The following is a 44,180-nucleotide window of genomic DNA, read 5'->3' as shown; positions in this document are numbered from 1 at the left end:
TCAACAAACTTGGCACACTATTGAGTTCTCAAACAACAGACACACCCGGCACCACCACCAGCAAAAAACCACCGTGGATCGCTCCGGAGCAACTTTTCAAACTTACCCGCTGGCTTCTCACTTGTCAAACCGGCGTCCGCGACTCTCTTCAGCCAAAAGCTTGAGTGTCGGTTTTTCCGTCTGACTCCGTGGAGCAGCGCGGAAATAAACTCTACCACCACTTTTTCCAGATCGCCAACCGGGCCGCAGAGGGCCTTCCGCGCCCCGTACTGGAGACAGGAAAAGGCCCGGAACCACGCGGATTCCGGGCCTTCCCCGCTCATCGGGGACCGGCTGCTAGCCGGCCGCCGGAGCTCCCGGCTTGAAGTAGGCGGCCCCCAGCGGCGGGAGGGTGACGCTCAGCGTTGCCGGCTGGCCGTCCTGTCCCTGGTCCGTTGCCTTCAGCGCACCGGAATTGAGGACACCGGATCCGCCGTAAGTGGTGGCGTCCGTGTTCAGCACTTCGGTCCATGCACCGGCCTCCGGAACCCCCAGGGTGTAGCCGACGTGCGGCGATCCGGAGAAGTTGATGGCGCAAACCAGCGGGTTGTTCTCCTTGTCCCAACGGATGAAGGACAGGACGTTCCGGTCCGCGTCTCCCCCGTTGATCCACTGGAAGCCCCCGGGCTCGTTGTCCCTGGTGTACAGCGCCGGCGTGGAACTGTAGAGCTCGTTGAGGTCCTTGGTGAGCAGTTGCACGCCGTTGTGTGCGGGGATGTCGGCAAGCCACCAGTCGAGCCCATGCTGTTCGGACCATTCCGCTTCCTGGCCAAACTCGGTGCCCATGAAGATCAGCTGCTTGCCGGGGTGCGCCCACTGGTAGGCGAGGAAAGCGCGCAGGTTTGCGAGCTGCTGCCAGCGGTCGCCAGGCATTTTGCGGAGCATGGAGCCCTTGCCGTGGACTACCTCATCATGGCTGATGGGAAGCAGGAAGTTTTCCGTAAAGGCGTAGACCATGGAAAACGTGACGGTGCCGTGGTGCCATTTGCGGTTGATCGGCTCCTCGGAAATGTACTTGAGCGAATCGTGCATCCATCCCATGTTCCACTTCAGGCCGAAGCCGAGGCCGCCATGGCTGGTGGGAGCGGTGACGCCCGGAAACGCGGTGGACTCTTCGGCGATCATCACAGCGCCGGGGTGCGTCTTGTACACCGTGGCGTTGACTTCCTGGAGGAAGGAAATCGCTTCCAGGTTTTCCCTGCCGCCGAACCTGTTGGGCTGCCACTGCCCGTCCTGCCGCGAGTAGTCGAGGTAGAGCATGGAAGCCACGGCGTCCACGCGCAGGCCATCAATGTGGAATTCGTCCAGCCAGTACAAGGCGTTGGCCACCAGGAAGTTCCGGACTTCGGTTCGGCCGAAGTCGAAGATCAGGGTGCCCCAGTCAGGGTGCTCGCCCAGGTTCGGGTCTGCGTGCTCGTACAGGGGCTCGCCGTCGAACTGCGCAAGCGCCCAGGCGTCCTTGGGGAAGTGGGCCGGGACCCAGTCCAGCAGCACGCCGATCCCCGCCTGGTGGAGGGTGTCCACCAGGTAGCGGAACTCATCCGGGTGGCCAAAACGGGAGGTGGGGGCGAAGTAGGAGGTGACCTGGTAGCCCCAGGACCCGCCGAAGGGGTGCTCTGCCACGGGCATGAACTCCACATGCGTGAATCCGAGCCACTTGACGTAGTCAACCAGTTCCTTGGCGAGCTCCCGGTAGCTGAGGCCCAGGCGCCAGGAACCGAGGTGCACCTCGTAGACGCTCATCGCCGAGTTGTGGGGATCCCGCTGGGCGCGTGCCTCCATCCATTCGTCGTCCTTGAAGGCGTACGAAGGCTCAACCACCCGGGAAGCGGTCAGCGGGGGCACTTCGGTACCGAAAGCCAGGGGGTCTGCCTTCTCCACCCAGTGGCCGGCCTTGGTCCTGATTTCGAATTTGTAGCACGCCCCTGCCAAAACGCCCGGCACAAAGAGTTCCCATACCCCCGAGGAGCCCAGCGAACGGAGGGAGTTCTCGCGGCCGTCCCAGGCGTTGAAGTCACCCTTGACGCGGACCGCCTGCGCGTTGGGTGCCCAGACGGCAAACGAAACACCGTCTACGTCCCCCATGGCGGACTTGTAGTGCTGGACGTGGGCGCCGAGCACCTCCCAGAGCTTTTCGTGCCGGCCCTCACCGATAAGGTGCAGGTCCACTTCGCCCACGGTGGGCAGGTAGCGGTAGGGCTCGTCCATGGTGACCGGTTCGGCACCCGGGTAGGTGACCGACAGCCTGTAGTCGGGGACGTGCCCGTGCTGCAGCGGTTCAAGAACTGCCACCCAAACGCCATGGGCTTCATGTTCCATCGGCACTTCGCCCGTCGGCGTAATCACGGTCACTGCTTCCGCGAGGTGCTTCACCGTACGGATAGTCACGTGGCCGTAATCGTCAAGGTGCGCGCCCAGGACAGAGTGGGGTGCGTGGTGTTCACCGTTCGCAATCTTGCCCAGGGTGCCCTCGTCCACATGGAGCGGCGCTCCCGGCCGGTCAGTTCGTGCTGAGCCTGTCATTTCGTTACCTTCCGATGCTGCGCCGGCGTGATCGCCGGCGCCGTTACCGCCCAGGAGCCGCCGGGAGGCGTTCACGGGGATCGCCAACCAGTCGGGCCTGTTACGCAATTCATAAACTACTTCGTACAGTGCCTTGTCCAGCCACAATGCCACAAAGAGGGGCGACTCCCTGTCCACGGTCCCGGGCGTCACCGCCGCGTACCCTGCCAGGAAGGCCTCCGCGCAGTCGTCAACCCAGTTGGCCGGGACCTGCGCCCCTTCCTGTTCGCGCTGGGCTGCTCCGGCCGCGTAATCGAAAGACCGCAGCATTCCGACGACGTCCCTCAGGGGAACGTCCGGGACGTTGCGTTCTGCGACGGGCCGCAGCGGTTCGCCTTCAAAATCGAGGATGGCCCACCGCGCAGGGCTTCCCGCGTGCCCCGGGACCTGAAGGATCTGGCCCAGGTGGAGGTCCCCGTGGATGCGCTGCAGCGGGCCGGCCGGTGCGTGGTCCAGCTGGTCGAGCAGTGCGGTCAGGGCGTCGTCGTAAGGGCCGACGGCGCTTCCGGCTTCCGCCCATGCCTGGCGGACGCGCTGGGCTACTGCGGGAGCGATGACCTGGCCCGGCTGGCGCTCCGCTGACTGGCCCAGCGCTTCGGCCAGCCGCTGGTGGACGGTGGCGGTCGCCGCACCGAGCGCGCGGGCTTCTGCCGTGAAGTCAGTGCCGGACCGGGCGGCGTCAACGGCCAGCAGCCATGCGTCCCGGCCGCCCGCCAGGAACTCGTGCGCCACAGCCAGTTCGCCCTGGACATACCGCGGGCCCGCGCCGTTGGCTGCCGCTCCGTTTGCCGCCTGGGCCAGCCATTCGCCGCGCACCCAGCCAAGGGTGGCGGGAACTTCCAACGTGCCTGCAGCCGTCAGGGCAGCACCCACTTCAACTTCCGGATTGGTGCCGTCGGACAGCACCCGGAACACCTTCAGGATGGCGGCAGACTCGCCGTCGTCCACAATGACTGAACTGTTGGATTGCTCACCTGACAGCACCTTCACAACGCCGCGGCTGGTGGGCAGCCGCCGCTCCCCCTCGACACGGAAGCCGGCCGCGGCTCCGTTCGGCGCCTTTTCCCTGTTCCGGATGAGCTCCAGCAAGCTGCCCACGAAGTCGGGATCGTGGACGGCGTCATAGACCCAGGTCCGGGATGGATCCATGCCGGCGGCCTGCCCCACAAGGGCACGTTCCATTCCGGCAGCCGGCGCCTGCCGGAAACTCAAGGGAACCTGGACAACGGCCGTCCGCCTGCCGCCGTCGGGCGTCTTCGTGGTGACGCTCAGGAGGAAGACGGCCAGCCCGGCGTGGCCCGAGGGATCCTCAAGCCCCAGGCTGCCGGCCTGGGACATCTCGAAGTCGGGTGTCTTGACCGGGAACCAGCGCTGCCGTGGCAGCCATTCCTGGAGGAGGGCAGTGAGGGCGGGGGTGAGGATTGGCTGGTTCATATCTCAGTTCTCAATCGAGAGGATCGGAATTGCCTGCGTGTACGGAGACGACGGGTTGGATGCAGCGGACCGGATCCGCAACCAGAAGAAGTCGTGGCTGCCAAGGGTCAGGGTCAGGTTTCCGTCCTCGTTGATGCCGGGGAACGGCTGGCCGCCGAAGACATCGCGCAACCCCCGTCCGGCGAACTGCGGGATCTTCAACTGGGCCGCGACCGGATGCTGCGAGAGGTTGAAGGTGCACAGGATGGTCTCCGCGACGGCGCCCGCCGAGTTGCCGTCCGGAAGTTCGCGGAGGTAGGCCAGTACGGCGTCGTGGTCGGCATCGACGTGCTTGAACCCGCCGAGGCCGAAGGCGGGGTGGTTCTTGCGTACGCTGAGGATCTGACGGGTCCAGCGCAGCAGCGAACCGGAATGGGCCGCCTCAGCCTCCACATTGGCCATGCTGTAGTTGTACACCAGGGACTGGATGGGCGGCAGGTAGAGCTTGCCCGGATCCGCGTTGGAGAAGCCGGCATTCCGGTCCGGGTTCCACTGCATGGGGGTACGCACGGCATCGCGGTCTTCAAGCCAGATGTTGTCGCCCATGCCGATCTCGTCCCCGTAGTACAGGAACGGGCTTCCGGGCAGCGAAAGCAGCAGGGCGTTGATCAACTCGATCTCAGCGCGGGAGTTGTCCAGGAGGGGTGCGAGCCTGCGTCGGATGCCGATATTGGCACGCATGCGGGGGTCCGGCGCGTACCAGCCCAGCATGGCCGCCCGCTCATCCGCGGTGACCATTTCCAGGGTCAGTTCGTCATGGTTCCGCAGAAAGGTGCCCCACTGTGCCCCGTCCGGTATTTCGGGGGTGTCATGCATGGTCTCGATGATCGGGGCGGCCTTCTGGTCCCGGAGCGCGTAGTACAGCCGCGGCATGATCGGGAAGTGGAAGGCCATGTGGCATTCGGGCTCTTCTTCCGTCCCGAAGTATTCCACCACTTCATTCGGCGGCTGGTTGGCCTCGGCGATGATGACCCGCCCGGGATAGCTTTCGTCCACCATGGTGCGGAGCTTGCGGAGGAACTCGTGGGTGGCCGGAAGGTTCTCGCAGTTGGTCCCCTCCTCTTCGTACAGGTAGGGGATGGCATCGGCCCGGAAACCGTCGATTCCCTGGTCCAGCCAGAACCGGACCACATCGAACAATGCCTCGATGACCTTCGGGTTTTCGAAGTTCAGGTCGGGCTGGTGGCTGAAGAACCGATGCCAGAAGAACTGGCGGCGGATGGGATCGAAGGTCCAGTTGGATTCCTCCGTATCAACGAAGATGATGCGCGCGTCCTGGTACTTCTCGTCAGTGTCGCTCCAGACGTAGAAGTCCCCGTAGGGGCCATCCGGGTCCTTGCGTGACTCCTGGAACCACGGGTGCTGGTCCGACGTGTGGTTCAGGGGCAGGTCGATGATGACCCGGACACCCCGGGCGTGGGCCTCGGCAACCAGCCGCTTGAAGTCACTGATTGTTCCAAACTCGTCCAGGACCGAGTTGTAGTCGGAGATGTCATAGCCGCCGTCGCGCAGCGGTGACTGGAAGAACGGTGGCAGCCAGAGGCAGTCCACGCCCAGCCACTGCAGGTAGTCAAGCCTGTCAATGAGGCCGGAGAAGTCGCCGGAACCGTCACCGTTGGCATCCGCAAAAGCCCTGACCAGTACTTCGTAGAACACGGCCTTCCGGTACCACAGCGGATCATGCTGAAGGCCCGGGGCATTTAGCTCGAACGTGCTCTTGGGAGTGAAATGCTGGCCGGAACTTTGCGGATTGAAATTCACTGATGCATTCTCCTCACGCGCAGGATGTGCGCGGGCTCCACGTGCGGGTCGAGGCGGACGTAGTTGTACTCGCCCCACTCCCAGCTTTCACCGGAGATGAGGTCATCCACGTGGAAGCCGCCGTTATGCGTCAGGTCCCGGGCGTCGAGTTCAAGGGCCGCCAGGTCCAGCGAGACCGTGGATTCCCTGGTCCCGTGCGGATCTACGTTGACCACCACGATCAGGGTGTCCTTGGACCCGTCAGGAAGGGTCTTGTGCTTGGAGTAGACCACCGTGGCGTCGTCCGTGCTGTGGTGGACGGTCAGGTTCTGCAGGTCCTGCAGCGCAGGGTGGGCATGCCTGATCTCGTTGAGCCTGGTGATGTACGGGGCGAGGGTCCGTCCGGATTGCGCCGCGGCGTCCCAGTCGCGTTCCTTGTACTCGAACTTTTCGTTGTCGATGTACTCCTCCGCGCCGGGCCTGGCCACATGCTCAAACAGCTCGTAGCCCGCGTAGACGCCCCACAACGGACTGGCCGTCGCTGCCAGGGCGGCCCTGATCCTGAACGCCGCCGGCCCGCCGAACTGCAGGTATTCAGTGAGGATGTCCGGGGTATTGACGAAGAAGTTGGGGCGGAAGAAGGCCGCTGACTCGTGGCTCACCTCGGTGAAGTAAGACTCGATCTCCTTCTTGGTGTTCCGCCAGGTGAAGTACGTGTAGGACTGCTGGAACCCCGCGCGGCCAAGCGCATGCATCATGGCTGGGCGCGTGAACGCCTCGGCCAGGAACACCACGCCGGAAACCTCTTTGTTTACCTGCGCAATAAGCCATTCCCAGAACCACACCGGCTTGGTGTGCGGGTTATCCACGCGGAAAATCTTTACGCCGTGGCTCACCCACAGCAGCACAATCCGCAGAATTTCGTTTGAAAGCCCCTCGGGATCATTATCGAAATTGAGCGGATAAATGTCCTGGTACTTCTTCGGCGGATTCTCGGCATAGGCAATGCTGCCGTCCACGCGGGTGGTGAACCACTCCGGATGCGACTGTACCCAGGGATGGTCCGGAGCCGCCTGGAGCGCGAGGTCCAGGGCAACTTCCAGGCCCAGTTCGTTTGCCCGCGCCACGAAGGCGTCGAAGTCCTCGAAGGTGCCGAGGTCCGGATGGATGGCATCGTGGCCGCCTTCGGCCGCGCCGATTGCCCAGGGCGAGCCGGGATCGTTCGGGCCGGCGATCAAGGTGTTGTTGGGGCCCTTGCGGTGCTGCACGCCGATGGGGTGGATGGGCGGCATGTAGATAACATCGAAGCCCATGGCGGCGACGGCATCAAGCCGCCTGGCGGCGGTGCGGAAGTTTCCGGAGGTCCAGGTGCCCGTGGTGTGATCCTTGACGGCCCCTTCGGAGCGGGGAAAGAACTCGTACCAGGCGCCCCGTCCGGCACGGTCGCGTTCAACGTTCAGCGGGAACTTTTCGGAGACGGTCACCAGTTCGCGGATGGGCTGGTGCGCCACAACGCCGGCCACGTCGTGGCCGAAGCCGGCCCCGAGACGCTCCTCCGTGCTCAGCGACGTGTCGGCGAGCCTGTCGGCTGCCGCACGGAGAACGCCCCTGTCCCAGTCGCTGCGGGAGTCGTCTTCGGATGCTTCACCGAGCAGCGCGGATCCTTCGGCCAGCATCAGCTCCACGTCGATTTCGGCGGCCACCTTCACCTCGGCGTTGTGGTGCCACGTGCCGTAGCGGTCGTGCCAGGCCTCGATGGCAAAGGACCAGTTCCCCTCTTCCGACGGCGTGAGCACGCCTTCCCAGCGGTCCGTTCCCATGCCGCGTTCCCCGCGCGGCGGCGCGAGCCTGACCCTCTGGCGCTCATTGCCTTCGGGGTCGAAGAGCACGGCACTGACGCCGAGTTGGTCATGCCCTTCGCGGAAAGCGGTGGCGCCCACCACGATTCCCTCGCCGGGCAAGGCCTTGGCCGGAAATTTTCCATCCTCCACAACGGGCTGCACGGCGGTGATCGGGAATCGTCCGAACCGCAGCCCATCAGTGATGGAGCCGGTCGACATTTTCATTGATACGGCGCTGGTTCCTGAGTTAGTCGTCACAGGCTCGACGTTAGCGAGAAAAGAGCAAGATTGCTAAGCCTGCGCACCAGTTTCTGCGCGTCCCCCGTCATTTACCCAAAAGAAACCCGGCGCTGGTTCCGGCCGCCCATGTTGTCGGTTAGTGTGACGCAGGTGAAGGCAATCCGCAGATTTACCGTCCGTACCGTCCTCCCCGAACCCATCCGGCCGCTGGCCCGCCTGGCGAGCAACCTGCGCTGGTCCTGGCACCGCCCTACGCGGGAACTTTTCGCGGGGCTAAATCCCCGCCTTTGGGAGGAAAGCGGCCAGGACCCGGTGGGTTTCCTGGGGATGGTAAGCCGCGAAGAATTCCAGCAGCTTGCCGCGAACCGCGCGGTGGTGGAACGCGTGCGGGCCGCTGAGGAGGACCTTGACCGGTACCTCGAGGAGCCGCGCTGGTACCAGGGCCTCGGCCCGGATGCCCCTGCATCGATTGCCTATTTCTCGCCCGAATTCGGCATCACCGAGGTGCTCCCCCAGTATTCAGGCGGCCTGGGAATCCTGGCCGGCGACCACCTGAAAGCGGCCTCGGACCTTGGAGTGCCGCTGATCGGTGTCGGCCTGCTGTACCAGGCCGGCTACTTCAAGCAGTCGCTGTCCAGGGATGCCTGGCAACAGGAGACGTACCCGGTCCTGGACCCGGACGGGCTGCCGCTCACGCTGCTTCGCGAGCCTTCGCCGGACGGCATCGGACGCCCCCTGCAGATCTCGCTCCCCCTGCCCAACGGCCGGCGCCTGCTGGCACACATCTGGCGGGCCGACGTCGGACGCGTCCCCCTCCTCCTCCTGGACTCCAACGTCCCCGGCAATGACGACGCCGCCCGCAGCATCACCGACCGCCTCTACGGCGGCGGCGGAGACCACCGCCTGCAGCAGGAGCTGCTGCTGGGCATGGGCGGGGTCAAGGCCCTGCGCGCCTTCCAGCAGCTCACCGGCACTACGGCCCCGGAGGTGTTCCACACCAATGAGGGCCACGCCGGTTTCCTTGGCATCGAACGCATCCAGGAACTCATGGCCGGAGAGCAGGCGCTGACGTTTGACGAGGCCCTTGCAGCCGGCAGGGCGTCCACTGTTTTCACGACGCACACCCCCGTCCCGGCAGGCATCGACAGGTTCGAGATCGCCCAGATCCACCACTTCTTCCAGGCCGGCCTGGCACCCGCCGTTCCCACGGACAGGATCCTGGAACTCGGCCGCGAGAACTACGCTGACGGGAACCCGTCCGTGTTCAACATGGCCATCATGGGCCTGCGCCTCGCGCAGCGCGCCAACGGCGTCGCAAAGCTGCACGGGGAAGTTTCCCGCGGGATGTTCTCCGCCCTGTGGCCGGGCTTCGACCACTCCGAGGTGCCCATCACGTCCGTGACGAACGGCGTGCACGTGCCCACGTGGGTGGACAGCCGCATTTCGCAGCTTGCCCGTGACCAGTTCGGCAGCGAAGCCGAAGCCAACGGCCGGTGGGACCTCGCCTACAACGTCAGCGACGCAGATGTCTGGGCGCTGCGGCGCGAGATGCGGGCGGCCCTGGTGGAGGACGTCCGCCGCCGCCTGCGGGCTTCCTGGAAGAAGCGCGGGGCCGCTGATGCGGAGCTGGGCTGGACGGACAATGTCCTGGACCCGGACATCCTGACCATCGGTTTTGCCCGCCGCGTTCCCACCTACAAGCGGCTCACCCTGATGCTGCGCGAGCCTGAGCGCCTGAAGGCACTGCTCCTGCACAAGGAGCATCCCATCCAGCTGGTCATTGCCGGCAAGTCGCACCCCGCTGACGACGCCGGCAAGAAGATGATCCAGGACCTGGTCAGGTTCACCGACGACCCCGAAGTGCGCCACCGCATCGCCTTCCTGCCCAACTACGACATCGCGATGGCCCGGACGCTGTTCCCCGGCTGCGACGTCTGGCTCAACAACCCGCTCCGGCCGCTGGAGGCCTGCGGAACATCGGGCATGAAAGCCGCGCTCAACGGGTCGCTGAACCTCTCCGTGCTGGACGGCTGGTGGGATGAAATGTACGACGGCGAAAACGGCTGGGCGATTCCCACCGCCAACAACGGCGCATCACCGGAGGAACGCGACGACATCGAGGCAGCAGCTTTGTACGAGCTGCTTGAAACCCAGGTGGCCCCGCGCTTCTACGGCAGCACGGTATCAGCCGGCGCCGGCGCCGCAGGCCCTTCGACGTCGGGGGCCGAGAAGGTGCCCACGCACTGGGTCTCCATGATCAAGCACACGCTCTCGCACCTTGGTCCGGCCGTCTCCGCCGAACGCATGCTCCGCGACTACGTGAACATCCTCTACCGCCCGGCCGCGGAGGCGGGGCGGAACGCCTCTGCCAACTCCTACTCTCAGGCCCGCACCCTGGCGGCCTGGACCGCAAAGGTACGTTCGGCATGGCCGCTGGTGCACGTGGAGCACGTGGACTCCGTGGGCGTCTCCGAGGATCCCCAGATCGGCGACACGCTCCAGGTCAACGCCTACGTGGCGCTGCACAGCCTCACCCCGGAGGACGTATCCGTGGAAGTGGCCTATGGAAGGGCCGAGGAAAGCGACACCCTCACCGACATCACCGTGATGGAACTGAAGGTACAGGAGGACCTCGGCAGCGGACGCCACCTGTTCAGCGGCTCGCTGGTGATCGACCGGTCGGGACCGTTCGGGTACACCGTCCGGGTCCTGCCGCGGCACGACGCCCTCGCTTCGAAGGCCGAGCTGGGACTGATCGTCAACGCCTGAGGCACTGCCCCCGAACCCTCCGAGAGGAACCCATGGCCGAACGCACTGTATCCGACGTGATCGTGGAACGCCTCAGCATTTGGGGGGTGGACCGCGTCTTCGGCTACAGCGGCGACGGGATCAACGGTTTCATGGGCGCACTGCGCCGCGCCGAAGGCCGGGTCGAGTTCGTCCAGGCCCGTCATGAGGAGACGGCTGCCTTCATGGCGGTGGGCCACGCCAAGTACACCGGCGGGGTGGGGGTGGTCACCTCCACCCAGGGCCCCGGCGCCGTCCACCTGCTGAACGGGCTCTACGACGCCAAGCTCGACGGCGTTCCGGTAGTGGCGATCGTAGGGCAACAAAGCCGCACGGTGCTGGGGTCCGCCTATATGCAGGAGATCGAGCTTACGGTCCTCTTCAAGGACGTGGCCGCCCAGTTCGTCCAGCAGGTCAGCGCACCGGAGCAGGTCCCCATGGTCCTGGACCGGGCCTTCCGCACCGCCAGGGCCACCTCCTCGCCCTGCGTGGTCATCGTCCCGCATGACATCCAGTCGGCACCGGCGCCCGAGCTGGCACAGGAACACGGCATCGTGGTCACCGCGCCCTCGTGGAGCACAGCGACCAGGACGCCCCGGGATCAGGATCTGGAGGCTGCGGCAGCGATCCTGAACTCCTCGGAACGGGTCGCGCTGCTCGTGGGCCAGGGGGCGCGGCACGCCGCCGGGGAGGTGCTGGCGGTGGCCGAAAAGCTTGGCGCCGGAATCGCCACAAGCCTGCTGGGCAAGCCCTACATGGATGAGACCCTGCCGTTTGCGGCGGGCACCATGGGACACCTGGGAACCACCGCCAGCGCGCACCTGCTGGGCAACTGCGATGCGCTGCTGATTGTGGGCTCCAATGATCCCTGGACGGAGTTCTATCCTCCGCCCGGCGCGGCCCGGGCTGTCCAGATCGACATCGACGAACGGAAAATCGGCAACCGCTACCCGGTTGAGGTGGGTTTGGCGGGCGACGCCGCTGTGGCGCTGCAGGCACTGGGGGAAAGGCTGCAACCGCGCGCCCCCGGGCAATGGCGAACCGACGTGGAGCGGGAAGTCTCCCGGTGGCGGGCATTGGCCGTGGAAAGGGCCGCCGTCCCGGCGAGCCCCGTGAATCCCGAGCGGGTGGTCCGGGAACTGAACGGCCGGCTGCCCGGGAACGCTTTGGTGAGCATCGACGTCGGCAGTTGCGTTTACTGGTATGCCCGGCAACTGGTCCTTCCGCCGGGCGTCCCGGCGCACCTTTCCGGAACCTTGGCCAGCATGGGGTGTTCCCTCCCCTACGGCATTGCCGCGAAACTGGCGCAGCCGGACCGGCCGGTTGTGGCCCTGGCCGGTGACGGCGCCATGCAGATGATCGGCATCGCCGAACTGGTGACTGTCGCCCACCGTTGGCGCCAGTGGGCCGATCCGCGGTTCGTGGTCTGCGTGTTCAACAACAGGGAACTCACCGAGGTGACGTGGGAGCAGCGGGAGTCCGAGGGCGAGCCGCGGTTCGCCGCAAGCCAGGAACTGCCGGACTTTCCGTTCGCGGGCTACGCGGACCTATTGGGTTTGAAAGGCATCCGGGTGGAGGATCCTGGGCTTCTTGGCGATGCCTGGGAGCAGGCGTTCGCGGCAGACCGGCCAGTGGTGATCGAGGTGCTGACAGATCCTGAAATCCCCCTCCTGCCGCCGTTCCCGGCCGGCAGGGAGAAGGCGGACAGCATGCGCAAGGGACTGGCTGCAGAGGACGACGGCGGCAGGGCCCTGGATCTCCTTGCGACCTACACGGGCCACGAAGAACGCACCTAAAGCAGGACGGCGGTGACTGCCAGGTCCTTGCCCGCATAGCGCTCGGCGTCCTGGAGGATCTCGCAGATGATCCCGAATGCCCTGTCACTGCGGAAGGGGGCAGCCACCTGCCACAGGACCGTGACCGGAGCGTTGCCGTTATCCGTGATGCTGTCCGCGAAGTCATGCAGTGAATCGTTGAGCGCGTCGAGGTTGACGCCGTAGTGCTCGGGAAAGTTAAGGACCTCGCCGAAGGTTTCCAGGACAGCCTTCTTGCTGTCGGCTGCGGGAACCACCAGGCTGCGGCGTCCGGCGTCGGCCACCTGCTCCTGCAGCTCCTCAAGGGTCCAGGTGTCGCCGGAGTAGATCTTCATGGCTTTGCTCAGCTGCCTTCCGCTATGTATCTGAATGACTCGTAGTGATCGTCCGTGTAGTACTTCTCGCCGTCGGCGCCGGCCACGATGCGGCGCGCTCCCCTGTCCGATTCCCCGGGCGTTGGCACTGTGTACTCGCGGTAATAGCCCCTGTCCCGCCGTGGCAGGAGGCGCTCGAAGTTACCGAAGGCCTGGCCGTCCTGGCTGTAGCGGTACGGTCCGCCAGCGCGGATGAGTTCGAGAACCCTGCGGCCCTCCGCCGGGAGCGCGGACTCGCGAACCTCCGGCAGCCCCGAAGGGTTGTCCTGTCCAGGGGCGCTGGTCCCGGGCCCGGCGCCGGGCGCAGGCATGGCACTGGAGGTGCCCTCCGGCGTCGTAGTTTCCGTCAGCTGGCCGAGGAAGCCCGTGCCGCCGAAGGCCAGGAAAGCAAGCACCATCAGGCCCGCCAGCAACAGGGGTAGGACGGAACGGTTGCGCATTCTGGAAATCCCGGGTGCCTAGCTGCGGTAGATGCTGATGGAATAGGCCTCCACGAGGTCCTTCTCCCCCGAGGCAACTTGCCCGCCCTGGCGTGCCTCATGCAATGGCGAGGTAGTCAGCCGGAGCTCGAACATCCGCGGGGCTGTGGTCCCGGCCGGAACGCGCGGCAGCGTGACCTGCAGGTCCGAAGCGCTGCCGTTCACCACCATCAACCCCGCAAAGCCGCCGTTGTCCGAGCCCAGGAGGAGTTGCAGGACGCGGTTGTGAGGATCGTTCCAGCGCTCCATGGACATCGGGTGGCCGTTCTGGTCGAACCAGTACAGGTAGGACTGCTCGTCCCGGACAGGAAAGTCGTGGGGCTGGGCCGCGAGGAACTCCTTGCGCAGGCGGATGAAGCGCTTGGTGCTGCGGAGCATTTCGTGGGACTCGGGAGTAAGGGTCCAGTCCAGCCATGCGAGCGGGTTGTCCTGGCAGTAGGCATTGTTGTTTCCCTGCTGGGTCCGCGCCAGTTCGTCGCCGGCGGTGATCATGGGAACGCCCAGGGAAACCAGCATGGACGCCATCAAGTTGCGGCGGGCCTGGGCACGCTTGGCGAGGATCGCGCCGTCCTCGGTGGGACCTTCCACACCGTGGTTGTAGCTCCGGTTATCCCCGTGCCCGTCCCTGTTCTCCTCGCCATTGGCCTCGTTGTGCTTGCGGTCAAAGGAGACCAGGTCATTGAGGGTGAAGCCGTCGTGGGAGGTGATGAAGTTGACTGACGCCAGGCGGGAACGTCCGGAAGGCTGGAAGAGGGCGGCGGAACCGGACAGCGAGTCCGCGAGTTTGGCCATGGGCCCGCCGTGCCCGCCAGCATCCAGGGCGGCGCGGTCAGTGAGCCAGAAGGAACGGACCGCGTCCCGGAAATGGTCGTTCCAGTCGACCCAGCCGACAGGAAAACGCCCGGTCTGCCAGCCGCCGTGGCCCACGTCCCAGGGTTCGGCAATCAGCTTCACGTCGGACAGGACGGGATCGGCGGCGACGGCAACCAGGAACGGGTGCCGCGGGTCAAACTCGTTGGCCGCGTTCCGGCAGAGGGTGACGGCGAGGTCAAAGCGGAAGCCGTCAATGTGGAACTCATCCACCCAGTACCGGAGGGAGTCCAGGACCATCTGGACCACGCGGGACTCACCGAAGTTCAGGCTGTTTCCGCAGCCCGTGGTGTCCACGTATCTCCCGTGCCCGTCAGTGCGGTAGTACGCCTGCTCGCCCAGTCCGCGGAAGCTCAGGGTCTGGCCGTCGGGGCCGCCCTCGGCCGTGTGGTTGTAGACGACGTCCAAAATGACTTCCAGCCCGGCGGCATGGAAGCGTTTAACCATTGACTTGAACTCGTCCTGGACAGCCTGCGGCCCGGCCTTCTGGGCGGCACGCGTTGCGTAGCCGGGGTGCAGGGCGAAGAAAGCCGCTGTGTTGTAACCCCAGTAATTAGTCATCCCCAGGTCTTGCAGGTGCGGCTCGTCCAGGTGGAAGTGCACGGGCAGCAGCTGCACCGAGGTGACGCCCAGGCTTGTGAGGTGCTCGATGATGGCGGGGTGGGCCATGCCGGCGTAGGTTCCGCGGAGTTCTTCAGGGACGTCGGGGTGGAGCATGCTTTGTCCCCGGACGTGGGCTTCATAGATGATCGTGTTGCGCCACGGCAGCCGCAGCCGCTCGTCGGTTCCCCAGTCGTAGTCGCCTGCCATCCGCACGCTGGCCAGGAAGCCGGCCTGCTGGTCCACGGCGCGCCCGTAGGGATCGAGCAGCAGCGGCTGGCCGGCGTCGTCCTCAATTTCGCTGGTGGGCGCGGCAAAGGGCAGGGACTGCTCGCCGGACGCAGGCCGGAAACCATAACGGGATCCGTACGGCAGGTCCTCGACGATGCCGTGGTGGACGCCGTGGGTGACGTTGGGCAGCGCCTGGGTCCGCCACTCCCCGCCCGGGGCGGCGTAGACGATCTCCAGGCTGGATACGCCCGGCGCATAGCACGCCACGTTGGCCCGCCCTGCGTGGTGGTTGCCTGTCCCGTCCACGTCGGCGCGCGGAACACTGACACCGAGCGGAACCGCCGTGGAGGCGTCCATGGTGGAAGCAGTGTCGAAAAGCGGCATGACCATGACCCGGCGCCTACTTTGCGGCGCGCTGCCGGGAGACCTCATACAGGGAGATGCCCACGGCCATGGAGGCGTTGAGTGACTCCATTGCGGAATCGATGGGGATGGAGACGATCTGGTCGCAGTTCTCGCGGACCAGGCGGCTGAGTCCCTTTCCTTCCGAACCCACCACAATGCACACCGGTTCGGTTGCGAGGGTGAGGTCCGGCAAGGAGACGTCGCCGTCGCCGTCCAGGCCCAGGACGAAGATTCCCATGGACTTAAACTGCTTCAGGGCGTTGTTGAGGTTTGAGGCCCGCGCCACGGGCACGCGGACAGCGGCTCCGGCGCTGGTCTTCCAGGCCGAGGCGGTAACGCCCACCGAGCGGCGTTCCGGGACAATGACGCCGTGGCCGCTGAAAGCGGAGACCGAGCGGATGATGGCGCCAAGGTTGCGGGGATCGGTAATGCCGTCCAAGGCAACGAAGAGCGGGGCGTTGGGGACGTGGCCCTTCTTCCATTTCCCAACCGTCTCCTCTGCCAGTTCGTACGCGTCCTGGTAGTCGTACGGCGGGATCTGCAGCACCAGCCCCTGGTGGACGGCGTCGTCGGTCATCCGGTCCAGTTCAGGCTTTCCGGTTTCGAGCAGCGGAATGCCCCGCTCGGCGGCAAGCTTCAGGGACTCCTTGACGCGGTCGTCCATTTCGATGCGGATGGCCACATGCAGTGCCTTGGCAGGAATGCCGGCGCGGAGCGCCTCGACCACCGAGTTGCGCCCGGTAACGACTTCTTCGGTGGCACGGCCCTTGGGGCCGGATTTGGCCGCTCCGGCGCTGCGGGCACCCGGATTGCGCTTGGCCGCGGACCGCTCGGAGAGCTGCTTGGCCTTGTGCGCCTTGTGGTACGGGCGGTCCTCCGCCTTGGGCGTGGGGCCCTTGCCTTCCAGGGCCTTGCGGCCATGGCCACCGGTCCCGATGGTTGGGCCCTTCTTCGCTTTAACCGATCGGCGACCATTGTTGGCCATTGTGTTCCACCCTTGATTGTGTTGACTGAGTCTGCCTACCAGTCTACTGATCGAAGAAAAATCGGCTGCTAAGGGGGACGGCCGCTTCGGGAAACGCGCCGGTCAGTCGCGCTTCAGGCTCCAGGTTGCCCCGTCCGGGCCGTCCTCCACCAGGATGCCGGCAGCGGAGAGGGTGTCACGGATGGCATCCGAGGCCGCCCAGTTCTTCTCCGCCCTTGCCGCGGCACGGGCTTCCAGCTGGGCCTGCACCAGGACGTCCAGGGCGGCCTTGTCCTTGGTGTTGCCGGCATCGGCACCTGCCACGGCATTCAGCCCGAGGACGTCGGTCATGACTGCCACCGTGTTCAACGCGAGACGGGCCGCGGGGTCATCGCCTTCGGCAAGGGCAGTGTTGCCGGTCCGGACCGTCTCATGCAGGGCGGCCAGCGCACGCGGGACGTTCAGGTCGTCGTCCATGGCTTCGGTGAAGGTGCGCAAGGTTTCCGCGGAGGAGCTCTGGTGGCCGGCAGCTGTGCCGGAGCCGGTACCGAACCGGGCGGTCGCCTTGGCAATGAAACCATCAATGCGTTCGACGGCGGCGGCGGCCTCCTGGAGGGACGTGGGACGGTAGTCCAGCACGGAGCGGTAGTGGGCCTGGCCAAGGTAGTAGCGGACCACCCGGGGGGACGCCAGTTCCAGCATCTCGGCAGGACTGATGGTGTTGCCAATGGACTTGGACATTTTTTCGCCCTCGTAGGTGACCATGCCGTTGTGCATCCAGAAGTTGGCGAACGCGTGGCCGGCCGCCTGCGACTGGGCGAGCTCGTTTTCGTGGTGCGGGAACCGGAGGTCCAGGCCGCCGCCGTGGATATCGAATTCGGAGCCGAGGTACTTGGTGACCATGGCGGAGCATTCCAGGTGCCAGCCCGGGCGGCCCGCACCCCACGGGGAAGCCCAGCTCGCCGTCGTCGGCTCTCCTTCTTTGGACCCCTTCCACAGGGCGAAGTCGCGCGGGTCCTTCTTCCTGTTGCTGAACTGGGGTTCGACGTCCGGGGCTGCCTGCATGTCATCGATGTTCTGCCGGGTCAGTGCGCCGTACTTGCTCCAGGAACGCACGTCAAAGTAGACGTCACCGGAGTCGTCGGGGGCAGGATAGGCGTGCCCGCGGTCGATCAGCTGCTGGATGAGGGCGTGCATTTCGGGGATGTGGCCGGTGGCGCGGGGCTCGTACGTTGGCCGGGAAACGCCAAGCGTGTCGTAGGCCTTGAGGAATTCCTGCTCGTAGCGGTAAGCAAGCGCCCACCACTCTTCCTCGGGCACTTCCCCGGGTTCCGGGGTGAACCCGGGCGCGAAGGAGGCCTCGGACTTGGCCAGGATCTTGTCGTCGATGTCCGTGACGTTCCTTACCACCGTGACCCGGAACCCGCGGTAGGCCAGCCAACGGGTGAGCTGGTCAAACGCAATGGCCGAGCGGATATGGCCAACGTGGGGCATGCCCTGCACGGTGGCCCCGCAGTAGTAGAGGCTGGCTTTGCCCTCGACGATGGGCACGAAGTTCCGGACTTCGGCGGAGGCAGTGTCATAGAAGCGCAGGGTCACCGCTCCAGATTAGCTGATGGGAAGGTGCGGCCTCGGGTAGACCAGTGCGGTGGCCACCGCGGAGATGCCTTCACCACGGCCGGTGAACCCGAGGTGGTCGCTGGTGGTGGCAGTGACGCTGACGGGCGCGTCCGCGGCATCACTGAGGACTTGTTGGGATTCCTCCCGCCGCGGGCCGAACTTGGGCCGGTTGGCGACGAACTGGACAGCAACGTTGCCAATCTCAAACCCGGCAGCCCGGACGATCCGCGCAGCCTCGGCCAGCAATGCGACGCCGGAGGCGCCGGCAAATTCCGGCCGGTCCGTACCGAAGTGCGTGCCCAAATCTCCTATCCCGGCGGCGGAAAACAGCGCATCGGCGGCGGCATGGGCCACCGGATCGCCGTCGGAGTGCCCGGCCAGGCCACGTTCACCCGGCCACAGGAGTCCACCCAGCCACAGCGGGCGGGGCTGGTCCTCCGCGGCGTAGGCGTGAACGTCCAGCCCGATTCCGGTTCGGGGGATGACCATGTCCGCAGGTCCCATTCCTAGCCTTCCACCCAGCGTGCGCCCAGGGGACCCTCAAGGAGCCCCTCGGCGAGGATCAGGTCCAAGGGCGTGGTGATTTTTAGGGACTGGGTGGACCCCCGGACCACGTGGACGGGGATGCCGAGCATTTCGACGAGCATTGCGTCATCGGTGACGGCGTCGGACTCTTTCGGGCCAAGGGCCCGCGCGGCTTCGTGGGCCTTCAGCAGGGTATTGAGTTGGAAGCCCTGCGGCGTCTGCACCGCGCGGAGTTCCTCGCGGGGCGCGGTCCCGGTGACAACCTCCGGGGCCAGTTCGCTGTCCGGGCCAGTAGTGGCCGCTACCGTCTTGACAGTGTCCACTACCGCTACGGCAGGTATGACTGCCGCGGCCCCCGCGGCCAAGGCGTCCGTCACGCGGTGGAAGACGGACTCGGGGGTGAGGGCGCGCGCGGCGTCGTGCACCAGCACCGCTTCTATGCCGTCCATCAGGGCTGCCATGCCGGCCCGGACGGAATCCGCACGGGTGCTGCCGCCGTCGACAATGGAAAGAAGGGGGCCGCCGTCGGCCAGTTCCTGCCGGAAGTCCTCGCACAGGCGGCGGAGGGCGTCGTCTCCCGGGGGCAGCGCAACGCACACCTGGCTGCCCGCTCCGGATGCGACAATGCCGCGCAGGGCATGCATCAGGATCGGCTCGCCGCCCAGGGGTACCGCCGCCTTGGGCATGCCGTAACCCAGCCTTTGCCCCGAACCTGCTGCCACCAGGATCACCGCGGTGACCAGGCGGGTGCGTGTTTCGCTCATGCGGACTAGCCTACGTCCCTGCAGGGCGCCGGCGCCTGAACACCTCGGGAGGAATCCCTGCGGCCTGTTTTTGGGCAAAAAGAAGCCCCGGCGGCACTTGGGTGCCCCCGGGGTTCAATTCTTAGGAAGCCAGGACCTCGTCGAGAACGCTTGCAGCCTTCTCTTCGTCGGTCTTTTCAGCCAGCGCCAGTTCTGAAATCAGAATCTGCCGGGCCTTGGCCAGCATTCGCTTCTCGCCTGCGGAAAGGCCCCGGTCGTGATCCCGGCGCCACAGGTCGCGGACGACCTCTGCAACCTTGATGACGTCACCGGAAGCAAGCTTCTCCAGATTTGCCTTGTACCTGCGTGACCAGTTGGTGGGTTCTTCGGTGAACTCGGCGCGAAGCACATCAAACACGTGCTCCAGGCCTTCCTTGCCCACTACGTCCCGAACCCCAACAAGGTCAACGTTCTCTGCTGGAACTTCAATGGTCAGATCACCCTGAGCCACCTTGAGCTTGAGATACATCTTCTCTTCGCCCTTGATGGTGCGCATCTTGATTTCTTCAATCTTCGCAGCACCGTGGTGAGGGTAAACTACTGTCTCGCCGACCTCAAATACCATGTGGACATTTCCCCTTTCCCGCTGACCAGTTTATCACGATTCAGGCATATGACCGGCCTGGAAGAGGGCGCCGAACCGCAGAAATACGCGGAAAACGGGCCAAATCGGCCCCCTTCACCCCCTTGACGAACGCGGATAATAGTGCATGTGCGGGGTCCTGGGGAAGGCCGATGTGACAGCTCCGAATCCTCGTTTGGCGTGCTTTGCGGATAGGCTATGCGTGATTAATGTTTCAAGACTCTTTGAGGAGTACGCGACGTGCGTTTCACTGCGATGACCCGGGCCCAGCGCGGCAAACTGGCACTGACGGCAGGCGCCCTTGGCGTGGGCCTGCTGACCGCCGGCTGCGGTTACATCACGCCCCAGCAGACCAGCGAACGGTACGCTGCATCGGACGGCATCGTCACCGACCTCGGCCCGATCCAGCTGCGCAATATCCTGATCATTTCCTCCGGCGAGGACCAGCCGGGCCGCCTGATCGGCGCCGTCTACAACTCCTCTTCGCAGGACGTGACGCTCACGGTCAACGGCGCAAAGGGCTCACAGACCGAGGTGCCGGTCAAGGCGAACTCCTACACGCTGCTGAACGACAGCTCGGACGAAGCCATCCTCAGCACCACCGGAGGAATCCCGGGCTCCCTCGTGGACGTCAAGATCACCGAGGACGGAACCAACGTGAGCAACACGGTGAAGGTCCCCGTCCTGGATGCAACGCTGCCTGAGTACAAGGAGTACCTGCCGGCCGGCAGCACGCCCTCGCCGAGCACATCGGCCACGCCGTCGCCGTCCGCTTCGGAAAGCGCAGGCGGGACCGGCCACTAAGGCTGCGGGCTGAGCCCACTGCAGGACAGGCATGCAAAAGGAGGGGCCGGAGGGCCCCTCCTTTTGCATGCCTGTCGCCGGGCGACCCTTTCTAGGGCTCGAACTTATAGCCAAGCCCCCGCACGGTGACCAGGTACCGCGGCGCTGACGGGTCCGGCTCGATCTTTCCGCGAAGCCGCTTCACGTGGACGTCGAGGGTCTTGGTGTCACCGACATAGTCAGAGCCCCAGACCCGATCGATGAGCTGGCCGCGGGTCAGCACCCGGCCTGAATTGCGCAGGAGCATTTCGAGGAGCTCGAACTCCTTCAGGGGCAGCAGCACCTGCTCGCCGCCAACGCTGACCACATGCCGTTCAATATCCATCCGGACAGGCCCGGCCTGCACGGTGGAAGAAATGAGTTCCTCCGGCTCGCCCTGGCGCCGCAGCACCGCCCTGACCCTGGCCACCAGTTCGCGGGAGGAGTAGGGCTTGGTGACGTAGTCGTCCGCGCCAAGTTCCAGTCCCACTACCTTGTCGATCTCCGCGTCCTTGGCCGTCAACATGATTACCGGGACGCTGGACCGCTGGCGGAGCTGCCGGCACACTTCCGTGCCGGAGAGCCCGGGCAGCTGCAAATCCAGCAGCACCAGGTCCGCCCCGTTCCGGTCGAACTCGGTGATGGCGTCCAGGCCGTTGTCCACGACCTCCACCTCGAAACCTTCCTTGCCCAGCAAGTAGGACAACGGATCGCTGAACGACTCCTCATCCTCGACAATCAAGATCCTGCTCAAGCGTTTGCTCCTCGTTCGGTGGCGCCTGCTGCGGCGCCGGGTACTTGGGTAACAGTTGGCTTTTCGGACCCTGCGGTCCCCGCCCGGGCGGGGGCAGCGGCCGGAGGTGTTTCTTCCCCGCCCTCCTGGCCCTCCATCTCGGGAAGCCGGAGGGTGAACGTGGAGCCCTGCCCAGGCTGGGACCAGAGGGTCACTTCGCCGCCGTGGTTGGACGCGACGTGCTTGACGATGCTCAGGCCAAGGCCTGTCCCGCCGGTATGGCGGGACCGGGCCGAATCCACCCGGTAGAAGCGTTCAAAGACGCGCTCCTGGTCCTCGGGGCTGAGTCCCTCGCCCTGGTCCGTAACGGAAATGGAAACCAGCCCTTCCCTGCTGCGCACACCGATCCCTACCCGGGTGTTCTCCGGGGAGTACCTGATGGCGTTATCGATCAGGTTGCGCAGGGCGGTCACCAGCAGGTCCTGGTCCCCGAAGACCTTCGCGTCGGTCCGGCCACCCACCACAATGCGGATATTCTTGCTCTCCGCGGGGAGCTGGGACCGGTCCACGGCCTCGGCTATGACCGCATTGACGTCAACCGGGCGGCCCTGCTGGGTGACGCTTGCGCCCTGCAGCCGGGAAAGCTCGATGATGTCCTGCACCAATGCGGCGAGCCGGCCGGATTCCTTGTGCATTCGCTTGGCGAAGCGCCGGACGGCCAGTTCGTCGTCTGCCGAGGATTCCAGGGCTTCGGCCAGCAGGGAGATGGCGCCCACCGGCGTCTTCAGCTCGTGGGAAACGTTGGCTACGAAATCGTTCCGGATCTCTTCTGTCCTGGTGATCTCGGTGCGGTCGTCCGCAAGCAGCAGGATGTATTCCTCCCCGAGCATTGCCGCCCGGACCTGGACGATGATGGTTCCCTGGCCGAGCGGGCCGCGGGGAAGTTCCAGCTGCCTTTCCAGGATGACGCCATCGCGGCGGACCCCGGCCGTCATGTCCAGCAGTTCCTTGTGGACCACCGTGTGGCCGCGGACCAGGCCGTAGGCATAGGCGGCCGGGTTGGCACGGACCACACCGTCCACCGCGTCCACCACCACAAAGGCGCGTCCGACGACGGCAAGCACCTCCGCGGCGCCCGCCGGCAGGGCGAGCTCCCCGGCGTCCACGTCCAGCAATTGCCGCTGTTTCTCGCTGACCCGGAAAGCGAGCACGCCGAACGTACCGAGCGCCAGGCCGATAAGGCCGGCCACCAGGCCGATAAGCATAGGATCCACAGCTCCACCTTATGCTGTAGGTGAAGGCATATCGGCGCGTCCCGGCCCCTTGGCCGGACGGTTCAACTAACGTTCACCTGCAAGGGCTTAACCGTTTACCGAACTTTGGCATTCTAGGTAGTTGGAGTGCCGAACGGCGACGCGATTCCTGCTGCCCGGACCGGGACCGGCGGGAGTTACAAGGAAAGGACGCCTACGTGCGTAAGGTTTTTCAGGAAGAGCTCACCCAGGTCGGTGACCAGCTGGTGGAGATCTCCCGGCTGGTCAGCGAGGCCATGGACAAAGCCACCACCTCCTTCGAGGTGGCGGACGTAGACCTTGCGCAGGACGTCATCGCTGCGGATGCCCGCATCGACTTCCTGCAGAACAGCCTGGATGAACGGGCAATCGACATCCTGGCCCTGCAGGGGCCCGTGGCAAGCGATCTCCGGATGATCGTTGGATCGCTGCGGATGAGCGCTTCCCTCGAGCGCATGGGAGACCTTGCACGGCACATCGCCCAGCTGGCACGCCTGCGGTTCCCGTCTACCGTCATCCCCGAATCCATGACCGGCACGTTCAAGCGCATGGCCGAGCTGGACAAAGAAATTGCGAACAAGTTGACGGTCCTGCTGGAAACCCGGGACCTTGAGGTTGCCCGGGACATCCTGAAGGCGAACACCGCCATCAACGATCTCCACCTCAGCGTGTTCAAGGCCATCGCAGCACCTGAGTGGGCCGAGTCGCCGGCAACCACGGTGGACGTCGCACTCGCGAGCCGGTACTTTGAACGCTTCGCGGACCACGGTGTCTCCGTCGNTGGGCCGAGTCGCCGGCAACCACGGTGGACGTCGCACTCGCGAGCCGGTACTTTGAACGCTTCGCGGACCACGGTGTCTCCGTCGCGCAGAAGGTCACCTATTTGGTGACCGGCGCGTGGCAGCCTACCGGGACCGAACACAGCTGACGTCAACGCTGCGGAATAACGACGGCGGGCCGGTCACGTGAAGTGACCGGCCCGCCGTCGTACGTACTGCTTACTTCTTGCCCTGGTTGGCGACTGCGAGGATGGCCTGTTCCGCGGCTTCCGGGTCAAGGTAGGTTCCGCCGGGCTTGATCGGCTGGAAGTTTTCGTCGAGGTCGTACACCAGCGGGATGCCGGTGGGAATGTTCAGGCCGGCGATGGCTTCGTCGCTGATGCCGTCCAGGTGCTTGACCAGTGCGCGCAGGGAGTTTCCGTGGGCCGTGACCAGGACGGTCTTGCCGGCCTTGAGGTCTTCCTTGATGTCCGATTCCCAGTACGGCAGGAGCCGGACCAGGACATCCTTCAGGCACTCGGTGCGCGGAAGGGCGTCTCCGAGGTCTGCATAGCGGGGATCGTGCGCCTGGGAGAACTCGGAGTTGTCATCCAGGGGCGGCGGCGGGGTGTCATAGGAGCGGCGCCATTCCATGAACTGCTCGTCGCCGTACTCGGCAAGGGTCTGCGCCTTGTCCTTGCCCTGCAGCGCGCCGTAGTGGCGTTCGTTCAGCCGCCAGTCGCGCTTCACCGGGATCCAGCCGCGGTCGGCCTTGTCCAGGGCGATGTTCGCGGTGTTGATGGCACGCTTCAGCAGCGACGTGTACAGGATGTCCGGGAGAACGTTATTCTCAACCAGCAGCTCCCCGCCGCGTGCTGCCTCCTCGCGGCCCTGGTCGTTAAGGTCAACGTCCACCCAGCCGGTGAACAGGTTCTTGGCGTTCCATTCGCTGTGGCCGTGGCGCAGCAGGATCAGCTTGTAAGTCATGATTTTCATCCTAGCCGAGCAGTGTTGCCGCCCGCCCAGCGTTACATGCGTCGCCCGGTTAGGTGTCACCAATTGCTTCAGGGATAAGGTTGGGCGGTGGTGCAAAAGGCTGAACGGGTGACCGCCCCCCAGATTTTGGGCAGGAATACCGGCAGGCCCGGCAGGCCGGTTGGCAACATCACCCGCGGCACCACCAACCCCAACCGGATGCGCCGGGTGGACCGCTGGCTAACGGGACCGCAGGCCTGGCGGCTCCGCAATGCCGCGGATCCCCTGGTGGTGGACCTGGGCTACGGCGCTGCGCCGGCCACCGCCGTCGAGCTTTATGAACGGCTTTCTGCCGTCCGCCGGAACGTGCAGGTCTTTGGAATCGAAATCGAACCGGAACGGGTCCGCGCGGCGATCCCCCTGGAGCGGCCCGGGCTCAGCTTCCGTGTGGGCGGCTTCGAACTGCCCGTGCCCGGCAAACCGGCCCTGGTGCGTGCGTTCAACGTCCTGCGGCAGTACGAGGAAGCGGACGTGGCCGGAATCTGGCGGCTGGTGCAGGACCGGCTGGCCCCCGGCGGCCTGTTCATCGACGGCACCTGCGACGAGATCGGGCGGCGGGTCACGTGGGTGGCACTGGATGCGGAGCGGCCGCTATCCCTGAGCATTTCCGTCAGGTTCGGCAGCTTCCTCCTTCCCTCCGACGTTGCCGAAAGGCTGCCCAAGGCGCTGATTCACCGCAACGTTCCGGGCGAACCGGTGCACGCCCTCATGCAGGCCATGGACCGGGCCTGGCTCGAGTGCGCGCCGCTGGCGACCTTCGGGAACAGGCAGCGCTGGCAAGGCATGTGCAGGAACCTGCGGGACACTGGCTGGCCAGTCCATGACGGGCCTTCGCGGTGGCGGCTCGGGGAGCTCACCGTTGACTGGGATGCCGTGGCACCCTTGGCCGGCGGGGGCGCCGGCTAATTCACCCCGGCTAATTCACCAGGGGCCGTAGGGCCCCGTGTTGCGGCTGCCGCCCCTGCCCGCATCCTTCACGGCCGGCCGTACGTCAGCCAGGTAAACCGACGCAGCAACGACGGCGGCGAGCCCGAACAGCCCGAAGGTTCCGAAGAATGCGCCGCCACCACCGCTGTACAACGAAAGGGCGCCGATCAGGGCCGCGCCGCCGGTCAGTGCCAGCCAGAAGGTCTTGGTCCGCTTGCCCGTGGCCTCAAACGCGTTTGCACGGTGCCGGGCGCAGTCCGCCACGGCCCAGAGCTCCAGCCCCAGCGAAACCAGGGCAAGGATAAAGAACAGGGCCTTCTCAACGGGCTGGATGATAACGAGTTCAACGTCCACAAGCCCAAGCCTAGCCGTCCAGCGAGTCCAGCGCCTGCTTCACATCGGCCCAGAGATCCTCAACGTTCTCGATTCCCACACTGAGCCGCACCAGGTTCTCCGGGACGCTGGCCGGCTCAGCGGTGTGCCGCCGTCGGCGTTCGATGAGCGACTCCACACCTCCCAGCGATGTGGCAGGCAGCCACAGCTGGACGGCGCCAACCAGTTTGTCGGCGGCGTCAGCGCCGCTCATTCCCGCGCCTGGGCGTACCTGGATACAGATGATGGACCCGAAGCCCTTCATCTGCGCCTTGGCGCGTTCGTGGCCGGGATCCGCGGACAGGCCGGGGAACCGGACGGTCTCGACCGCGGGGTGGTCGCCAAGCCGCTCCGCCAGGACCATTGCAGAAGCCTGGGACCGTTCTATCCGCAGCGCCAGCGTCCGCAGGCCGCGCAGCGCCAGCCACGCTTCGAAGGGCCCCGCAATGGCGCCGTGGATAATCCGGTGATGGAGCAGCGCGGACCGGATGTCCGGGTTGGAGGTGACCAGGGCGCCAAGGACGACGTCGGAATGGCCCGCGAGGTACTTGGTCACCGAGTGCAGGACGACGTCGGATCCGAGCACCAGGGGCTGCTGCACCAGGGGTGTGGAGAAAGTATTGTCCGTAACGACGATGGCCCCGACGGCGTGGGCGGCGTCGGCCAGGACGGAGACATCCGCAATGCCGAGCATGGGGTTGGTGGGGCTTTCGAGCCACAGCATCGCCGCCGGCCGGGCGTGCGGCCCCGCAGCGGGGCTGCGGGGAGCAAGGGCCTCCTTCACGGCGGCAGTATCCGCAATGTCCACTGTCCGGAGCTCGATGAAGCCCTTCTGGGCGAGCTCAGCGGCCATGACCAGCGACCCGGAGTAGCTGTGCGTGGGCATTACCAGCACTCCCCCGGCAGGGACCAGGGAGAGCGCCGAGCTGACGGCCGCGAGTCCTGACGCATAGAGGAGTCCCGGCAGTTCTGAGCCCTCCAGCTGGCCGAGCGCCTCTTCGAAGGGATCCCAGGTGGGATTGGAATACCTGCCGTAGCCGCGGTCGCCGTCGCCGAGTGCCCCGGTGCCGAAGTATGTGGAGGAAAGGACGATCGGCTGATTGACCGGCTGGTCCCGTTCCCGTGGGGGACGCCCGGCCGCAACCACAACCGTCTCGGCTGACAGGGCCGCCGCCTGCTGTTCGGAAAGACTCATGGTGACAGCGTACTGTCCGCCGGGGACGGCCCGGAAAGCCGTTACCCGCCTCGTGGCCCCCGCGGGAATCCACAGCTGAATCGGGAATTGCCAGCGGGGGTCGGTAGGCTTGGGTGGTGAGCAAACAGAGGGCCGGTCTTTTCATCGCGTTCGAAGGCGGCGACGGCGCGGGCAAGTCCACGCAGGCTGCGCGCCTTGCCGAAGCCCTCGAATCCCGTGGCCTGACCGTCCTGCTGACCCGCGAGCCGGGCGGAACCCCCGTCGGCGAGAAACTGCGCTCCCTTGTGCTGGACCACGGACACGGTGAGATTGATGCGCACACAGAAGCCCTGATTTTCGCCGCTTCCCGGGCAGCCCACGCAAGCCAAGTCATTCGGCCTGCGCTTGAACGCGGCGACATAGTCCTGACGGACCGGTACATCGATTCGTCGGTGGCATACCAGGGGGCAGGACGTGCCTTGGGCGAAGACGCCGTACGGTCCCTCAACGAGTGGGCCACGTCCGGCCTGCAGCCCCATCTCACCGTCCTGCTGGACGTTGATCCAGCGGTGGGCCGCCGCCGCCGCACGGCCGGCGAGACGGCGGAGGACCGTCTGGAGTCCGAAGCTGACGAGTTCCACCTCCGGATCCGTGAGGCCTTCCTGGAGCTGGCGCAGCGCCGTCCGGAGTCCTACCTCGTGCTGCCCGCCCATGACTCCGTCAGCATGCTTTCCGCCCGGATCCTCGAGCGGGTGGATACCCTGCTGGCCGAACAGGACGAAACACCGGCGGGCGCACCCCAGGCCCGGGCCACGGCGGTCGGGGGCGCCCCGTGACGGTGTGGGACGACCTTCAGGGCCAGCCCGCCGTCGTCGAACAGCTGCGGCAGGCCTCCAGCGGCGAGGGACTGACGCATGCGTGGCTTTTCACCGGCCCGCCGGGTTCCGGGCGTTCCAATGCGGCCAAGGCGTTTGCCGCAGCACTGAACTGCGACCAGGAGGACGTCAGCCTGCGGGGCTGCGGGCGCTGCGCGGCGTGCCTGACCATCCTGGGCGAGACCCATTCGGACGTCACTTTCGTCCGCACCGAGAAGGTCACGATCACCATTGACGAAGCCCGTGAACTGGTGGCCACCGCCGGGAACCGGCCCTCGGCCGGCCGGTGGCGGATCATCGTGGTGGAGGATGCGGACCGGATGGCCGAGCGCACCACGAACGTCCTGCTCAAGGCCATCGAGGAACCAACTCCCCGGACTGTGTGGATGCTGTGCGCACCGTCCCCGGCCGACGTCCTGGTGACTATCCGGTCGCGCTGCCGCAGCGTGGCGTTGCGGTTGCCGCCGGCTGCGGACGTCGCCGCCCTGCTGGTCCACCGCGACGGCGTGGATCCGGCCCTCGCGGAGCGCGCCGCGCGGGCAGCTCAAAGCCACGTGGGCATCGCCCGCCGCCTCGCCCGTGATCCTGCGGCCAGGGAACGCCGGCTGGAAACAGTGCGGTTTCCGCTTGGCCTGCGGGGGGTTACGGCTGCCGTGATGATGGCGGACAAACTCGTCAAGATCGCCACAGCGGAGGCCAACAGTTCCAACGAAGAACGGGACGCTGCGGAGAAGGCCGCCTTGCTGGCAACACTGGGCGCACCCGAGTCCGGGACGCTCCCGCCTGCCATGCGCAGCCAGGTCAAGCAGCTGGAGGAAGACCAGAAGCGCCGGGCCAAGCGGTCCATCACGGATTCCCTTGACCGGACGCTGACCGATCTCCTCTCCTTTTACCGGGATGTGCTGATCATCCAGTTCGGGAATGCTGTGGAACTGGTAAACGTTGAGTTGAGGAGCGAATTGGAGGATTTCGCCAGCCGCTCCACGCCGGAATCCACTCTTGCCCGGATGGATGCCATCAACAAAGCCCGCGAACGCATCACCACCACGAACGTTGCACCGCTGTTGACCATTGAGTCCATGGCAGCCAGCCTGATCTAGTCCTTCAAGGAGACCGATGACTGCCCGCCCCCTGCCCGCACGGCCGCGACCCGTGGCGCTTGGCTTCCGCGCACTTGGGGCCATGGTTCTTGCCATGGTTCTGGCGTCCTGCAGCCTCCTCAGTGGCGGCGACCGCAGCCAGGAGGCTGCCACCGCCAAGGCCGACCCCTCGATCGTTGCGTCTGCTCCCGCCGGGCTGGAGAAGTTCTATTCCCAGGAAGTCGTCTGGGAGCCGTGCGAGGGCGAGTTCCAGTGCACCAAGGTGACAGTGCCCATGGACTACGGCAATCCCGACGGCGGGACGATCCAGCTCGCAGCGCTGAGGGCTTCGAGCACGGGGGAAAAGGCCGGGAGCCTCCTGGTCAATCCGGGCGGTCCCGGCGCCTCCGGCTACGACTTCGTCAAGGATGCCGCTGGAACCCATTTCTCCCAGGCTGTTCGTGATTCGTTCGACGTCGTGGGCTTCGACCCCCGGGGCGTGAAGCGGTCCGCCCCCGTGACCTGCATGACGGACGCTGAACGGGACGCAGCCAGGGCGAAGGTCTACGACCTCGAAACGGATGCCGGACTTGCTGCCGCCCTGGCGGACAACAAAGCGATTGCCACCCAGTGCGGGGAGCAAACCGGCCCGGTCCTGGCGCACATCGACACCGTCAGCTCCGCGAAGGACCTGGACATCCTCCGGGCCGTGGTCAATGATGCAAAGCTCAACTACCTCGGGTACTCCTACGGCACGTTCCTGGGATCCACGTACGCTTCGCTCTTCCCTGACAATGTGGGCCGGATGGTCCTCGACGGTGCCCTGGATCCGTCCATCAGCAATGAGGAGCTGACCAGCGGCCAGGCCCGCGCCTTCGAAAAGGCCATTCGGGCCTATGTAGCCAGTTGCCAGGGCCAGGACGGATGTCCGCTGAGCGGAGACGTGGAGGCGGGCGTCCAGCAAATCCGGGACCTGATCGCCGCCGTCCAGCAGACTCCGCGCACGGCAAAGGACGGCCGTGTAGTCAATGCCACCACGTTCGTGAGCGGCCTCATCACGCCGCTGTACAACGACCAGAGCTGGCCCGCCCTGACCCAGGCTTTGGACGCGGCAATGACCGGGGATGTAAGCCTTATGCTGCGGCTCGCGGACCTCGGCGCAGACCGCTCACCCAACGGGACCTACACGTCCAACTCGACCTTTGCGTTCAACGCCATCAACTGCCTTGACTACCCCATGGTGTCCGACACCGCCGGAATGCGTGCCGAACAGCAGCGCCTGATGCAGGACTCCCCCACCTTCGGGTATTTCTTTGCCTATGGCGGCACCAACTGCGTCGATTGGCCGTACCCGAACGTGCGCACGCCCGCCCCGGTGGAATACGACGGCGGGTCCACCATCGTGGTGATCGGCACCACCGGGGACCCTGCCACGCCGGTGGAATGGGCGTCATCGCTGCGCAAGCAGTTGGGCAATGCGGCACTTATGACCTGGAAAGGCGAAGGCCACACCGCCTACGGCCGGTCCAACGCCTGCATCGAGGATGCGGTTGACGCCTACCTTGTCAGCGGAAAGGTTCCCACCGACAACACGGTGTGCTGAAGGCCTCAGCAGCTCCCCGGCCGTCCATTTTGACCCGGGCGCGGGGACTCTATTACAGTTGACTCTTGCATGAGGCGCCCGGTTACGCCGGAGGATCATGCGGTGCTTCCTTAGCTCAGTCGGTAGAGCGTTTCACTCGTAATGAAAAGGTCATCAGTTCGATTCTGATAGGAAGCTCGGGATAAACCCCGGACAGCCCCTGTTTTCGGGGGTTTCCGGGGTTTTTCGCTGGTTAACCGGGTGCTGCTGCCCGAGGGCAGGGCACACTTATGGCACACGTTGCTGCCGGGCAGCCATCTGGGTTCCGGCACCAGTACGTAGCCCGCCGAACTCAGCTGCGTATTCGTGGCGCTTCCGCTTCGACTCAACAGTGACCCCGTCATCGTAGCGATCAGGCAATGAAACGCGCTGAGCCGGCAGACGAGCGGGGCAGCCCTGAAGTACCTGCCCCGCGCTCCGGGCGCTCAGGCTCGCTGGGCCCCTGGTCGTCCATTGCTGACCACGAAGGACGCGTCCACGACAGCCGGAGACGTAGTGTCTGCGGCTGAGGCCACGGTGAGGTAATCGCTGCGGAACTCGTCCGGGGTGACGGTGCAGCGGGTCCAGCCCCGCTTATCCGGGTTGATGTAACGGGTGTGCGGGTTGTTGGGCAGGGCGTTCTTGATGGACTGGGCCCAGCCGCAACCGGAGCTGATGGAGGTCCCGACGAACTCGGTAGTGACGACTTTCGAGGCCGGATCAGCGAAATCGAGGAGGACGTCGTTGACGAAGGCAGCGTGCCAGTCACCACTCAGGATCACGGGGTTGGCAGGGTTCTGCTGGTTGATGAAGTTGGTGAGCCTGTTGCGTGAGACGACGTAGCCGTCCCACTGGTCGTGGTTCACGGACAACACCTCGGACGGGTCGTAGTCGTACTGGGCCATCATCGTCTGCTGGGCGATGACATTCCAGCGTGCCGGGGAGGACGCGAGCCCCTGGAAGAGCCAATGCTCCTGCGCGTCACCCATCAGGGTGCGTGAGGGGTCATAGACGTCGGGGTGCTGCGGGCCGCCGGGGAAGTTCTCGGTCAGCTGGTCGGAGCGGTATTGGCGGGTGTCCAGGACGTGGAACCTTGCCAGGTTGCCGTAGTCCAGGCCGCGGTACAGGACCATGTCCGGGCCGGTGGGCCGCTGCGGGCGGCGCAACGGAAGATGCTCGTAATAGGCCTGGAAAGCGTTGGCGCGCAGCTGGAGGAACCGCTGGGGTTCGTTGGAGGCCTCGTTGTCCGGTTGGGACACGCCCGCGGCCCAGTTGTTCTCAACTTCGTGGTCGTCGAAGGTGACGACGAAGGGGAACCTGGCGTGCGCGGCCTGCAGGTCAGGGGAGCTCTTGTACTTGGCATGGTTGTTTCGAAAGTCGGCCAGGCTTTCGTGGGTTTTGCCCTCGTAGGTGTAGTCCCCCACGTGCACGACCAGGTCAAGGTCCTCCTGAGCCATTGTGCGGTAGGCGGCGTAGCGGCCTCCGGCCCAGGACTGGCAGGAGGCCAGGCCGAAGGTGATCTTGCCCGGATCCGACCCGGCCGCCGGCGCCGTGCGGGTGTGCCCGACCGGGCTTTCCTCGTTGCCGACACGGAAACGGAACCAGTAGTCAGACGATGGGTTCAGTCCCACGACCTCGGCGTGAACGGAGTGGGCAAGCTCCGGTGTGGCCGACTCACTTCCTGCTTTGACCACAGTGCGGAACTCCGGGTCGGTTGCGACCTGCCAGACCACTTCGAGCTGATACGGCGGCATTCCGCCGAGCCCGTCAGCTGCCTGCGGTTCCGGTGCCAGCCGCGTCCACAGGACGATGCCGTCCGGGGCGGGGTCGCCCGAGGCGACTCCCAGGGTGAACGGATTCTGCGGGAAGCGAGGCTCCGCCCATGCCGGGGCGGTGGAGAACCCGTAAATGGCTGCTGTCGCAGCCGCTCCCCCGCTCAAGGTGAGGAAGCGACGGCGGGAAGTTGCACGAGAAAGGGACACAATGTCTCCTGAGGGTCTGGGCGATGTCCGGTCCATTCAGTCAAGGGGAATCAAGGGGGCGATGAACCGGGAGTTAACACGCTTCAAACGTTGCCGGAGCCGCAGGGCAGCGATCGTGAGGGCGGGGACTCGCCATCTCCTCCGAGCGGGCCCAAAACACAGTCTCCCAAAGAAGCCGTAAATCTTCAGGTTGCCATGCGGCTATTCCGGCTTGCCCCGTGTCGTCGGCTGTCTGTTGCGTCGGGACGATCCATACCCGCATCCCCAGTTAACCTCCCAGCCACATCCGGTTAATTACCGATCAGTAACTTGAAAGCTCCTGTTGAGACCCCAACCTTAAGAGGCCCCACAATGAGCTCCTCAACCACCCGCCGCGTCCTCACGACGGCCCGGCACCGCCGTGCGGCCGTCACCGCGCTGGCCGTGTCCCTTCCCCTTGCCTTCCTTGCCCCGGCCGGCGCTTCCACCGCGGCGCCCCTGGCTCCGACGCAGGATCAGCAGAGTTCTGCACCATCGCAGCCCGGTCACCTTGACCTCGGCGCGCCGGACCTTCCCGAGACCCGGAACGTGACCACACTGGCCCCGGGCCTGACCCGCACCTCCATCACCCGGGGCACCCCGAACCCGGACTTCTTCTGGACCGCCGAAGTGGCTGTCCCGTCCACCTCACCGGACCCTGACGCGCCCTCCTCGGCGCTGTCCTCCCAGGCGCAGGCCCAGATGGTCGCTGACAGGCTCACCGCGGCCGGCGTCACAGCCCGGGTCGAGCACGTCCAGTCACCCCAGCTGGCCGACGCCGGCGGTGACCTCGGCTACCGGGTCCGCGCCGGACAGTTCGCGGCCAAGGCTGACGGGGCCGCCACCGTCGACCAGATCAAGGCGGCAGGCTACAAGTCCTCGGTCATCTACACCGGCTGGGACGGCGACGCCGGCTCCAGCGAGGACGACCGCGGGCCCTGGAAGCTGGAGGTGCTCACCATTGACCCGAAGGAATTCCGCGGCGACCTGACCTCTTCGTTCGGTCCGAACCTCCAGGACCGCGAAACCACCAGCTCACTGGCTGCCGGCGCCGGCGCACTTGCGGCAATCAACGGCGGCTACTTCGTTATGGACCCGGCGGCAGGCGCCCCCGGTGATCCCGCAGGCGCAGCAGTCCACGACGGCAAGGTCCTCAGCGAACCCGTCGGAGACCGTCCCTCCCTGGTCCTCGACGAGAACAGCAGCTCCGTCCAGCGGCTGCACTGGCACGGCACGGTCACGGGCGCCGCCAACACGGGATCCCTGCCCCTGGACGGAATCAACCGCGTGCCGGGTCTCATCCGCAACTGCGGCGGCACCGACGACACCCCCACCAACCTGCCGCTGCACGACTTCACCTGCACGGACGCGGACGAAATCGTAGCGATCACCCCCGAGTTCGGCCCCACCCCGTCAGGGCCGGGACTCGAAGTCATCCTCGACGCCCGCGGCACCGTCACGGCCGTCAACCACGCCCGCGGCACCACCCTCCCGGCCGGCGGGCAGGCTCTGCAGGCCATCGGGGCGGACGCGGACAAGCTCGCCGCCCTGGCAGTGCCCGGCGCCAAGCTGAAAATCGACACGGACCTGCTCGACGAGAGCGGCAAGACCCTGAAGACCGGGGCCACCACGGACGTGGTCAACGGCGGCCCGACCCTCGTCGAAAACGGCCAGCTCAACGTCACCGCCAAGCGTGACGGCATGGTCCGCACCAACGACAGCAACAGCTTCTTCTACGGCTGGGTCCACAAGCGCAACCCCCGCACCATCGCCGGCACTGACGCCCAGGGCCGCACCCTGCTGGTAACCGCCGACGGACGCCAGACCACCAGCCTGGGCCTGAGCATCAAGGAATCCGCCGACGTCGCCCGCTCCCTGGGCATGGTCAACGCCATCAACCTCGACGGCGGCGGATCAACCACCATGGTCCAGAACGGCCAGGTCGTGAACTCCCCCTCGGACGCCGCCGGCGAACGCCCGGTCGGCGACGCGCTCCTGCTGCTGCCGGGCCGAAATGGCTAACGGCGCACAGGCAAGCATGACTTCTTTGGCTTGCCAACCAGATCATCAGCATGCTTAGTATGGGTGCAGCCGAATGCGAACGGCTGCCAACCAGAGGAGGAAACACCATGGGACTAGGCGACAAGATTGAGAACGCTGCCGAGAAAGCCGGCGGCAAGGGCAAGGAAGCTGCGGGCAACGCCACCGGCGATGACAGCCTGCGGGCTGAAGGCCAGGCAGACCAGGCCAAAGGCGATGTGAAGCAGGCCGGCGAAAAGGTCAAGGACGCCTTCAAAGACTAACCGCTTTTACGAGAAGGGTGCGCTCAGCGAACGGGGCGCACCTTTTTCGTGCCCAGGTGTTGCTGAGTTGCGCCAGGGTATCCGGTCATGCCGTCCTAGACTTCGCCATGCACCCGTTAGCGGCGTTCGCCTTGGTTTTCCTCACCGGGCTTACCTGGATGGTCACGATCCTGACTTTGTTGATCGCCCTGGCCAAAGCCCGGCGCCCGCCTCGGGCTGAAGTCAGGCACGCAGCCCACGCCGAAGCCCAAACAGCTGACGGCGAGGCAGCGGCGAGCCTTACGCTCAGTGGCTGAAACGCCCCTGAGCAGCAGGACAGCTCAGTCCCGGACGTTTTCCCCAGGGAAGCGTGCAGCCCATTCCTGAAGCCGGTCAGCGCTCCCGGGCGGAGGCCCATTCCGTGGTGAGGGTGCGGTTGAAGCGTTCTACTTTGCCATTGGTCTGTGGCCGGCAGGGGCGAGTCTTGCGGTGTTTACACCTAGAAACCAAAGTTTCTGGGTGTTTTTCGCTCGTTTAATCGTCAGGCGGGTTTGCTGGGCAGTTCCCCGACTTCCCTCCCTTGCTTTTATGGCTTTCGTCCTGCCTGGATCCGCGCAGATGCTTTACAGCCGGCAGGCATTCGCCGCATTCTGGTGTGAAGGCTCAGCCAGAGGGGCCTCGGACAGGAGACCGGCATGGCTATTCCCGCAGGCTTTCCCGGACGCGCATTCCACCGAAACACAGCCACTGCCCCTTCCCTGGCCGACTTGCTGCCAGCACCGGGCCCGGATCTGCGGATGCGGTTTGAACCCCGTTTTGCCGAGCTTGTGGGTGGTGTTGTGGCCACGCTCCGGGTCGCCGGAAGGACGCCAGTACCGGTCAGCGATCCGCATGGGCGCCAATGGGCACCCGCTTACATTCTGGGCAGCCTCGAACAAGACCACCCCTTAAAGGCCGCTGCTTCCAACACGGCGGTGGCGGAGGTGGTGGTGGACGGCTCCGGCCGCATGGTCCGCAACCACCCGGTTCAGGTCATCCGCGGCGCACACAGGCTACTGCCCGTCAGCTGCCCGAGCCTGGCCGACCGCTACGAACAGTTCATCCTCGCCGTAAGGATGGGCGAGGAACCCCGTGGCGATGCAATGGTCCTGACGCGGCACGGGGAGCTGATGATTGCAGGCCCCGGCCAGGAACCTGTTGCCTTGGCCGACTACCTGAACGACCTTTGCCGTTCCGCTGTTGGGCGCGCTGCAGCTTTTTAGAACTCGAGGTCGAAGTCAAGATCCAGGTCTTCCATTGCCGCCAGTTCCCGCCAGGTTGATCCAACGGCGGCTGCTCCGAGCGTCGCTGCGATCGGCATTCGATCAACGGCGGCCAACTGCTCCAAATCCAGCCCCGTCAATTCGGCGATGTCACGGATCGGTGCCTGGAAGGTACCGAACGGGCCCAGGGGCGGGGTGCCGTCGAGTGCGCCGGGACGCGGCACCTCGGGCAATTCCGCCAGTTGCGGAGTCTGGTCCACAACGTAACCGGTGGCCGCCAGTTCACCTTCATGGATAAAGGCTGCAACCTTGAAAAATCGCAACGGGATGTCCACTCCGCGGTAAACCGGGTCGACGTCGCTGAAGATCGGACCCGTGAAGACCACGATCCTCCTCCGGTGCCCGGCTGCATGATCCAGCAGGTAGGACTCCATCCCGAGCCACAGTTCCAGGCCCTGGTTGAACTTTGCCGCCTTCCAAGCCCGGTCACGGCAGCGAGGCGCTTGTCCAATCGCATCCGCACCGAGAAGTGGGTGTAAGGGCAACAGGCAGCTGAAATCCCCGGGGCATCCCCCGCGCTGGCCGCCGGCTTCATCCCCCCGACACCTGCCGTTGTCTGCCGCGCCATCCCGGGCGCCTACGTTTGATCGCGCCCGGCCCCACCGGGCACCCCCAACACGCACCTGGAGCAGACATGAAGATGAAGCGAGTCCTGGCCATTGCGGCCGTCGCCGCGGCCACCCTGACAGCCGGAACCTCCGCTGTTGCCACCAACGGGCAGGCCCCCAAGGGCCTCACGGCAGAAGCCGAGGCCTTCACCAAGGTGGACCGCAACACCCAGTGGGAACAGGTCCAGAAGCTCAAGCTGGACTTCCCGACCTTCCACCCGCAGGGCATGTCGCTGGTGGGCGACAAAATCTTCCTCAGCAGCGTCGAGATCCTCGAACCGACAGTGCGCTACCCTTCGCCCGTGGACGGCTACGACCGCACAACCGGCAAGGGCCGTGGCCACGTCTTCGTCCTCGACCGGCAGGGAAAGCTGCTCAAAGACATCGTCCTGGGCGAGGACACGATCTACCACCCGGGCGGCACCGACTTCGACGGCGAGAACGTCTGGGTTCCCGTCGCCGAATACCGGCCGAACAGCAGCTCAATCGTCTACACTATCGACCCTGACACCTACCAGGTCACGGAGCAGTTCCGCCAAGCGGACCACGTTGGAGGGGTCGTCGCCGACCGCAAGACCAACCGAATCAGTGGCGTCAGCTGGGGTTCACGGAAGCTGTTCACCTGGAACAGCCAAGGCGCGCTCCTGGGGACGCAGGCAAACCCCAGCCACTTCATTGACTACCAGGACTGCGAGTACGCCGGTGCCGGCCACCAGCTCTGCTCGGGCGTTACCGGCCTGAAGACTGCTGACGGGAAACCGTTCGAGCTCGGCGGCCTCGCCCTGACCGACCTTGCAGACGGAACCATCGTCCACGAGGTTCCCTTCCAGAAGTTCTCCACCGCCGGACACTCCATGACCCGCAACCCCGTTGCCTTGGAATCTGATGGCGGTGTTCTGCGCCTGTTCGCCGCCCCCGATGACGGCGAGGAAGCCGCCGGCACTGAACTCTTCGTGTTCGAGGCCCGCCCCTGAGCCAGCAGGAATCATGGCTGCGGGAGGGGACCGGGATTCCGTCCCCTCCCGCAGCACACCCTAAGGAGTGGTTCCCGGCGGGGATGGCCGGGCAGGGCTAGACTGGCCGGGCAAGGACGGATTGGGGATCCAGGGCGGCGCTGCCGCCGTTCCGCTGGTCGGTCGCAGCCAACGGACCCGAGGACTCTCACCGTGACCTTCTTCCAGGACTTTCCCATCCCGGCGTCCGGTCCCAGGCCCTCCGCCCCCAGGTTCGAGCCGCCTCCGTGGGCCGCTCCCCCGTCCTATGAACTGCCGGCCGTGGTCCACGTCGGCAAGTTCCTTCACCACAGTCCCGCGATGGTCATGGCGCTCAGGAGTGCGGAGGTGTTCTCCACCGGCTGTTCCTTCAACCTGTCCTGGATCATTCGCCGCGGCGAGGAAGACGAGGATGACTGGGCCGACAAGCATGCACTGTTCTTCCAGCCGGGCATGCGCCTCCGCCGCGGCACAGTGCCCTTCTCCGGGCTGATGTTCGGCGTTCAGTTCGCCGACGGATCCAAGGCAAGCACGGGAGCCCGCGGCCCCCACGGGTTTATGGGCAGCACCGGGGAGCCGGAACCCCCCACCCTTGTCCTGAACAACGGTGGCGGCAGCGGAGCCCCCGATGAGCTGGCAGGCAGCGGCACCCTCTGGCTCTGGCCGCTTCCGCCCGCCGGCGACCTGCGCCTGGTGGCCCAGTGGATCGACTTCGGCATGGAGGAAAGTTCCATAACGCTCGACGGCGGACAGCTGCGGCAGGCCGCGGCAGGAGTGCAGCGGTTCTGGCCGGAAAAGTAGCAGACGGGGTAGCTGCTACGACACGTGAACTGCGCCCGGTGCGCCGTCTTCGACCTCGAACACCGCATGCGTGTACTGCCCTGCGGCCCGGCTGCCCACCCCGGTTGCCATGCGAAGCTCCGTGCGCCAGCGCTCGGGAGTGACCTGGCACCGGACGTAGCCCCGTCGGTCGCCGTCGAAGAACTTGATGTGCGGGTTGAACCCGATCATGGGCTCGTAGTAGGGCCCGTAGACTGGCACGTCGCCGTTGGTGCTGATGGAGGTGCCGACGAACTCGGTGGCCACCACCGGGGAGTCCGGCCGGTCAAAGTCCAAGTGAACATCGTTGACAAAAGTGGAGTGCCAGTCGCCGGTGACGAACACGGCATTGCGCACCGCGGGCCCGGCGATCACGTCCAGCAGCCTCTTGCGGGCCGCCGGGAAGCCGTCCCAGGCGTCATGCCACAGCAACTCACCCGCGGCGCCATCGTGGTCGAGGCGGGAGACCATGACGTTGTTTCCCAGGATGTTCCACCGCACGTCTGAGTCGCGCAGCCCGGCATAGAGCCACTGTTCCTGCTCCGGGCCGAGCATGCTGATGGCGGGGTCGTAGGCCGCTTCGCATGCCTGGGCTTCGCCCCAGCCGCAGGGCGGAGCGTCGCGGTACTGCCGTCCATCCAGGACGTCCAACTGAGCCAGGCGGCCATAGCGCAGCCGCCGGTAAAGCTGCATGTCCGTGCCTTGGGGCAGCGACCGCGCCCGCAAGGGCTGGTGCTCGTAGTACGCCATGTAGGCCGCGGCCCGCACTGCGGTAAAGGCCTGGGTCTGCCCTTCCCAGCCTCCGGCGTAGTCATTCTGGACCTCGTGGTCATCCCAGGTCACGATGAACGGAAACCGGGCGTGTGCAGCCTGCAGGTCGGGATCCGACTTGTAGAGGGCGTAGCGTGCCCGCCACTGCTCAAGCGTTTGCGGGGCCGGCTGCGCGGCGGCGGGCACTGGCGTGCGGCGCAGGCCGCCGTCGGCCCCGATCTCGTACTCGTAGACGTAATCGCCCAGGTGCACCACAAAGTCCAGGTTCTCTGCTGCCATGTGGCTGTAGGACGGAAAGAAGCCGTCATCCCACTTCTGGCAGGAGGCGAAGGCGAAATCCAGCTGCCTGACATCGGCCCCGGGGGCTGGCAGGGTCTTGGTTCGGCCCACAGGGGACCAGTGGTTACGGAACTTGAACTCGTAGAAATACTCGCTGTCCGGTTCCAGGCCCTCCACCTCCACGTGAACCGAGTGCCCCAACTGCGCCGGGGCGTGTGCACTGCCGTCCCGAACAACATTGCGCATCCCGGCGTCGGTGGCCAGACGCCACTCCACGACGGGGTGGCCGGGAGGCATGCCGCCGTTCGGCTCGAACGGTTTCGGCGCGAGACGGGTCCACAGCACCACGCCGGAAGGCGTGGGATCGCCGGATGCGATTCCCAGCGTGAAGGGATCATCCTTGCTCCGCGCCGGCGTCGTGGCCGCGTCGGCCTTGGTGGCCGGGGTGGCGGCCAGCGCGGCGGCGGCGGAGACACCGGCCACGCCGGAGAGGAAGAGGCGGCGGTCTATCAGACGGGAGTTTCCAGGCAGGATCAAGGGCATGCTGCCAACGTCCCTTGGAGCCTTGAACAGGACGCCTCCCGCCGGGAACTCCGGGGCAACCCGCCGGTAAACATGCGGTGAAACAGTACAGCAGCTGCCAGTGGAAACGAGTCCGCCACAACCTGCTGAACACCGGCGTTTGGCTTCTTCCTCCGGTTAAGCGCCTGACCAGGGTCGCAGCATGGAATCCCCACACAAACTCCCGGTCAAGGCTGCAATTACCGCCCTAATCCCCGGGCTTCCCGGAGCCTTCCTTGCCACCGCCGGCCCCTCCGCAGCCACCCCGCCCCTCCCATCCGGGGACGCCCAGCCCTTCCCGCCGTCGAACTTCACCTCGGCGCCCGGGACCTGCCCGAAACGCGCGACGTGACGGAACCGGCCCCCCGCCTGACCTGTACGTCGATCACCCGCGGAACCCCCAACCCTTCCCTTTTTGGACGGCTGAAGTGGCCATCCCGGCGAATTCACCCGACGTTCGGCCCCGACCTGGTCAACCGGGAAACCACCAGCCAGCTGGCGGCTGCCGATGGTGCGCTCGCCGGCATCAACGGCGGCTACTTCGTCCTGGACCCAAAGGCCGGCGCCCCCCAGAGAGCAACGACGCGGCAAGGCCGCCAAGGGTGCACGGCTGGCCCTGGACGGCATTAGCCGTGTCCCGGGGCGCATCCGGAACTGCGGCGGAACGGCCGATGCTCCCACCGTCCTCGGGCACGACTACACCTGCACGGACCCCGATGAGGTCATTGCTTTCACCGAGGACTTCGGCTCCGCCACACCGTCCGGGCGGGGGCTGGAAGTGGTGCTGGACAGCCAGGGCACCGTCACCGCCGTCAACGCTCCCGGGGCACGGCCGTGACCGCCGAGGGACGCCAGACGGCATCCCTTGGGCTGAGCATCAAAGAAGCGGCAGACGTGGCCGCGTCGCTGGGCATGGTGGAGGCAATCAACCTCGACGGCGGCGGATCCACCACTATGGCCGTTGGAGGGAAGGTCGTCAACAGCTCCTCCGATGCATCGGGCGAACGTCCCGTAGGCGACGCAATCCTCGTCCTCCCCCGCCGCAAGGACTGAACGCCGGCAGCGGTCGCGGTCGGCAGCGGGGCGTGAGCCCGCGGCAGTCGCGGCACCTAAGATGGCGTGCATGGAAGACGTGGCCCTGGCTGGGATCGCGAGCGGGCTTTATGCCAAGCCGCTGGAAGACTTCGTTGCGGCGCGCGCCGTCGCGGCCAAGGAGGCTGCCGGGTCGGACAAGGAACTTGGGGCAGCCGTGCGCGCCCTGCCGAAGCCGTCAGCTGCCGCCTGGACCGTCAACATGCTGGCGCTGCACCAGCCTGGTGTCCTTGCGGAGCTGGCGGCCCTGGGTGGCAGGATGCGCGAGGCGCAGTCGTCGCTGGACGCCGGGGCGCTGCGGGAGCTGGGGCGTGAGCGCCGCACCCTGCTTGCTGCCGCCGTCGAGGCCGCCCGTGCCGTTGCCAGGGAGCAGGGCCGGGGCATCAGCGATGCCGTAGCGGGGGACGTGGAGGAGACCCTTCGGGCCCTGACGGCCGATGAAGGGGCAGCGGCCGCCGTGCGGAGCGGGCGCCTCCTGAAGGCGTTGTCCGCCGACGGAATGAACACCGCCGATGTGGAGGGGGCCGTGGCGGTGCCCTCCGCGCTGCCGCCGGCCGCCCCGGTTCCGCGCCCTGGGCCAGCAGCCACAGTAAGCAGGAAGACGCGCACGACGACGGCGGGCACCGCCCGTGCCACGCCGGACAGGCCGCGGCTTGAGGCGGTCCGCCAGGCGCCGCGTCCAGCGTCACCGCCTGCATTGGAGAAAGCCAAAGCCGCCCTGGCGGAGGCGCAGGCGGCAGAGGCTGAGGCTGCCCGGGCGGCGCGGGAGCTGCAGGACCAGGCGGACCAGGCACGCACCGGGATCACGGAACTCGTCCAGGAGGCAGCCGAGCTCCGTGCCAGGCTCAAGGGCGTTGAAGAGCGGCTGGAGCGCTCCCGGAAAGCGCTGGCTGCCACCACTGCGGAGGCCAAGCAGGCAGCGCGTGCCGCGGACAGAGCCGAGCGGACGGCGATGCTCGCGCAGGAGCGGGTCCTTCGGCTGGGCAACACGCGGGGATGATTCCGAAGAATGTCAGACCCCGGTTGCAGACTGGATTCATGGAAAACCAACTGGTACAGGAATTTCACGTCACGTACTTCGACGCCGACTGCGGCCGTGCCCGGGCCGAGGTCTTTGACACGCTGGCCGAGGCGGAGCGTTTCGCCAGCCGGCAGTGCCGCGAGGAGGATGGCTGGGCCGTCGTTGACGCAGTGTCAGTCGAGCACATCCGCACTGCCGCCTGACATGCTCCGGCTACCTGCCGCACCCGTTTAACGCGGGCCGCCCCGGCCTGTTGGACAGGCCGGGGCGGTTTGCGGGGCTGGCACCATGGCGCGGGTGCCGGCCGCCGGCTAAGCGAAGTCGGAAACTGCAGGGTCCGCGCCGATGCGGCCTTCGCCGTTGGCGGAGCGGTCCAGCGCGTTGATGGCCTCGACGTCGCCGGAATCGAGGCTGACCCCGAGCGCTGCGAAGTTTTCCCGGATCCGGGACTCGGTGACGGACTTGGGGATCACCACGTTGCCGATTGCGAGGTGCCAGGCAATGACAACCTGCGCAGGCGTGGCGCCGTGCTTGGCTGCGATCGAGGCGACCGTTCCGTCGTCCAGCAGCTCGCCGCCCTGGCCCAGCGGTGACCAGGCCTGCGTCAAAATCCCGTTGGCCGCACCGAACTCACGCAGTTCCCGCTGGCTGAAGTACGGGTGGAGCTCGATCTGGTGGATGGCCGGAACCACGCCGGTCTCGTCGATGAGCCGCTGCAGGCCCTCGACAGTGAAGTTCGAAACACCAATGGACTTGACCCGGCCGCGCTTCTGCAGCTCGATCAGGGCCTTCCAGGTGTCCACGTATTTGTCCTGCTTGGGCTGCATCCAGTGGATCAGGTAAAGGTCCAGGGTTTCCAGCCCGAGCCTGTCCATGGATTCCTCGAAGGCAGCCAGCGTGGACTCATATCCCTGGTCTGCGTTCCAGAGCTTGGTGGTGATGAAGAGCTGCTCCGGGGACAGGCCGGAACTGGCGATCGCCCGGCCCACGCCCGCCTCGTTGCCGTAGATCTTGGCGGTATCGATGTGGCGGTAGCCCGCTTCAAACGCTTGGCGGACCACCTTTTCAGCCACGCCATCCTCAACCTGCCACACGCCGTAGCCGAGCTGGGGGATGGTGTTTCCGTCATTAAAGGTCAAGGTAGGTGAAAGAGTCATTCGTCCATCCTGCCAAACTATCGGCTCCGCCCGGCGGGTATCGGCCCGAAGTAAGCCAGGCGCTTAACCGGGAATACCCAACTGCTGCGGTCCTGAACCCTCTTCGCTGAGGTGCCGTTCGGCGTCGGCCACCTGCTGGAATACGGACTCGGCCCGGCGGCGGACCGAGGCTGCACCTACCGGGACGGGGCCCACGGCGAGCCGGAGCATGGCGGCCGCTTCCGCCGTCGTCGCCAGGGAGTTGCCGGCTTTGGACAGGGCGCGGTGAACCCCGGAAAGGGCCGCAGGGATGTTGAGGCTGTCGTTGGGCGAACGCCGCTGCGCTTCCATGCATACCAGCCGTACCCGTTCGAGGAGGCTGGCCAGTTCATTGGCGATCTCCAGCAATTCAGCGTACAGCTGGTCGTCCTCCACGCCCTCAAGAACCTGGTGGAAGCGGTCCAGTCCCCGCTGGAAACGGTCATGGGCCCGGCGCCATAGCCCCTGGCCCAGCTCCGCGTCGTCCTTGCGCCCCTGCCTGGCGGCGCTGAAAAAGCCCAAGCGGAGCCTACAGGTATTGTCCGGGACCGTGGTCCGGGTCGTCCCGCTGGCCAGGCCGAGCAGGGCTTCCGGAGCGCGCGCCGGCGCCGGCGCGCTGC

39 protein-coding genes, 1 tRNA gene and 2 pseudogenes are annotated in these 44,180 nt (G+C 66.0%); 20 read left to right on the top strand and 22 right to left on the bottom strand.

Features of this window, described 5'->3' with window-relative positions; translation table 11 throughout:
- Positions 1–336 precede the first annotated feature (336 nt).
- The 3 genes from U7114_RS17870 to U7114_RS17860 are packed head-to-tail and all read right to left on the bottom strand — an operon-like array spanning position 337 to position 7,874.
- The gene (locus U7114_RS17870) at positions 337–4,035 is read right to left on the bottom strand and encodes a 1,4-alpha-glucan branching enzyme (protein ID WP_321215377.1); all 3,699 of its coding nucleotides are present in this window, start codon (positions 4,033–4,035) and stop codon (positions 337–339) included.
- A gap of 3 nt (positions 4,036–4,038) precedes the next feature.
- Positions 4,039–5,835 (bottom strand): maltose alpha-D-glucosyltransferase, encoded by a 1,797-nt coding sequence (gene treS, locus U7114_RS17865; protein WP_321215376.1) that lies wholly within the window; start codon positions 5,833–5,835, stop codon positions 4,039–4,041.
- Positions 5,832–7,874 (bottom strand): alpha-1,4-glucan--maltose-1-phosphate maltosyltransferase, encoded by a 2,043-nt coding sequence (locus tag U7114_RS17860; protein WP_321216216.1) that lies wholly within the window; start codon positions 7,872–7,874, stop codon positions 5,832–5,834. The genes treS and U7114_RS17860 overlap by 4 nt, the downstream gene beginning before the upstream one ends.
- A gap of 171 nt (positions 7,875–8,045) precedes the next feature.
- Here U7114_RS17860 and glgP point away from each other — a divergent pair, with 171 nt between their 5' ends.
- Together glgP and U7114_RS17850 are read left to right on the top strand one after the other, a co-directional pair.
- The gene (gene glgP, locus U7114_RS17855) at positions 8,046–10,664 is read left to right on the top strand and encodes an alpha-glucan family phosphorylase (RefSeq protein ID WP_321215375.1); all 2,619 of its coding nucleotides are present in this window, start codon (positions 8,046–8,048) and stop codon (positions 10,662–10,664) included.
- A 32-nt stretch (positions 10,665–10,696) separates the two neighbouring features.
- Positions 10,697–12,478: a thiamine pyrophosphate-requiring protein gene (locus tag U7114_RS17850; protein ID WP_157239102.1), complete on the top strand. Its 1,782-nt coding sequence runs from the start codon at positions 10,697–10,699 to the stop codon at positions 12,476–12,478.
- On the opposite strand, the gene U7114_RS17845 is transcribed toward U7114_RS17850, so the two are convergent.
- The 8 genes from U7114_RS17845 to U7114_RS17810 all read right to left on the bottom strand — a co-directional run bounded on the left by U7114_RS17845 (position 12,475) and on the right by U7114_RS17810 (position 19,932).
- Positions 12,475–12,831: a barstar family protein gene (locus tag U7114_RS17845; protein ID WP_104996833.1), complete on the bottom strand. Its 357-nt coding sequence runs from the start codon at positions 12,829–12,831 to the stop codon at positions 12,475–12,477. The two genes, U7114_RS17850 and U7114_RS17845, sit on opposite strands and share 4 nt — an antisense overlap.
- An 8-nt stretch (positions 12,832–12,839) precedes the next feature.
- Positions 12,840–13,310, bottom strand: coding sequence for a ribonuclease domain-containing protein (locus tag U7114_RS17840; RefSeq protein WP_323058106.1), 471 nt, complete (start codon positions 13,308–13,310; stop codon positions 12,840–12,842).
- Positions 13,311–13,328: 18 nt separating this feature from the next.
- Positions 13,329–15,440, bottom strand: coding sequence for a glycogen debranching protein GlgX (glgX, locus tag U7114_RS17835; RefSeq protein WP_323058105.1), 2,112 nt, complete (start codon positions 15,438–15,440; stop codon positions 13,329–13,331).
- A 10-nt stretch (positions 15,441–15,450) separates the two neighbouring features.
- Positions 15,451–16,440: a 23S rRNA (guanosine(2251)-2'-O)-methyltransferase RlmB gene (gene rlmB, locus U7114_RS17830; protein ID WP_157239108.1), complete on the bottom strand. Its 990-nt coding sequence runs from the start codon at positions 16,438–16,440 to the stop codon at positions 15,451–15,453.
- A 102-nt stretch (positions 16,441–16,542) separates the two neighbouring features.
- Positions 16,543–18,018 carry a cysteine--tRNA ligase gene (cysS, locus tag U7114_RS17825; protein WP_323058104.1) on the bottom strand — a complete coding sequence of 492 codons (1,476 nt, stop codon included), beginning with the start codon at positions 18,016–18,018 and terminating at the stop codon, positions 16,543–16,545.
- 9 nt (positions 18,019–18,027) lie between these two features.
- The gene (gene ispF, locus U7114_RS17820; RefSeq protein ID WP_323058103.1) at positions 18,028–18,528 is read right to left on the bottom strand and encodes a 2-C-methyl-D-erythritol 2,4-cyclodiphosphate synthase; all 501 of its coding nucleotides are present in this window, start codon (positions 18,526–18,528) and stop codon (positions 18,028–18,030) included.
- 17 nt (positions 18,529–18,545) lie between these two features.
- Positions 18,546–19,328, bottom strand: a complete 783-nt coding sequence (ispD, locus tag U7114_RS17815; RefSeq protein ID WP_321215371.1) for a 2-C-methyl-D-erythritol 4-phosphate cytidylyltransferase — start codon at positions 19,326–19,328, stop codon at positions 18,546–18,548.
- A 121-nt stretch (positions 19,329–19,449) separates the two neighbouring features.
- Entirely contained in the window at positions 19,450–19,932 is a 483-nt protein-coding gene (locus U7114_RS17810) for a CarD family transcriptional regulator (RefSeq protein ID WP_011690592.1), read from the bottom strand.
- Between the two features lie 273 nt (positions 19,933–20,205).
- On the opposite strand from U7114_RS17810, the gene U7114_RS17805 reads away from it, so the two are divergent.
- A complete protein-coding gene (locus tag U7114_RS17805; RefSeq protein WP_157242697.1) occupies positions 20,206–20,754 on the top strand; it encodes a hypothetical protein in 549 nt (182 codons plus the stop codon).
- Positions 20,755–20,845: 91 nt separating this feature from the next.
- Here the strand turns inward: U7114_RS17805 and U7114_RS17800 are convergent, their stop codons facing one another.
- The gene (locus tag U7114_RS17800) at positions 20,846–21,526 is read right to left on the bottom strand and encodes a response regulator transcription factor (protein ID WP_050056313.1); all 681 of its coding nucleotides are present in this window, start codon (positions 21,524–21,526) and stop codon (positions 20,846–20,848) included.
- Positions 21,523–22,770 (bottom strand): sensor histidine kinase, encoded by a 1,248-nt coding sequence (locus U7114_RS17795; RefSeq protein ID WP_323058108.1) that lies wholly within the window; start codon positions 22,768–22,770, stop codon positions 21,523–21,525. The genes U7114_RS17800 and U7114_RS17795 overlap by 4 nt, the downstream gene beginning before the upstream one ends.
- A 206-nt stretch (positions 22,771–22,976) precedes the next feature.
- Between U7114_RS17795 and phoU the strand changes: the two are divergent.
- A pseudogene (gene phoU, locus U7114_RS17790) lies at positions 22,977–23,725 on the top strand (phosphate signaling complex protein PhoU).
- A 70-nt stretch (positions 23,726–23,795) separates the two neighbouring features.
- Here the strand turns inward: phoU and U7114_RS17785 are convergent.
- On the bottom strand, positions 23,796–24,542 hold the full coding sequence (locus U7114_RS17785; protein WP_323058101.1) for a phosphoglyceromutase: 747 nt from the start codon (positions 24,540–24,542) through the stop codon (positions 23,796–23,798).
- 96 nt (positions 24,543–24,638) lie between these two features.
- Between U7114_RS17785 and U7114_RS17780 the strand changes: the two genes are divergently transcribed.
- The gene (locus tag U7114_RS17780; protein WP_409339705.1) at positions 24,639–25,496 is read left to right on the top strand and encodes a class I SAM-dependent methyltransferase; all 858 of its coding nucleotides are present in this window, start codon (positions 24,639–24,641) and stop codon (positions 25,494–25,496) included.
- Between the two features lie 15 nt (positions 25,497–25,511).
- Here the strand turns inward: U7114_RS17780 and U7114_RS17775 are convergent, their stop codons facing one another.
- Positions 25,512–25,871, bottom strand: coding sequence for a DUF2516 family protein (locus U7114_RS17775; protein WP_321215368.1), 360 nt, complete (start codon positions 25,869–25,871; stop codon positions 25,512–25,514).
- A gap of 10 nt (positions 25,872–25,881) precedes the next feature.
- Complete coding sequence (locus U7114_RS17770) at positions 25,882–27,084, bottom strand: trans-sulfuration enzyme family protein (protein WP_157239113.1); 1,203 nt, start codon at positions 27,082–27,084, stop codon at positions 25,882–25,884.
- A 116-nt stretch (positions 27,085–27,200) separates the two neighbouring features.
- On the opposite strand from U7114_RS17770, the gene tmk reads away from it, so the two are divergent.
- The 4 genes from tmk (at position 27,201) to U7114_RS17750 (ending at position 30,797) form a co-directional block, all read left to right on the top strand.
- Positions 27,201–27,899, top strand: a complete 699-nt coding sequence (gene tmk / locus U7114_RS17765; protein WP_323058100.1) for a dTMP kinase — start codon at positions 27,201–27,203, stop codon at positions 27,897–27,899.
- On the top strand, positions 27,896–29,038 hold the full coding sequence (locus U7114_RS17760; protein ID WP_321215365.1) for a DNA polymerase III subunit delta': 1,143 nt from the start codon (positions 27,896–27,898) through the stop codon (positions 29,036–29,038). The genes tmk and U7114_RS17760 overlap by 4 nt, the downstream gene beginning before the upstream one ends.
- Before the next feature lie 16 nt (positions 29,039–29,054).
- On the top strand, positions 29,055–30,620 hold the full coding sequence (locus tag U7114_RS17755) for an alpha/beta hydrolase (RefSeq protein ID WP_157239115.1): 1,566 nt from the start codon (positions 29,055–29,057) through the stop codon (positions 30,618–30,620).
- A gap of 104 nt (positions 30,621–30,724) precedes the next feature.
- Positions 30,725–30,797 (top strand) — tRNA-Thr (locus U7114_RS17750).
- Positions 30,798–31,084: 287 nt separating this feature from the next.
- Here the strand turns inward: U7114_RS17750 and U7114_RS17745 are convergent.
- Positions 31,085–32,620, bottom strand: a complete 1,536-nt coding sequence (locus U7114_RS17745; RefSeq protein ID WP_197432421.1) for an alkaline phosphatase D family protein — start codon at positions 32,618–32,620, stop codon at positions 31,085–31,087.
- A gap of 351 nt (positions 32,621–32,971) precedes the next feature.
- Between U7114_RS17745 and U7114_RS17740 the strand changes: the two genes are divergently transcribed.
- The 3 genes from U7114_RS17740 (at position 32,972) to U7114_RS17730 (ending at position 35,237) form a co-directional block, all read left to right on the top strand.
- On the top strand, positions 32,972–34,660 hold the full coding sequence (locus tag U7114_RS17740; protein WP_323058099.1) for a phosphodiester glycosidase family protein: 1,689 nt from the start codon (positions 32,972–32,974) through the stop codon (positions 34,658–34,660).
- Positions 34,661–34,767: 107 nt separating this feature from the next.
- The gene (locus U7114_RS17735; RefSeq protein WP_321215362.1) at positions 34,768–34,941 is read left to right on the top strand and encodes a CsbD family protein; all 174 of its coding nucleotides are present in this window, start codon (positions 34,768–34,770) and stop codon (positions 34,939–34,941) included.
- 107 nt (positions 34,942–35,048) lie between these two features.
- The gene (locus U7114_RS17730; RefSeq protein WP_323058098.1) at positions 35,049–35,237 is read left to right on the top strand and encodes a hypothetical protein; all 189 of its coding nucleotides are present in this window, start codon (positions 35,049–35,051) and stop codon (positions 35,235–35,237) included.
- Between the two features lie 85 nt (positions 35,238–35,322).
- Here U7114_RS17730 and U7114_RS17725 read toward each other — a convergent pair.
- A pseudogene (locus U7114_RS17725) lies at positions 35,323–35,415 on the bottom strand (integrase core domain-containing protein); the annotation flags it as partial.
- A gap of 302 nt (positions 35,416–35,717) precedes the next feature.
- Here U7114_RS17725 and U7114_RS17720 point away from each other — a divergent pair.
- Positions 35,718–36,182: a hypothetical protein gene (locus U7114_RS17720; RefSeq protein ID WP_321215361.1), complete on the top strand. Its 465-nt coding sequence runs from the start codon at positions 35,718–35,720 to the stop codon at positions 36,180–36,182.
- Here U7114_RS17720 and U7114_RS19410 read toward each other — a convergent pair.
- The gene (locus U7114_RS19410) at positions 36,179–36,865 is read right to left on the bottom strand and encodes a DNA/RNA non-specific endonuclease (RefSeq protein WP_416235568.1); all 687 of its coding nucleotides are present in this window, start codon (positions 36,863–36,865) and stop codon (positions 36,179–36,181) included. The genes U7114_RS17720 and U7114_RS19410 overlap by 4 nt on opposite strands.
- A gap of 11 nt (positions 36,866–36,876) precedes the next feature.
- Between U7114_RS19410 and U7114_RS17710 the strand changes: the two genes are divergently transcribed.
- Both U7114_RS17710 and U7114_RS17705 read left to right on the top strand, forming a co-directional pair.
- Positions 36,877–37,824 (top strand): DUF6454 family protein, encoded by a 948-nt coding sequence (locus U7114_RS17710; RefSeq protein ID WP_323058096.1) that lies wholly within the window; start codon positions 36,877–36,879, stop codon positions 37,822–37,824.
- A 192-nt stretch (positions 37,825–38,016) separates the two neighbouring features.
- On the top strand, positions 38,017–38,643 hold the full coding sequence (locus U7114_RS17705) for a hypothetical protein (RefSeq protein WP_321215358.1): 627 nt from the start codon (positions 38,017–38,019) through the stop codon (positions 38,641–38,643).
- Positions 38,644–38,658: 15 nt separating this feature from the next.
- Here the strand turns inward: U7114_RS17705 and U7114_RS17700 are convergent, their stop codons facing one another.
- The gene (locus U7114_RS17700; protein ID WP_323058095.1) at positions 38,659–40,254 is read right to left on the bottom strand and encodes an alkaline phosphatase D family protein; all 1,596 of its coding nucleotides are present in this window, start codon (positions 40,252–40,254) and stop codon (positions 38,659–38,661) included.
- Between the two features lie 181 nt (positions 40,255–40,435).
- Here U7114_RS17700 and U7114_RS17695 point away from each other — a divergent pair, with 181 nt between their 5' ends.
- The 5 genes from U7114_RS17695 (at position 40,436) to U7114_RS17675 (ending at position 42,588) form a co-directional block, all read left to right on the top strand.
- Entirely contained in the window at positions 40,436–40,624 is a 189-nt protein-coding gene (locus U7114_RS17695) for a hypothetical protein (protein WP_323058094.1), read from the top strand.
- A 156-nt stretch (positions 40,625–40,780) separates the two neighbouring features.
- Positions 40,781–41,110 carry a hypothetical protein gene (locus tag U7114_RS17690; protein ID WP_323058093.1) on the top strand — a complete coding sequence of 110 codons (330 nt, stop codon included), beginning with the start codon at positions 40,781–40,783 and terminating at the stop codon, positions 41,108–41,110.
- A complete protein-coding gene (locus U7114_RS17685; RefSeq protein WP_323058092.1) occupies positions 41,107–41,325 on the top strand; it encodes a phosphodiester glycosidase family protein in 219 nt (72 codons plus the stop codon). The genes U7114_RS17690 and U7114_RS17685 overlap by 4 nt, the downstream gene beginning before the upstream one ends.
- Before the next feature lie 70 nt (positions 41,326–41,395).
- Positions 41,396–42,364 (top strand): hypothetical protein, encoded by a 969-nt coding sequence (locus U7114_RS17680; protein WP_323058091.1) that lies wholly within the window; start codon positions 41,396–41,398, stop codon positions 42,362–42,364.
- Positions 42,365–42,402: 38 nt separating this feature from the next.
- The gene (locus U7114_RS17675; protein WP_157239136.1) at positions 42,403–42,588 is read left to right on the top strand and encodes a hypothetical protein; all 186 of its coding nucleotides are present in this window, start codon (positions 42,403–42,405) and stop codon (positions 42,586–42,588) included.
- 108 nt (positions 42,589–42,696) lie between these two features.
- On the opposite strand, the gene U7114_RS17670 is transcribed toward U7114_RS17675, so the two are convergent.
- A complete protein-coding gene (locus U7114_RS17670; protein ID WP_157239138.1) occupies positions 42,697–43,542 on the bottom strand; it encodes an aldo/keto reductase in 846 nt (281 codons plus the stop codon).
- A gap of 63 nt (positions 43,543–43,605) precedes the next feature.
- Positions 43,606–44,082 (bottom strand): hypothetical protein, encoded by a 477-nt coding sequence (locus U7114_RS17665; protein WP_157239140.1) that lies wholly within the window; start codon positions 44,080–44,082, stop codon positions 43,606–43,608.
- Positions 44,083–44,180: the final 98 nt, after the last annotated feature.

The sequence above is a fragment of the Pseudarthrobacter sp. C1 genome (assembly GCF_034720455.1).
GTDB lineage: Bacteria > Actinomycetota > Actinomycetes > Actinomycetales > Micrococcaceae > Arthrobacter.
This window is presented reverse-complemented; position numbering and strand designations above follow the sequence as displayed.

Bases quoted from the DNA above. Each gene is read 5' to 3' on its own strand.
- U7114_RS17785 (WP_323058101.1), bottom strand. From the start codon at position 24,542: ATGACTTACAAGCTGATCCTGCTGCGCCACGGCCACAGCGAATGGAAC.
- U7114_RS17860 (WP_321216216.1), bottom strand. From the start codon at position 7,874: ATGTCGACCGGCTCCATCACTGATGGGCTGCGGTTCGGACGATTCCCG.
- U7114_RS17870 (WP_321215377.1), bottom strand. From the start codon at position 4,035: ATGAACCAGCCAATCCTCACCCCCGCCCTCACTGCCCTCCTCCAGGAA.
- ispF (WP_323058103.1), bottom strand. From the start codon at position 18,528: ATGGTCATCCCCCGAACCGGAATCGGGCTGGACGTTCACGCCTACGCC.
- U7114_RS17690 (WP_323058093.1), top strand. From the start codon at position 40,781: ATGGTGCGCTCGCCGGCATCAACGGCGGCTACTTCGTCCTGGACCCAA.
- U7114_RS17695 (WP_323058094.1), top strand. From the start codon at position 40,436: ATGGAATCCCCACACAAACTCCCGGTCAAGGCTGCAATTACCGCCCTA.
- U7114_RS17735 (WP_321215362.1), top strand. From the start codon at position 34,768: ATGGGACTAGGCGACAAGATTGAGAACGCTGCCGAGAAAGCCGGCGGC.
- U7114_RS17740 (WP_323058099.1), top strand. From the start codon at position 32,972: ATGAGCTCCTCAACCACCCGCCGCGTCCTCACGACGGCCCGGCACCGC.
- U7114_RS17730 (WP_323058098.1), top strand. From the start codon at position 35,049: ATGCACCCGTTAGCGGCGTTCGCCTTGGTTTTCCTCACCGGGCTTACC.
- U7114_RS17795 (WP_323058108.1), bottom strand. From the start codon at position 22,770: ATGCTTATCGGCCTGGTGGCCGGCCTTATCGGCCTGGCGCTCGGTACG.
- U7114_RS17670 (WP_157239138.1), bottom strand. From the start codon at position 43,542: ATGACTCTTTCACCTACCTTGACCTTTAATGACGGAAACACCATCCCC.
- ispD (WP_321215371.1), bottom strand. From the start codon at position 19,328: ATGAGCGAAACACGCACCCGCCTGGTCACCGCGGTGATCCTGGTGGCA.
- U7114_RS17850 (WP_157239102.1), top strand. From the start codon at position 10,697: ATGGCCGAACGCACTGTATCCGACGTGATCGTGGAACGCCTCAGCATT.
- U7114_RS17755 (WP_157239115.1), top strand. From the start codon at position 29,055: ATGACTGCCCGCCCCCTGCCCGCACGGCCGCGACCCGTGGCGCTTGGC.
- U7114_RS17710 (WP_323058096.1), top strand. From the start codon at position 36,877: ATGAAGATGAAGCGAGTCCTGGCCATTGCGGCCGTCGCCGCGGCCACC.
- glgX (WP_323058105.1), bottom strand. From the start codon at position 15,440: ATGGTCATGCCGCTTTTCGACACTGCTTCCACCATGGACGCCTCCACG.
- U7114_RS17700 (WP_323058095.1), bottom strand. From the start codon at position 40,254: ATGCCCTTGATCCTGCCTGGAAACTCCCGTCTGATAGACCGCCGCCTC.
- rlmB (WP_157239108.1), bottom strand. From the start codon at position 16,440: ATGGCCAACAATGGTCGCCGATCGGTTAAAGCGAAGAAGGGCCCAACC.
- U7114_RS17840 (WP_323058106.1), bottom strand. From the start codon at position 13,310: ATGCGCAACCGTTCCGTCCTACCCCTGTTGCTGGCGGGCCTGATGGTG.
- U7114_RS17720 (WP_321215361.1), top strand. From the start codon at position 35,718: ATGCGGTTTGAACCCCGTTTTGCCGAGCTTGTGGGTGGTGTTGTGGCC.
- U7114_RS17675 (WP_157239136.1), top strand. From the start codon at position 42,403: ATGGAAAACCAACTGGTACAGGAATTTCACGTCACGTACTTCGACGCC.
- U7114_RS17845 (WP_104996833.1), bottom strand. From the start codon at position 12,831: ATGAAGATCTACTCCGGCGACACCTGGACCCTTGAGGAGCTGCAGGAG.
- U7114_RS17805 (WP_157242697.1), top strand. From the start codon at position 20,206: ATGACCCGGGCCCAGCGCGGCAAACTGGCACTGACGGCAGGCGCCCTT.
- U7114_RS17810 (WP_011690592.1), bottom strand. From the start codon at position 19,932: ATGGTATTTGAGGTCGGCGAGACAGTAGTTTACCCTCACCACGGTGCT.
- U7114_RS17770 (WP_157239113.1), bottom strand. From the start codon at position 27,084: ATGAGTCTTTCCGAACAGCAGGCGGCGGCCCTGTCAGCCGAGACGGTT.
- U7114_RS17680 (WP_323058091.1), top strand. From the start codon at position 41,396: ATGGAAGACGTGGCCCTGGCTGGGATCGCGAGCGGGCTTTATGCCAAG.